The 56,592-nt window shown below is 66.2% G+C and carries 51 protein-coding genes, 2 pseudogenes and 1 riboswitch (2 of these 54 only partly in view); of the genes and pseudogenes, 18 read left to right on the forward strand and 35 right to left on the reverse strand.

Translation table 11 applies throughout. From position 1 onward, the window contains the following. Together AC3ZI9_RS15530 and AC3ZI9_RS15535 are read right to left on the reverse strand one after the other, a co-directional pair. A protein-coding gene (locus tag AC3ZI9_RS15530) for an ABC transporter ATP-binding protein (RefSeq protein ID WP_444561118.1) crosses the window boundary here: on the reverse strand, nt 1-1,077 show its 5' portion. 945 nt of this gene lie to the left of the window's left edge; the window shows 1,077 of its 2,022 coding nt (coding positions 1-1,077); the start codon lies at nt 1,075-1,077; its stop codon lies beyond the left edge, outside the window. Further along, nucleotides 1,078-2,811 (reverse strand): ABC transporter ATP-binding protein, encoded by a 1,734-nt coding sequence (locus AC3ZI9_RS15535; RefSeq protein ID WP_444554809.1) that lies wholly within the window; start codon nt 2,809-2,811, stop codon nt 1,078-1,080. It lies immediately after the preceding gene. Nucleotides 2,812-3,031: 220 nt separating this feature from the next. On the opposite strand from AC3ZI9_RS15535, the gene bcp reads away from it, so the two are divergent. Together bcp and AC3ZI9_RS15545 are read left to right on the forward strand one after the other, a co-directional pair. Further along, nucleotides 3,032-3,508 carry a thioredoxin-dependent thiol peroxidase gene (gene bcp / locus AC3ZI9_RS15540; protein ID WP_444561117.1) on the forward strand — a complete coding sequence of 159 codons (477 nt, stop codon included), beginning with the start codon at nt 3,032-3,034 and terminating at the stop codon, nt 3,506-3,508. 248 nt (nt 3,509-3,756) lie between these two features. Next, a pseudogene (locus AC3ZI9_RS15545) lies at nt 3,757-5,154 on the forward strand (IS1380 family transposase). A 174-nt stretch (nt 5,155-5,328) separates the two neighbouring features. On the opposite strand, the gene AC3ZI9_RS15550 reads toward AC3ZI9_RS15545, so the two are convergent. Beyond that, on the reverse strand, nt 5,329-5,907 hold the full coding sequence (locus AC3ZI9_RS15550) for an NADPH-dependent FMN reductase (protein ID WP_444554810.1): 579 nt from the start codon (nt 5,905-5,907) through the stop codon (nt 5,329-5,331). Nucleotides 5,908-6,064: 157 nt separating this feature from the next. Between AC3ZI9_RS15550 and AC3ZI9_RS15555 the strand changes: the two genes are divergently transcribed. Next, the gene (locus AC3ZI9_RS15555; protein WP_444554811.1) at nt 6,065-6,319 is read left to right on the forward strand and encodes a hypothetical protein; all 255 of its coding nucleotides are present in this window, start codon (nt 6,065-6,067) and stop codon (nt 6,317-6,319) included. A 184-nt stretch (nt 6,320-6,503) separates the two neighbouring features. Here the strand turns inward: AC3ZI9_RS15555 and allB are convergent, their stop codons facing one another. The 8 genes from allB to AC3ZI9_RS15595 all read right to left on the reverse strand — a co-directional run bounded on the left by allB (nt 6,504) and on the right by AC3ZI9_RS15595 (nt 17,316). Continuing rightward, nucleotides 6,504-7,877, reverse strand: a complete 1,374-nt coding sequence (gene allB / locus AC3ZI9_RS15560; RefSeq protein WP_444554812.1) for an allantoinase AllB — start codon at nt 7,875-7,877, stop codon at nt 6,504-6,506. 195 nt (nt 7,878-8,072) lie between these two features. Beyond that, nucleotides 8,073-9,878, reverse strand: a complete 1,806-nt coding sequence (gene gcl, locus AC3ZI9_RS15565; protein WP_444566093.1) for a glyoxylate carboligase — start codon at nt 9,876-9,878, stop codon at nt 8,073-8,075. Between the two features lie 205 nt (nt 9,879-10,083). Continuing rightward, a complete protein-coding gene (locus tag AC3ZI9_RS15570; protein ID WP_444554814.1) occupies nt 10,084-10,980 on the reverse strand; it encodes a 2-hydroxy-3-oxopropionate reductase in 897 nt (298 codons plus the stop codon). Nucleotides 10,981-11,022: 42 nt separating this feature from the next. Continuing rightward, entirely contained in the window at nt 11,023-11,814 is a 792-nt protein-coding gene (locus AC3ZI9_RS15575; RefSeq protein WP_444554815.1) for a hydroxypyruvate isomerase family protein, read from the reverse strand. Between the two features lie 338 nt (nt 11,815-12,152). Further along, nucleotides 12,153-12,989 (reverse strand): bifunctional allantoicase/(S)-ureidoglycine aminohydrolase, encoded by an 837-nt coding sequence (locus AC3ZI9_RS15580; RefSeq protein ID WP_444554816.1) that lies wholly within the window; start codon nt 12,987-12,989, stop codon nt 12,153-12,155. Beyond that, complete coding sequence (locus AC3ZI9_RS15585) at nt 12,982-14,295, reverse strand: DUF6986 family protein (protein ID WP_444554817.1); 1,314 nt, start codon at nt 14,293-14,295, stop codon at nt 12,982-12,984. Before AC3ZI9_RS15585 ends, AC3ZI9_RS15580 begins: the two co-directional genes overlap by 8 nt. Continuing rightward, nucleotides 14,292-15,917, reverse strand: coding sequence for a malate synthase A (gene aceB / locus AC3ZI9_RS15590; RefSeq protein WP_444554818.1), 1,626 nt, complete (start codon nt 15,915-15,917; stop codon nt 14,292-14,294). The genes AC3ZI9_RS15585 and aceB overlap by 4 nt, the downstream gene beginning before the upstream one ends. Before the next feature lie 10 nt (nt 15,918-15,927). After that, nucleotides 15,928-17,316 carry an NAD-dependent malic enzyme gene (locus tag AC3ZI9_RS15595; RefSeq protein WP_444554819.1) on the reverse strand — a complete coding sequence of 463 codons (1,389 nt, stop codon included), beginning with the start codon at nt 17,314-17,316 and terminating at the stop codon, nt 15,928-15,930. A 259-nt stretch (nt 17,317-17,575) separates the two neighbouring features. Between AC3ZI9_RS15595 and AC3ZI9_RS15600 the strand changes: the two genes are divergently transcribed. Next, the gene (locus tag AC3ZI9_RS15600) at nt 17,576-18,340 is read left to right on the forward strand and encodes an IclR family transcriptional regulator (RefSeq protein ID WP_444554820.1); all 765 of its coding nucleotides are present in this window, start codon (nt 17,576-17,578) and stop codon (nt 18,338-18,340) included. A 520-nt stretch (nt 18,341-18,860) separates the two neighbouring features. Here the strand turns inward: AC3ZI9_RS15600 and AC3ZI9_RS15605 are convergent. The 4 genes and pseudogenes from AC3ZI9_RS15605 to uraD all read right to left on the reverse strand — a co-directional run. Then, nucleotides 18,861-20,336, reverse strand: a pseudogene (locus tag AC3ZI9_RS15605) (nucleobase:cation symporter-2 family protein); the annotation flags it as partial. A gap of 73 nt (nt 20,337-20,409) precedes the next feature. Then, entirely contained in the window at nt 20,410-21,330 is a 921-nt protein-coding gene (gene pucL / locus AC3ZI9_RS15610) for a factor-independent urate hydroxylase (protein WP_444561116.1), read from the reverse strand. Nucleotides 21,331-21,332: 2 nt separating this feature from the next. Continuing rightward, entirely contained in the window at nt 21,333-21,689 is a 357-nt protein-coding gene (gene uraH, locus AC3ZI9_RS15615) for a hydroxyisourate hydrolase (RefSeq protein WP_444554822.1), read from the reverse strand. A 68-nt stretch (nt 21,690-21,757) separates the two neighbouring features. Continuing rightward, on the reverse strand, nt 21,758-22,255 hold the full coding sequence (uraD, locus tag AC3ZI9_RS15620; protein ID WP_444554823.1) for a 2-oxo-4-hydroxy-4-carboxy-5-ureidoimidazoline decarboxylase: 498 nt from the start codon (nt 22,253-22,255) through the stop codon (nt 21,758-21,760). A 338-nt stretch (nt 22,256-22,593) separates the two neighbouring features. Here uraD and AC3ZI9_RS15625 point away from each other — a divergent pair, with 338 nt between their 5' ends. Next, nucleotides 22,594-22,794 (forward strand): hypothetical protein, encoded by a 201-nt coding sequence (locus AC3ZI9_RS15625; protein ID WP_444554824.1) that lies wholly within the window; start codon nt 22,594-22,596, stop codon nt 22,792-22,794. A gap of 342 nt (nt 22,795-23,136) precedes the next feature. Here AC3ZI9_RS15625 and aceE read toward each other — a convergent pair whose 3' ends face one another. After that, entirely contained in the window at nt 23,137-25,824 is a 2,688-nt protein-coding gene (gene aceE / locus AC3ZI9_RS15630) for a pyruvate dehydrogenase (acetyl-transferring), homodimeric type (protein ID WP_444561115.1), read from the reverse strand. A gap of 208 nt (nt 25,825-26,032) precedes the next feature. On the opposite strand from aceE, the gene AC3ZI9_RS15635 reads away from it, so the two are divergent. Genes AC3ZI9_RS15635 through AC3ZI9_RS15650 form a run of 4 tightly spaced genes read left to right on the forward strand, consistent with a single transcriptional unit; the run spans nt 26,033 to nt 29,601 of the window. After that, nucleotides 26,033-27,127: a beta propeller repeat protein gene (locus AC3ZI9_RS15635; protein ID WP_444554826.1), complete on the forward strand. Its 1,095-nt coding sequence runs from the start codon at nt 26,033-26,035 to the stop codon at nt 27,125-27,127. A gap of 5 nt (nt 27,128-27,132) precedes the next feature. Next, the gene (locus AC3ZI9_RS15640; protein ID WP_444554827.1) at nt 27,133-27,420 is read left to right on the forward strand and encodes a MoaD/ThiS family protein; all 288 of its coding nucleotides are present in this window, start codon (nt 27,133-27,135) and stop codon (nt 27,418-27,420) included. 58 nt (nt 27,421-27,478) lie between these two features. Then, entirely contained in the window at nt 27,479-28,606 is a 1,128-nt protein-coding gene (locus tag AC3ZI9_RS15645) for a tellurite resistance/C4-dicarboxylate transporter family protein (protein ID WP_444554828.1), read from the forward strand. Next, entirely contained in the window at nt 28,603-29,601 is a 999-nt protein-coding gene (locus AC3ZI9_RS15650) for a pirin family protein (protein WP_444554829.1), read from the forward strand. The genes AC3ZI9_RS15645 and AC3ZI9_RS15650 overlap by 4 nt, the downstream gene beginning before the upstream one ends. A gap of 26 nt (nt 29,602-29,627) precedes the next feature. Here AC3ZI9_RS15650 and dnaB read toward each other — a convergent pair whose 3' ends face one another. Further along, nucleotides 29,628-30,959, reverse strand: coding sequence for a replicative DNA helicase (gene dnaB / locus AC3ZI9_RS15655; RefSeq protein ID WP_444554832.1), 1,332 nt, complete (start codon nt 30,957-30,959; stop codon nt 29,628-29,630). Between the two features lie 565 nt (nt 30,960-31,524). On the opposite strand from dnaB, the gene AC3ZI9_RS15660 reads away from it, so the two are divergent. Further along, on the forward strand, nt 31,525-31,947 hold the full coding sequence (locus AC3ZI9_RS15660) for a DUF1801 domain-containing protein (protein WP_444554830.1): 423 nt from the start codon (nt 31,525-31,527) through the stop codon (nt 31,945-31,947). A gap of 80 nt (nt 31,948-32,027) precedes the next feature. Then, nucleotides 32,028-32,474, forward strand: coding sequence for a hypothetical protein (locus AC3ZI9_RS15665; RefSeq protein WP_444566094.1), 447 nt, complete (start codon nt 32,028-32,030; stop codon nt 32,472-32,474). A gap of 19 nt (nt 32,475-32,493) precedes the next feature. Here AC3ZI9_RS15665 and AC3ZI9_RS15670 read toward each other — a convergent pair whose 3' ends face one another. The 14 genes from AC3ZI9_RS15670 to AC3ZI9_RS15735 form a co-directional block, all read right to left on the reverse strand. Next, on the reverse strand, nt 32,494-33,000 hold the full coding sequence (locus AC3ZI9_RS15670) for a flavin reductase family protein (RefSeq protein ID WP_444554428.1): 507 nt from the start codon (nt 32,998-33,000) through the stop codon (nt 32,494-32,496). A gap of 52 nt (nt 33,001-33,052) precedes the next feature. Next, nucleotides 33,053-33,167, reverse strand: a riboswitch (SAM riboswitch). A gap of 215 nt (nt 33,168-33,382) precedes the next feature. Continuing rightward, a complete protein-coding gene (rplI, locus tag AC3ZI9_RS15675; RefSeq protein WP_444554429.1) occupies nt 33,383-33,838 on the reverse strand; it encodes a 50S ribosomal protein L9 in 456 nt (151 codons plus the stop codon). 14 nt (nt 33,839-33,852) lie between these two features. Beyond that, nucleotides 33,853-34,092: a 30S ribosomal protein S18 gene (gene rpsR / locus AC3ZI9_RS15680; RefSeq protein ID WP_007269381.1), complete on the reverse strand. Its 240-nt coding sequence runs from the start codon at nt 34,090-34,092 to the stop codon at nt 33,853-33,855. A 68-nt stretch (nt 34,093-34,160) separates the two neighbouring features. After that, nucleotides 34,161-34,736 (reverse strand): single-stranded DNA-binding protein, encoded by a 576-nt coding sequence (locus AC3ZI9_RS15685; protein WP_444554430.1) that lies wholly within the window; start codon nt 34,734-34,736, stop codon nt 34,161-34,163. Nucleotides 34,737-34,777: 41 nt separating this feature from the next. Continuing rightward, nucleotides 34,778-35,083: a 30S ribosomal protein S6 gene (gene rpsF, locus AC3ZI9_RS15690; RefSeq protein WP_444554431.1), complete on the reverse strand. Its 306-nt coding sequence runs from the start codon at nt 35,081-35,083 to the stop codon at nt 34,778-34,780. A gap of 195 nt (nt 35,084-35,278) precedes the next feature. Further along, on the reverse strand, nt 35,279-36,595 hold the full coding sequence (locus tag AC3ZI9_RS15695) for a M18 family aminopeptidase (RefSeq protein ID WP_444566095.1): 1,317 nt from the start codon (nt 36,593-36,595) through the stop codon (nt 35,279-35,281). A gap of 31 nt (nt 36,596-36,626) precedes the next feature. Further along, nucleotides 36,627-36,812, reverse strand: coding sequence for a hypothetical protein (locus AC3ZI9_RS15700; RefSeq protein ID WP_086994940.1), 186 nt, complete (start codon nt 36,810-36,812; stop codon nt 36,627-36,629). Between the two features lie 3 nt (nt 36,813-36,815). Beyond that, nucleotides 36,816-37,499 (reverse strand): response regulator, encoded by a 684-nt coding sequence (locus AC3ZI9_RS15705; protein ID WP_241895488.1) that lies wholly within the window; start codon nt 37,497-37,499, stop codon nt 36,816-36,818. Nucleotides 37,500-37,630: 131 nt separating this feature from the next. Next, on the reverse strand, nt 37,631-38,935 hold the full coding sequence (locus AC3ZI9_RS15710) for a sensor histidine kinase (RefSeq protein ID WP_444566096.1): 1,305 nt from the start codon (nt 38,933-38,935) through the stop codon (nt 37,631-37,633). 131 nt (nt 38,936-39,066) lie between these two features. Further along, nucleotides 39,067-39,924 carry an ABC transporter permease gene (locus AC3ZI9_RS15715; protein WP_443349052.1) on the reverse strand — a complete coding sequence of 286 codons (858 nt, stop codon included), beginning with the start codon at nt 39,922-39,924 and terminating at the stop codon, nt 39,067-39,069. Next, nucleotides 39,921-40,874 carry an ABC transporter ATP-binding protein gene (locus AC3ZI9_RS15720; RefSeq protein WP_086994929.1) on the reverse strand — a complete coding sequence of 318 codons (954 nt, stop codon included), beginning with the start codon at nt 40,872-40,874 and terminating at the stop codon, nt 39,921-39,923. The genes AC3ZI9_RS15715 and AC3ZI9_RS15720 overlap by 4 nt, the downstream gene beginning before the upstream one ends. 127 nt (nt 40,875-41,001) lie before the next feature. Then, the gene (locus AC3ZI9_RS15725; protein ID WP_086994991.1) at nt 41,002-41,637 is read right to left on the reverse strand and encodes a response regulator; all 636 of its coding nucleotides are present in this window, start codon (nt 41,635-41,637) and stop codon (nt 41,002-41,004) included. Next, nucleotides 41,630-42,931, reverse strand: a complete 1,302-nt coding sequence (locus tag AC3ZI9_RS15730) for a sensor histidine kinase (RefSeq protein WP_343251906.1) — start codon at nt 42,929-42,931, stop codon at nt 41,630-41,632. Before AC3ZI9_RS15730 ends, AC3ZI9_RS15725 begins: the two co-directional genes overlap by 8 nt. Before the next feature lie 9 nt (nt 42,932-42,940). Then, complete coding sequence (locus tag AC3ZI9_RS15735; protein WP_096224542.1) at nt 42,941-44,470, reverse strand: glycosyltransferase family 87 protein; 1,530 nt, start codon at nt 44,468-44,470, stop codon at nt 42,941-42,943. A gap of 118 nt (nt 44,471-44,588) precedes the next feature. Between AC3ZI9_RS15735 and AC3ZI9_RS15740 the strand changes: the two genes are divergently transcribed. The 7 genes from AC3ZI9_RS15740 to AC3ZI9_RS15770 all read left to right on the forward strand — a co-directional run bounded on the left by AC3ZI9_RS15740 (nt 44,589) and on the right by AC3ZI9_RS15770 (nt 52,652). Beyond that, a complete protein-coding gene (locus AC3ZI9_RS15740) occupies nt 44,589-45,800 on the forward strand; it encodes a cytidylyltransferase domain-containing protein (protein WP_444566097.1) in 1,212 nt (403 codons plus the stop codon). A gap of 26 nt (nt 45,801-45,826) precedes the next feature. Beyond that, nucleotides 45,827-46,723: an N-acetylneuraminate synthase family protein gene (locus AC3ZI9_RS15745; RefSeq protein ID WP_444566098.1), complete on the forward strand. Its 897-nt coding sequence runs from the start codon at nt 45,827-45,829 to the stop codon at nt 46,721-46,723. Between the two features lie 15 nt (nt 46,724-46,738). Then, on the forward strand, nt 46,739-47,764 hold the full coding sequence (locus AC3ZI9_RS15750; RefSeq protein WP_443349061.1) for a glycosyltransferase family 2 protein: 1,026 nt from the start codon (nt 46,739-46,741) through the stop codon (nt 47,762-47,764). After that, complete coding sequence (locus AC3ZI9_RS15755) at nt 47,761-49,170, forward strand: polysialyltransferase family glycosyltransferase (protein ID WP_444566099.1); 1,410 nt, start codon at nt 47,761-47,763, stop codon at nt 49,168-49,170. Before AC3ZI9_RS15750 ends, AC3ZI9_RS15755 begins: the two co-directional genes overlap by 4 nt. After that, nucleotides 49,154-50,224, forward strand: coding sequence for a hypothetical protein (locus AC3ZI9_RS15760; RefSeq protein WP_489923724.1), 1,071 nt, complete (start codon nt 49,154-49,156; stop codon nt 50,222-50,224). Before AC3ZI9_RS15755 ends, AC3ZI9_RS15760 begins: the two co-directional genes overlap by 17 nt. After that, entirely contained in the window at nt 50,221-51,465 is a 1,245-nt protein-coding gene (locus AC3ZI9_RS15765; protein ID WP_444566101.1) for a DUF6716 putative glycosyltransferase, read from the forward strand. The genes AC3ZI9_RS15760 and AC3ZI9_RS15765 overlap by 4 nt, the downstream gene beginning before the upstream one ends. Nucleotides 51,466-51,566: 101 nt before the next feature. Continuing rightward, nucleotides 51,567-52,652, forward strand: coding sequence for an inositol-3-phosphate synthase (locus AC3ZI9_RS15770; RefSeq protein WP_444566102.1), 1,086 nt, complete (start codon nt 51,567-51,569; stop codon nt 52,650-52,652). A gap of 67 nt (nt 52,653-52,719) precedes the next feature. Here AC3ZI9_RS15770 and AC3ZI9_RS15775 read toward each other — a convergent pair whose 3' ends face one another. The 4 genes from AC3ZI9_RS15775 to AC3ZI9_RS15790 form a co-directional block, all read right to left on the reverse strand. After that, a complete protein-coding gene (locus AC3ZI9_RS15775) occupies nt 52,720-54,381 on the reverse strand; it encodes a formate--tetrahydrofolate ligase (RefSeq protein ID WP_444554490.1) in 1,662 nt (553 codons plus the stop codon). 404 nt (nt 54,382-54,785) lie between these two features. Next, complete coding sequence (locus AC3ZI9_RS15780) at nt 54,786-54,938, reverse strand: hypothetical protein (protein ID WP_444554448.1); 153 nt, start codon at nt 54,936-54,938, stop codon at nt 54,786-54,788. 365 nt (nt 54,939-55,303) lie between these two features. Then, nucleotides 55,304-55,894, reverse strand: coding sequence for a histidine phosphatase family protein (locus AC3ZI9_RS15785; protein WP_444554449.1), 591 nt, complete (start codon nt 55,892-55,894; stop codon nt 55,304-55,306). Next, nucleotides 55,887-56,592: the final stretch of a CCA tRNA nucleotidyltransferase gene (locus AC3ZI9_RS15790; RefSeq protein WP_444554450.1), read on the reverse strand. 758 nt of this gene lie beyond the right edge of the window; only the last 706 of its 1,464 coding nucleotides appear in the window; its start codon lies beyond the right edge, outside the window — the gene reads right to left on this strand; it ends in the stop codon at nt 55,887-55,889. The genes AC3ZI9_RS15785 and AC3ZI9_RS15790 overlap by 8 nt, the downstream gene beginning before the upstream one ends.

Below are 56,592 nucleotides of genomic sequence, written 5' to 3' on the forward strand. Positions count from 1 at the left end.
GGAGTACTGGATGAATGCGGTGGCATCGCCCAGGCTCATCTGCCCCGAGGCCACCCGCAGGCCGCCGACGACGGCGATGCCCACGTAGGCCAGGTAGGAGATGAACTGCATGACCGGGAAGATGGTGCCCGAGACGAATTGGGCGCCGAAGGAGGCCTTGAACAATTCCTCGTTGCGCTCGTCGAAGCGGGCCACCGATTCCTCCTCGCGGCCGAAGACCTTCATGAGGTCGTGGCCGGAGAAGGACTCCTCGATCTGCCCGTTCAGCGTCCCGGTGGACTTCCACTGCTCGGCGAACAGGCCCTGGGCCCTGGTCCCGATCAGCGCCGCGGCCACCGCCGAAAGCGGCAGGGCGACCAAGGCGATCAGTGCCAGCTGCCAGGAGACGATGAACATCATGATCACGATGCCCACCACGGTCAGGATCGATTCGAGCAGCTGCGAGAAGGCCTGCTGCAGGGCGGTCTGGATGTTGTCCACGTCGTTGGTGACCCGCGAGAGCAGGTCCCCGCGCTGACGGGTGTCGAAGTAGTTCAGCGGCAGTTTGTTGAGCTTGTCCTCCACGTCCTTGCGCAGCCGGTAGACCACGCGCATGACCAGTTTATTCAGCAGGTAGCCCTGGGCCCACATGAAGACGTTCGCCACGAAGTACATCATCAACACGAAGGAGATGATGACGCCGAGCTGGTGGAAGTCGATGCCTGTCCCGGGAACCAGGTCCATCCGCTCGAGCATGTCGGCCAGATTGGTCTTGCCTTGGGCCCGCAGCCCGGAAACGGCCTCCGCCTTCGAGGTGCCCGGAGCCATTTGTGAACCGATGACGCCCGAGAAGATGACGTCCATGGCCCTGCCCAGGATCTTGGGGGCGATGACGGTCAGCACCACGCCGACGGCGACAAATAAGAGTACGACGGCGATGCCGGCCTTTTCGGGGGCCATGAGCCCCATGAGGCGTTTGGTCGCGGGCCAGAACGCCTTGGCCTTGCGCACCGGCCGCTGGTCCCCGAATCCGTCATCGGCGGATACGGCGAAATCCTCGAGATCCTCGACCTGTGCGGCCGGTTTCTTCTCGGCCATCTAGGACACCTCCTCCGCACTGATCTGGGATTCGACGATCTCCAGGTAGGTCGCCGAGCTTTCCAACAGTTCCTCATGGGTGCCGCGCCCGACGATTTCGCCGTCGTCCAGCACCAGGATCTGGTCGGCGTCGATGATCGTGGACACGCGTTGGGCGACGACGATCACCGTGGCCTCACCGGTGGTCTCCTTCAACGCCGCCCGCAGCCGGGAGTCGGTGGTGACGTCCAGTGCCGAGAACGAATCGTCGAAGAGGTAGACCTTGGGCCTGGCGGCCAGGGCGCGGGCGATGCACAGGCGCTGGCGTTGTCCGCCGGAGACGTTCGTCCCGCCCTGGGCGATTCCCGACTCCAGTCCACCCTCCTTCCCGGAGACGAAATCCCGGGCCTGGGCGATCCGCAGGGCCTCCCAGAGTTCGGGATCCGTCGCCTCCCGGTTGCCGTAGCGCAGGTTGGAGGCGACGGTTCCGGAAAAGAGGTAGGGCCGTTGCGGGACGGCGGCCACCCGTTCGGAGAGTTGTTCGCGGGTCAACGCCGACACGGGGGTCCCGTCGATGAGCACCTGCCCGGCATCGGCGTCGTACAGGCGCGGGATGAGGTTCAGGAGCGTGGATTTACCGGACCCGGTGGATCCGATGATCGCGGTCATCCGACCGGGTTCGGCGGTGAACTGGAGATCCTTGAGCACCGGTTCCTCGGCGCCGGGATAGCCGAAGGAGACCCGGCGGAATTCCACGGTGCCATGCGCCGGGGCGTCCACCGTGGTGACCTCGGGGTCGCGGAGCGAGGGTTCGGCCTGCAGGACCTCGTCGATCCGTTCCGCGCAGACGGCGGCGCGCGGGATCATCATGGCCATGAACGTACCCATCATCACGGCCATGAGGATCTGCAGCAGGTACTGCAGGAAGGCGGTCAACGAGCCGACCTCCATGTTCCCGTCGGCCACGCGGTGTCCACCGAACCACAGCACCGCGGCGGTGGCCAGGTGCAGGATCATCCCGATCAACGGGAACATCAGCACGAACAGTTGTCCGACCCGGACCCCCACCTCGGTCAGGCGTTCGTTGGCGGCCCGGAAACGCTCGGTCTCGTAGGGTTCCCGCACGAAGGCCCGCACCACGCGGATGCCGATGATCTGCTCGCGCAGCACCCCGTTGATGGAGTCGATGCGTTCCTGCATCAGGCGGAACAGCGGCATCAGCAACCGGATGAGGAAGCCGACGATCACCACCAGCAGCGGGACCGACACCCATACCAGCCAGGACAGCCCGGCATCCTCACGCAGGGCCATGATGATCCCGCCCACGCACATGATCGGGGCGGAAACCATGAAGTTCAGGCCCATCAGCACCAGCATCTGGACCTGCTGGACGTCGTTGGTGCCGCGGGTGATCAGGGTCGGGGCGCCGAATTCGTTGACCTCCCGGGCCGAGAACCCGGCGACCGAGTGGAAGACGCCACGGCGGATGTCCCGGCCCACGGCCATCGAGGTCTTCGCCCCGAAGTAGACGGCGGCGATCGCGGTGAGGACCTGGATGAAGGCCACCATCAGCATCATCGCGCCGGTGCGCCAGATGAAATCGGTATCGCCCTGCGTCACTCCCTCGTCGATGATCCGCGCGTTCAGGCTCGGCAGGAACAACGTGGCCATGGTCGTTCCGAGCTGGAAGACCAGCACCGCGATGATCCACGGTCGATAGGGTTTCGCGTGCTTGAGGATCAGGCGCAGGAGCATGCAGGGGTGACTTTCTGGACTAACCACACCGGGGGCTGGGTCGCGTCGGCGGGTGATGGCCCGGGCGGCTGTGGCCGTTCGGGGCACTGGCAACTGTACTCGGCGCGTCGGGCCTTTCAATCCCTCCGCCGAAGGATTTGCCCCCGGGCCCTATCGCGACACCCAAACACCCTTATAATGGTAATGGAATACCACCATGCGAAAATCTAAGGAGAATCACATGTCAGAGGCCCCCACCCAGCTTCAGGCCGGCGATCGCGCACCGGACTTCACCCTCACCGACGCCGACGGCGCCACCATCAGCCTGTCCAACTACACCGGCCGTTCGGTCGTGGTCTACTTCTACCCCAAGGCCGCAACCCCGGGCTGCACCACCGAGGCCTGCGATTTCCGGGACAACCTGAGCTCGCTGGCCGGCGCCGGCTACGACGTCCTGGGCATCTCCTCCGACGGGGAGGACGACCTGCAGGCCTTCGCCGATGACCAGTCACTGACGTTCCCGCTGCTGTCGGACCCGGACCACCGGACCGCCAAGGCCTACGGCGCCTACGGGGACAAGGACCTCGGCGGAAAGACCGTCACCGGGACCCTGCGCTCCACGATCGTCGTCAACCCCGACGGGACCGTGAAGTCCGCCGAGTACAACGTCGCCGCGGAGGGCCACGTCTCCCGCCTGCGCGAGCAGCTCGGGGTCTAGGACCCGCGACCGCGGCGCCGCACGACGGCGCAGGCACCGCCCACGCAGAATGCCCATGGGGACTTCGGTCCCCATGGGCATTGTGCGTGGTGGCGCCGACCGGACCGTTCGACGTCCGGGTCTCTAGCCTCGGCATTTCATGAGGTCGTCGCCCCGGAGGCGTGTTTAAGCCCGTAAAGGTGCTCCTGACCTGCGAAAATAGTAGTTACGACACAACTGCTTTCGACAGGAAAAGGAGCACCCTTACGGTGAAGAAGTCTACCCGTTTCTACCCGGACCTCGACGTCGACGACGCAGGGACCGGGATCGTGTCCCAAGCCGGCGCCGTATTGCTGGCCGAGACCGCGAAGGCCGTTGCCCTGCCAGCAGCGTTGAGCACCGCCATGAAACCGTGGCGCAAGCCCTACGCCATCCACGACCCGGGCAAGATCCTGCTCGATGAGGTCCTGTCCCTGGCAATGGGCGGGGACGCGTTCTCCGACGTCGACCGGCTGCGCACCCAGCCCTGGGTGTTCGGCCCCGTCGCCTCCGATCCCACCGTTTCCCGCCTACTCAAGGCCCTCGCCGACGACGCCCCGGCAGTGCTGGAGGCGATCAACACCGCCCGCGCCCAGACACGTGCCCGGGCCTGGGACGCTGCCGGGCACGATTCACCGGTCCACGCCGCCAGCGATGAAAACCCGCTGGTCGTGGACCTGGACGCAACCCTGGTGACCTCCCACAGCGAGAACAAGGAACAAGCGGCCCCGACCTACAAGCGCGGCTTCGGGTTCCACCCTTTGGCCTCGTTCGCCGACCACGGCGCGAAGGGCACCGGGGAGCCGTTGGCGATGCTGCTGCGCCCGGGCAACGCCGGGTCAAACACGGTGGCGGACCACATCACCGTGACCGACGCCTCCCTGGCCCAGCTCCCACCCGGACACCGTACGGGCCGGGCGATACTGGTGCGCACCGATACCGCCGGTGGCACCCACGGATTCCTGGATTGGCTCACCGACCCGGTGCGGGACCTGGCCTATTCCGTGGGCTTCGGATTCTTCCCGGCCATGGAAAAAGCCCTGGGAAGCATCGACAACAACTCCTGAGTGAAGGCCCTGAACAGCGACGGGATCGAACGCGAAGGGGCCTGGGTAACCGAGCTGACCGGCGACCTGTACTTGTCCTCGTGGCCGGCCGGGATGCGGGTGATCGTGCGCAAGGAGGAACCCCACGTCGGGGCGCAGCTGCGCATTACCGACATCGACGGGATGCGCTACACCGCGTTCGCGACGAATCAGGCCGGGGACGATCTGGCCCGGTTGGAAGTCGCACACCGTTTGCGGGCCCGCTGCGAGGACCGGATCCGCAATGGCAAGGACACCGGATTGGAGAACCTCCCGTTGAAGGCCTTTGCCGGCAATGAGATCTGGGTCCACCTGGTGATGCTCGCCCTCGAGCTCACCGCATGGACGCAGATGCTTGCCCTGACCGGGACCGAGGCACGGCGGTACGAACCCAAGCGCCTGCGAACGCGGATCTTCGAAACGGCCGGCAAAATCATCACCACCGGCAGGCGCAAGATCCTGCACCTTGCGGCAACGGCTCCGGAAACACCATTGATCCTCAAAGCCCTGGAGCGACTTCGGAGCCTCCCGGCACCTGGCTGACCAGCCCCCGGACCATCCCGACGAAGCAAGAAGCACATACAGCGGAACCAGTGGAGATTCCGGCCCGATCCGAGGCTATCGGGCAATCCGTCACACCCTCATGCCAGAATCAGTACCGCTAGGCAGAAGGTAAGTCCTGGCCCGCAACCAGCACAGCCCGATGAAAGATCGAGGCTAGGGCCTGGGTCGGGGCCGTGTGGCCACCAGCTCGGCAAAGCGGCTGATGTAGTCCTGCAGGAACCCGACCGTGGACTCCTGGCTGATTCCGCCCTCCTCGTCGATCAGCCCCGGGGACCGGGACAGGAACACCTCGGGCTGGCCCGGGGTGGGCATGTCGAAATAGGACAGCGCCAGCCGCAGGTTCTTCTGTGAGCTGTACCCGCCCATGCGGCCCACCGAGTGGCTGATGATCCCCGCCGGGAGGTTCTTCCATGCGACGTCGGCATTGGGCTTGGAGCCGATGTCCACCGCGTTCTTGAGGCAAGCCGGGATGGTGCGGTTGTTCTCCGGGGTGACGAACAGGACGCCGTCGGAGGCCTTGATCGTTTCGCGGAAGCCGGTGTATTCCCCGGGCAGGGGTTTATCGGCGACCTCGGGGGTGTCGTAGTCGAAATCATAGAGCGGCAGGTCGCGGATCTCGACGATGCGGGCCTGGTAGCCAGCGGGGAAGAGGTCGATGGCGTTCAGTGCGATCTTGCGCGCATAGGAGGCACGGCGCAGGCTGCCGACGATGACGGAGATGTTCCTGGTCATGGAAATGGGGTTCCTTTCGGGACGGTGGGCAGGCCGGGCGGGCGTCGGGACGCACCCGTGGTGCCTGCGACTCCCACCCTGGCCTACGAAGAACCGTACTTGAAAGTTCGATAGACCCAACATTAGGCTGGCCCCACGACATGAAAGGAGGTGCCGCATGCACCGGGACGGCATATGGCTCGAGGCGATCACCCTGTTCCAGGCCATCCGCGAGGGCAATCAGCCTGCGGCCAAACGACTACTGGACTCCTCCGCCCATCGGGACGAGGTCTTCGAGGGGCTGCTGAGCATGCTCGGGATCTTCCTGCGCGGACAGCAGGCCACCGAACTGGACCATTTCATTTCCGCGGCCCACCGCGCCGGCCCTCCCCCGCCCTTCGGGGCCCGCCCGTATCTTCCTCCGTTGAGCTGAACCGTCCGCGGCGTTAAAACACGGTGCCCCCTCCACCGGGAAGAGTGGTGGAGGGGGCACCGTCATGCCCACCCCGGATGGATCGACCATCCCGTCCGGGATGAACACCCGGGCTGCGAGGTAGGAGCTCGTTGGCCCGGGAGCCTACCGGCACCGCGCCGGTCACCGGGCGGTGTCGTGGAGCCTAGGATTCGCCGCGGCGCAACAATTGTCCGTGGGGGGTCGTGAAATCGACCTTCTCCCCGCGCAGCCAGGTGCCGGCGACGACGCCGTCCAGGGTCTTGCCGGCGTAGGCGGACACGGGGTTGCGGTGCTGGAGCTTGGCGACGTCCACGACGAAGTCCTCTTCCGGGGAGAAGATGGCGAAGTCGGCATCGGAGCCTGGCGCCAACTGACCCTTGCGCTCCAGACCGGCCAGCTTCGCCGGCCCCGAGGACATCCAGGCCAGCACCTGATCCAGGGCGATGCCGCGTTTCCGGGCTTCGGTCCAGATCAGCGACAGACCCAGCTGCAAGGAAGCCACCCCGCCCCAGGCGGTGCCGAAGTCCCCGCCTTCGGGATACTTCAGCTCCACCGTGGACGGCGAGTGGTCGGAGACGATGAAGTCGATGGTCCCGTCGATGAGTCCCTGCCAGAGCAGCTCGCGGTTGGCATCCTCACGGATCGGCGGGCAGCACTTGAATGCCGTGGCCCCATCGGGGATCTCCTCGGCGAGCAGGGTCAGGTAGTGCGGGCAGGTCTCGACGGTCAGCCGCACGCCTTCGGCCTTCGCCGCGGCGATCACCGGCAGCGAATCGGAGGAGGACAGGTGCAGGATATGTGCCCGGCCCCCGGTCCGCCGTGCCGCGTCGATGACCCGCTGGATGGCCAGGTTCTCGGCCACCCGCGGGCGTGAGGCCAGGAAGTTGGAGTACTCCCGGCCACCGATCTGCGGCGCTTCCTCGATGGTGTGCGCGTCTTCGGCGTGCACGATCATCAGCGAGTCGAAGGAGGCGAGCTCGGCCATGTCGGCCTCCATCTCCTCCGGCTCCAGGGCGGGGAATTCATCCACCCCCGAATGCAACAGGAAGCACTTGAAGCCGTACACGCCCTCGTCGTGCAGTTTGCGTAGTTCCTCGCGGTTGCCCGGGACGGCACCGCCCCAGAAGCCGACGTCGATGTACGCCTTGCGCCCGGCGACCTCGCGCTTGAGCTCCAGGGCCCCGACATCCACCGTCGGGGGGATCGAGTTCAGCGGCATGTCGATGATGGTGGTCACCCCACCGGCGGCGGCGGCACGGGTGGCGGAGTCGAAGCCCTCCCACTCGGTGCGCCCCGGCTCGTTGACGTGGACGTGGGAGTCCACGAGGCCGGGGATCATCACTTCCCCGGCACCGAGTTCGATGGTCTCGCGTCCCACCAGGCCCTGGCCCGGGCCTTCGATCGCTGCGATCCGTCCATCACGGATGCCGACCTCGTGGGCGCCGATGCCCTCACCGGTGAGGATCCGCTCGCCGCGGACCACCAGGTCGAATTCCTGGTTCTTTCCTGCCGGAGCAGTGCTGCTCTGGTTGCTCATATGCCGATTCCTCCTCGAATCCTGGCTGTCGGGCCCTGGATGTCCCGACTTCTTCCCTGACGATTATCCGCCCTCGCCTCCGCGGGGCGGGAACCGGCCAGGACCTGGGCCCTGCCGGTGGATGGACGCGGAACGGCGGACGGACCCCGTGGAGCATGGCTCCCGGTTCCGCCCGCCGTTGACCGTTTCCGGTGGCTACGCGCCGGCCGTTGCCGCCTCACGGGCCGGCTTCAGCGGAACGAGCGCCGTCGGGGCATCGGCCACGGTCTCGGCCAGATCCTCGAATTCGGTGACGTTGTTCAGCTCGGTACCCATGGAGATGTTCGTGACGCGCTCGAGGATGACCTCGACCACAACCGGCACCGAGTGCTCCTCCATGAGGCTCTTGGCCTCGGCGAAGCCCTTGGCCAGGTCCTTCGGGTCCTTGACCCGGACGGCCTTGCAGCCCAGCCCCTCGGCCACCTTGATGTGGTCCACGCCGTAGCCCTCGGTCTCGGGGGAGTTGATGTTATCGAACGCCAGGGACACGTGGTAATCCATCTCGAATCCACGCTGCGACTGACGGATCAGTCCCAGGTAGGAGTTGTTCACGACCACGTGGATGTACGGCAGCTTGAACTGCGCGCCGACGGCCAGCTCCTCGATCATGAACTGGAAGTCGTAGTCACCCGAGAGGGCGGCGACCGGCTTGCCGGGCTTGCCGCGGACGACGCCGAGTGCTGCCGGTCCGGTCCAGCCCAGCGGGCCTGCCTGTCCGGCGTTGATCCAGCGGCGCGGGCCGAAGACGTGCAGCATCTGTGCCCCCTGGATCTGGCTCAGGCCGATGGTGGAAACGTAGGTGGTTTCCGGACCGAAGGCCGAGTTCATCTCCTGGTAGACACGCTGCGGCTTGACCGGGACGTTGTCGAAGTTGGTCTTGCGGTGGCCCTCGCCCTTGCGGTCCGCGGTGGTCTGCGCCCACTCGGAGTAGTCGGGCAGGGTGCCGGCGTCGCGACGCTCGGTGGCCACCTCGATGAGAACCCGCAGGGCCTCACCGGCGTCGGAGACGACGCCGAGGTCGGGGGAGAACACGCGGCCGATCTGCGTGGGCTCGATGTCCACGTGCACGAACTTGCGTCCGGCGGTGTAGGTGTCCAGGCCACCGGTGTGGCGGTTGGCCCAGCGGTTCCCGACACCGAGGACGAAGTCCGAGTCCAGGTAGTTCACGTTGCCGTAGCGGTGGTGGGTCTGCAGGCCCACCATGCCGGCCATCAGGCGGTGGTCATCGGGGATGGCACCCCAGCCCATCAGCGTGGGCTGGACCGGGACGTTGAGCAGTTCGGCGAGGCGGACCAGGTCGTCGGAGGCATCGGCGTTGATGATGCCGCCGCCGGCGATGATCACCGGGTGCTCCGAGGCGAAGAGCATGTCCAGGATCTTGCCTGCCTGCTTGCGGCTGGCCTTGGGCTTCTCGACGCCGAGGGGCTCGTAGGCATCGATGTCGAATTCGATCTGCGCCATCTGGACGTCGATCGGCAGGTCGATCAGCACCGGGCCGGGACGGCTGGAGCGCATGAGCTGGAAGGCCTTTTGGAAGGTCCCGGGAACCAGTCCCGGCTCCAGGACGGTGGAGGCCATCTTGCACAGCGGCTTGGCGATGGACTCGATGTCCACTGCCTGGAAGTCCTCCTTGTGCAGCTTGGCAACCGGGGCCTGACCCGTGATGCAGAGCATCGGGATGGAGTCGGCCTGGGCGGCATACAGGCCGGTGATCATGTCGGTGCCGGCGGGCCCTGAGGTACCCAGGCAGAGCCCGATGTTCCCGGCGGCAGCGCGGGAGTAGCCGTCGGCCATATGCGAGGCGCCCTCGACGTGGCGGGCCAGGGTGTGGCGGATGCCGCCGTGGGCCTTGATGGCCGAGTACAGCGGGTTGATGGCCGCCCCGGGAAGGCCGAAGGCCTCGGTGGCGTTCTCCTTCTCGAGGATGAGGACGATCGCGTCCACGGTGCGCATCTTGGTCATGGTGTTCTCCTTGGTGGAGGGCCCCGGAGGGGGGCCGGAAATAGTGAAGTTTGGGCGGCCGCCGGTACGAACCGAACATAGGTACCGGCGGCCGGGCTGTGGGGACCGCCCCGTGCGGGGCGGAAGCCGGCCGGTGAGCGACGTGCGGCGGACGCCGCCTAGCTGGCGGAGGAAGCGCGGGGCCCGGTGCCGGACCCCGGGCCACTTACTTGGAGTCGGAGCTACCCGACAGGCGCTCGACACCACGGAACAGACCCGAGTGGTCCAGCGAGCCGTCGCCGCTGGCGACGGTGGAGGCCACGAGCTGGGCCACGAGGGCCCCCTGCGGGAGGACGACGCCGGCTTCGCGGGCTGCGGAGGTGACGATGCCCATGTCCTTGTGGTGCAGGGCCAGGCGGAAGCCCGGGTCGAAGTTGCGGTCCAGGATCTTCTGGCCCTTCTGGTCCAGGACCTTGGAGCCGGCCAGGCCGCCACCGAGGACCGATAGCGCGGCCTGGGTGTCGACGCCGTAGGCCTCCAGGAAGACCACGGCCTCGGAGAGTGCCTGGATGTTGGAGGCCACGATCAGCTGGTTGGCGGCCTTGACCGTCTGGCCGGATCCGGAGGGACCGACATGGACGATCGTCTTGCCGATGGCATCGAGCACGGCCGCGGCATCGTCGAAGTCGGCCTTCTCGCCACCGACCATGATGGACAGCACGCCGTCGACGGCTCCTGCCTCGCCACCGGAGACCGGTCCGTCGAGGGGGCGCAGGCCGGCGGCGCGGGCGTCATCGGCCAGGACCACGGCGACATCGGGGCGGATGGTCGAGTTGTCGATCCACAGTGCGCCCTTCTTGGCGTTGGCGAAGACCCCGTCTTCACCGTGGACAACTGCTTCCACGTCCGGGGAGTCCGGAACCATGGTGATCACGACGTCGGCATCGGCGACGGCTTCGGCGACGCTGGCTGCGGCGGTTCCGCCGGCCGACGCCAGATCCTTGGCCTTTTCGGGGCTGCGGTTGAAGCCGGTCACCTGGAACCCGGCCTTGACCAGGTTCTTGGCCATGGGCAGGCCCATGATCCCCAGGCCGATGAAGGCAACGTTCTTGTTTTCGCTCATGTTGTTCTCCTTGAAGTTTTGGTGGTGCGTACCGGTCGGGGCCTAGGCGCCCTGGCGAATCAACCAGTCGAAGGCGACATCGGAGGAGGCCTTGTATTCCAGGCCGATCGGTCCTGTGTAGCCCTTGGCCCGGCTGCTCTCGATCCACTCGCCCAGCGGCAGGTTCCCGGTTCCGGGAGCCCCGCGTCCCGGGTCGTCGGCGATCTGGATGTGGCCGAAGTCGGCGGCGTGCTTGTTCACGACGTCCGCGACATCATCGCCGTTGACTGCCATGTGGTAGAAGTCGGCCAGCAGCTTGACGTTGTCCACGCCGGCTTCCTGGGTCTTCGCGATGACGCCCAGAGCGTCGGCGGCGGTCTTCAGCGGGTAGGCCTCGGTGCCGGAGACCGGCTCCAGCAGGACGGTGCCGTCGATCTTGGCGACCCCGCGCGCGGCGGCCACGAGGTTGGCCAGGGCCAGCTCGTCCTGCTCGGCGGCCGACTGGCCGTCCTGGCGGTTGCCGTAGAGGGCGTTGAAGCCGCGGCAGCCCGTGGCCTGTCCGATGGCGGCGACGACGTCGATGTTGTCGGCGAATTCCTTCTCGCGGCCGATCCAGGAAACAATCCCGCGGTCTCCGGCGGGCATTTCGCCGGCCAGGAAGTTCAGTCCGGTCAGCTGGACGCCGGCGTCGGCGAGCGAGCTGACGAACTTTTCCACCTCGGCGTCGGCCGGAACGGCCTCGGCGAAGGGCCACCAGAACTCGACGTTGTCGAAACCGGCCTTCTTCGCTGCCGCCGGGCGCTCCAGCAAGGGGAGCTCGGTCAGCAGGATGGAGCAGTTGACGGTGTAAGCCATGTGGATTCCTTTCGGAACGGTCATTTCCAGATTGTGGAAGTTTACTTCTGCCTACTGAAAACATTAGGTGAGTCCCGCATCACCTGTCAAGACTTCGGGGTCACGGCCGGTCGGCGCGCGGACCGGCCGTCCGGGAGCACCGGACGCTGCCCCCGGCACCTTCAGGGGGCGTGGGAGGGCTGGATTCGGCCTCTGATCAGGGCCTCGGCTGAAATGGGTGTGGGCCTCCGCGGTGGTGGGGCCGCGGGCCAGTGGCCCGCAGCCCAACCACGGTCGGTGGCCCACGAAAAAACCGGCCACCGGGACGAAGCCCCGACGGCCGGTTTGTTCATTGGTCGCTACAATGCAATCTGGCGATTGACGTCCTTGTAGAGCAGGTAGCGGAAGTTCGCCGGCCCACCGGCGTAGCAAGCCTGCGGGCAGAAGGCGCGCAGCGACATGTAATCGCCTTCCTGCACCTCGACCCAGTCGGCGTTAAGCCGGTAGACGGCCTTGCCTTCCAGGACGTAGAGGCCGTGCTCCATGGTGTGGGTCTCCGCGAACGGGATCGAGGCGCCGGGCTCGAAGGTCACGATGTTCACGTGCATGTCGAACGCGAGGTCCTCGGGGTCGAGCATGCGGGTGGTGCGCCATTTATTGTCGGTACCCGGCATGGCCTTGGGCTCCAGATCGCGCTCGTTGCCGACGACCGGACGGGCCGTATGCCCCTCGAGCGGCTGGTAGCGCTTGCGGAACCAGTGGAAGCTGGCAGCCTCCGTGCCGTCGTTGTTCACGCTGTAAGCGGTCCCGGCGGGGATGAAGGCAAAAGCACCTTCGCTGAGCTGGTGGGTCGTTCCGTCGATCACCAACCGCAGCGATCCCTGCATGACGAAGAGGAATCCCTCCACCTCGGGCTGCGGCTCGGGGTTCTGCGAGCCGCCGCCGGGGGACACCTCGACGATGGTCTGGGAGAACGTGGTCGCCCCACCGGACACCGGACGGTTCAGGACCCAGGAACGGGTTCCCGTCCACTCCGGAAGAACCGAGGTCACGATATCGCGCAGGACCCCGCGCGGGATGACCGTATAGGCCTCGGTGACCACGGCGCGGTCGGTCAACAGATCCGTCTGGGGCGGATGACCACCCTGGGCCGTGTAGTAGGGGGCCTCCACCGGAGCGGTGCTGGTTTTAGACATGGGTTTCCTTTGCGTTGATCGCGGGACGACCCAGAGCCAGGGCCCCGAGTTGTGCCTGGGTGATTTCGACGCCGTTCTCGACTTCGCTGGCCGTCAACGCACCGCAGGTCAGACCGCGGTAGATGAACATGGCCAGGGCCCGCGCGGTGGCCGGCTCGTCCATGATCGAGGATTCGACCTGGTGCACGTAGTTGCGCAACCGGTTGGCCGCTGCGTCGAAACCGTCGCGGTAGAAGGCGTAGGTCGCGAGGTAGCGGGTGGCCAGTTGGGCCGGGTGGAGGTCCCACCCCTGGTAGATCCCCCGCTCCAGATGCCGGCGCACCAGCCGGGCGTGCAAGGCAAACGCCTTGCTGACATGGTCCGGCTCGCCGATGGGCAGGATGTTCGTGGACCCATCGGAGAGATGGACCCCCGTTCCGGCGACCGCGACCTGGAGCACGTTCTTGGCGTGATCCGCAGCGGGGTGCTCCATCGACTGGTACTCCGCGGCGATCCCCAGCGACGCCGAGTAGTCGTAGGTTCCGTAGTGCAGCGACGAAACCCTTCCCCGTCCTGCGTGGATCAGCTGGGCCGACGGCACCGTGCCTTCGGCCGAGAGGATCAGCTGCGGGGTTTCCATCTGGACCTCGAAGCGCAGCCGCCGTGCCGGCAGCCCGTGGGCGGCCTCCAGCTTCTCGCATACGAAGACCATCGCCTCGACCTGGGCCACCGTGGTCACCTTGGGCAGCGTCAGGACCAGCCCGTCGGGCAGTCCCCCGGTGTCCATCAGCGAGCCAATGAACAGGTCGAGGGTGCGAAGGGCACGCTGCCGGGTGGGCAGCTCGAAGCATTTGAAGCGGATCCCGATGAACGGCGGGGCGATGCCCGCGGCAACGGCCCGGTTCACTTCCTGGGCGGCCCGGATGGCGTGGGCGTCCTCTTCCTCGTCGGGCCGGTCCCCCAACCCGTCTTCGAAGTCGATGCGCAGGTCTTCAATCGGCTCGTTGTCCAGCTTCTGGGCCACGAGCTCGGCCAGCAGATCGGCGCGCGACCCGGCGGTGACGTCGGCGCCGCCTTCGGCGTCGAGGCCCACGGAGCGGGCCAGCACGGCCAACCCACCGAACTCGCGGGCGGCCGCCAGGGCCTGCCGGCCCCACTGGGCCGGCGTGTCGGCCGTGAACTTATCGGCGGGGACGTAGGCGGTATGCACCGGCTGACGGACTCCGCTATCCCCCGGGTAGGAACGCTCCAGGAGCTTGTCGGTGGCCGCGAGCCGGGTTTCGACCGTCTTGAGGATGGTCTCGTCCAGGACCGGGCTTACGCTCATCGGTTCACCAACTCGGTGGACAGGAGGCGGTAGGCCGGCAGCGTGAGGAAGTCTTCAAAGTCCTCATCGCGCCCGGAAACCAGACGACCGATGAGCTCGCCCGCCGGAACGTAGTACTTCTCGAAGGTTTCCTTGTCGTCGACTTCGGTGCGCAGCCGCTCGATCTCCTCGGCCAGGGCGGCCTTGACGAGTTCGGCGGTGATGGTGTTTCCGGTGTCGTCGGCCACGACGCCGTTGCGGATCTGCTGCCACACCTGCGAGCGGGAGATCTCCGCCGTGGCGGCGTCCTCCATCAGGTTGTGGATCGCCACCGCACCATTGCCCGAAAGCCAGACGGCGGTGTAGGCGACCGCGACATACAGGTTCGCGTGGACCCCCTGCTCGGTGACCTGGCCCGGAGCAGAAGCGACATCCAGGAGGTCCTCGGCGCCGACGGAGACCTCGGGACGCTGCTTGTCCAGCTGGTTCGGGCGATCGCCCAACACGGATCCGAAGACCTCGGAGCAGATCGACACCAGATCCGGGTGCGCCACCCATGAACCGTCGAAGCCGTCACCGGCTTCACGGGTCTTGTCGGCCCTGACCTTCTTGAAGGCGGCCTCGGTGGTTTCCGGTTCGCGGCGGTTCGGGATGAAGGCGGCCATGCCGCCCATGGCGAAGGCACCACGCTTATGGCAAGTCTGCACCAACAGGTCGGTGTAGGCACGCATCATCGGGGCCGTCATCGCCACATCGGCGCGGTCCGGCATGATGAACTTATCGCCGGAGGAGCGGAAGTACTTGATGATGCTGAACAGGTAGTCCCAGCGTCCGGCGTTCAGGCCCGACGCGTGGTCGCGCAGTTCGTAGAGGATCTCGTCCATCTCGAAGGCGGAGGGGATCGTCTCGATCAGCACGGTGGCCCGGACGGTCCCGTGCTCGATGCCCAGTTCTGCCTCGGCGAAGGTGAAGACGTCGTTCCACAGCCGTGCCTCGAGGTGGGATTCCATCTTGGGCAGGTAGTAGAAGGGCCCGTCGCCCTTGGCGGCCAGCTCCTTCGCGTTGTGGAAGAAGTGCAGGCCGAAATCAACCAGCGCACCGACGGTGGGGGCGCCATCGACGAGCACGTTGGCTTCGGGAAGGTGCCAGCCGCGCGGGCGCACCACCACGGTGGCCAGCTCGGCATCGGTCCGCAGGTTGTATTCCTTGCCTTCGGGCGAACGGAACGACAAGGTTCCACGAGCCGCCTCGCCCAGGTTGACCAGTGCGTCGACGACGTTGTGCCAGGTGGGGGTCGACGCGTCTTCGAGGTCGGCCAGCCAGACCTTGGCGCCGGAGTTCAGCGCATTGATGGCCATCTTGGCCGGTGAGGCCGGTCCGGTGATCTCCACACGGCGGTCGCGCAGCTTCTCGGGGGCTTCGGCGACCTTCCAGTCTCCGGCGCGCACCTCTGCGGTCTCGGGAAGGAAATCGATGGTCCCCTTCTCGGAGGCGGCCTGCTGGGCCGTCTGACGTGCGGTCAACAGCTCGTCGCGGGTCGCCGCGAAACGACGCTGCAGCTTCTCCACGAAGGCCAGGGCCTCGTCGCTCAGGACGTCCTGGGCTCCGTCTACGTCGGGAACGTGCGTTAGTGAAATGCTCATGATGATCCTCCTACTTGCTGCCGCGTGCTGCGGCGACTACGGCGTCGGCCACGTCTCCGGCGACGTGCGGGTCGAACACGCTGGGAATGATGAATCCGGAGTTCAGCTCGTTGTCGTCCACCCGCGCGGCGATCGCGTCGGCTGCGGCAACCAGCATTTCCGGGATGATATCAACCGCGTGGGCGTCGAGCAGGCCACGGAAGAAGCCCGGGAACGCCAGCACGTTGTTGATTTGGTTCGGGTAGTCACTGCGGCCGGTGGCCACCACTGCTGCGTGGCGGCCAGCAACGACCGGGTCGACCTCGGGGTCGGGGTTGGCCATGGCAAAGACGATCGCGCCGTCGTTCATGGACTCGATGTGCTTCTCCTCGAGGATATTGGGGGCGGAGACACCGATGAAGACATCGGTGCCGACCATGGCCTCGTGGAGGGTGCCGCTGAAGTTCTCCGGGTTGGTGTTCTCCGCCAACCAGGCGCGGTGGGAATCGCTGTGTTCGGTGTTGCGGTCGATGGCACCATTGCGGCCACAGGCAATGACGTTCTTCGCCCCACGGGCCAGCAGCAGCTGGACGATGGCGTTGCCCGCAGCGCCGACACCCGAGACGACGATGCGCACGTCCTCGATCTTCTTGTCCACCACACGCAGCGCATTCTGCAGGGCCGCCAGGGTGACGATGGCCGTCCCGTGCTGGTCATCGTGGAAGACCGGGATGTCCAGTTCCTCCCGCAGGCGGGCCTCGATCTCGAAACAGCGCGGTGCGGCGATGTCCTCGAGGTTCACGCCCCCGTAGACCGGGGCAAGGGCCTTGACGATGCTGACGATTTCATCCGTGTCCTGGGTATCCAGGCAAACCGGCCAGGCATCGACGTCGGCGAACTGCTTGAAGAGGGCCGCCTTGCCCTCCATGACCGGCAGGGACGCCTCGGGGCCGATGTTGCCCAGCCCCAACACCGCGGAGCCGTCGGTGACCACGGCGATGGTGTTGCGCTTGATCGTCAGGTTGCGTGCCTTGGAGCGGTCGTCGGCGATGGCCTGGCAGACGCGGGCGACGCCGGGGGTGTAGGCACGGGAGAGGTCATCGCGGTTGCGCAGGGCCACCTTGGGAACCACTTCGAGCTTGCCGCCCAGGTGCATCAGGAACGTGCGGTCGCTGACGTTGCGGACCGTGACGTTCTCGAGGTCGTCCAGTGCCTCGCGGATGCGTTCGCCGTGCTCGGCGTCCGTGGTGTTGCAGCTGACGTCGATCACCATGATGCTGTGGGTTGATTCAGTGACATCCAGCGCCGTGATCGCACCGCCTGCAGCACTGACGGCTGCGGCAAGATCGCTCGTGGCCGTGAAGCTGGCCGGTGCCTCGACCCTCAGGGTCATTGAATATCCGGGGCTGGGATTCGCCATGAATTCCTCCTACTAGAACTGATGGTCGGTCTGCTTTTGCAGTACCTGCCATAAAAAACATTTCCGTATAGTGGATAATATTATTTGTACTACGGAAAATCAAGGTCAGCGTACAGATTCGTTCCTCGAACGCTGGATGAACTTTCTCGGCTAACGGAAAAAGTTTTCCCACTTCAAGTACTCTGGATCAAAACGCCGCTCCATATCCGGCCAGACCGTGCGGCATCCCCGGCCGGCGACCACGTTTCAAGGAGAAACCATGCCCACCAAACCAGCCACCGGTGTCCAATCAGTGGAGCGCGCCTTCGATTTGCTAGAACTCATCGCCCGGGCCGGCGGGGAATGCACCCTGAGTGAGTTGGCGGCCGAAACCCCGATGCCGCTGCCGACGATCCACCGGCTGCTGCGCACGCTGGTGGGCATCGGGCATGTCCGCCAGCTGCCCAACCGCCGCTACGCGCTGGGCCCGCGCCTGATCAGGTTGGGCGAGGTCGCCAACCGCCAACTGGGCTCGGTCGCGGCGCCGCTGTTGAAGACGCTCGTCAACGAGCTGGGCGAATCGGCGAACCTCTCGGTGCTCGACGGCGACATGATCACCTACATCAATCAGGTCCCCTCCCCGCACAGCGTGCGGATGTTCACCGAGGTGGGCCGCCGGGCCAACCTCCACGACACCGGGGCCGGCAAGGCGATCCTCTCGGTCATGGATACCGAGCGCGTCGACCGCCTGGTCGGCCAGGCCGGCATGCCGACCCCCACGCCCCACAGCATCGGGACGTTAAAGGAACTCCACGCCGAGCTCGACCGCATCCGCAAGGCGGGCTATTCGATCGACGAGGAGGAGCAGGAGTTGGGAGTGCGTTGCTTCGCCATGGCCGTTCCGGGCGCCCCGACCCCGATGGCCGTTTCCATTTCCGGCCCGACCACCCGTGTCGATCGTGATTTCGGTGATCGCGCCGTTCCTGCCCTGCAGCGGGTGGCCGATGCCATCGCCACTGCCTTGCGCGGCTCCAACGGCTCCTAGGCCCACGGCACCGGCTGCGGGCCCGGCTGCGGGCCCGGCTGCGGGCCCGGCTGCGGGCCCGGCTGCGGGCCCGGCTGCGGGCCCGGGCTTCCCGCCTCGAGGCCCGGGGCCCGCAGCCGGTCAGCCAGGGCCCGCGCACTGCGACTGCGCCACCACGGCAGGATGATCCGGGGTTACAGAGCCGCATCGGACAAAGAACAGCCCGCCTTCACCAGGTTTCCCTGGTGAAGGCGGGCTGTTCTCATTCGTGGGGCGGCGGGGCCGGACCCTAGGCCCTATGGGCCCCGTGTTCCGAGGAACCCGTCTCGCCCTCGTCCTGCTCGTGGAGGGCGTCGGCACGTAGTTCCTGGCCAGCAGCCTCGGGCTGCGCGGCAGTGGCTTCCGTGGCACCGTTCTCACGCACGGCCTTGACGTTCTCGGCTTGGCGCTTGACCTCCTCCGGCTCCATGCCCTCGGGCAGGGCCGCAGGGATGCCTTCGGCCTCACAGGCCTTCACATGCTCGGCCATGACCACGGTGTACTCATCGACGCTGACCACCGGGATCTCGTCGCCGTCCACCGAGATCAGCTTGCCGGATTCGTAGTGGTCCCCGTCCTGCAGGCTGTGCACCTGGTCCTCACGGACCATACGCGGCGGGGACGCAGCGAACACCGAGGCGTTCTTGGAAGGATTACCCAGCTTGAGCTCGTTGAACAGGATGTTCAACAGCACGGCCATCAGGGCTGCGGAGCTGATGCCGGAATCCAGGATCGTGGCCAGCCAGGTGGGGAAGGCATCGTAGAAGTCGCCCTTGACCACGGGGATCAAGCCGAAGGCCAGCGACGCGGAGACGATGATCATGTTCATCCCCTTGTCGTAGTTGACCTTCGACAAGGTACGGATGCCGCTGGCTGCCACCGTGCCGAAGAGCACGATGCCGGCGCCGCCGAGTACGGGAAGCGGGATGGCTGCCACCACGCGCCCCAGGATGGGCAGCAGGCCCAGGACCACCAGGATGCCGCCGCCGGCAGTGACCACGAAGCGGCTCTTGATGCCGGTGATGGCGACCAGCCCGACGTTCTGGGCGAAGGCACTCTGCGTGAACGTGTTGAAGAACGGTGCGACGAAGCTGGAGATCATATCGGCGCGCAGGCCGTCTCCGATGCGCTTGGAGTCGACACGCGTCTTGGCGATTTCGCCGACGGCCAGGATGTCTGCCGTGGTTTCGGTCAGGATCACCAGCACCACGATCGTCATGGAGATGATGCCACCGATTTCGAAGACCGGCATGCCGAAGGCCAACGGCTTGGGGATCTCGAAGATGGGGCCGTCTCCGACCGTGGCGAAGTCGGCAATGCCGACCGCCCAGGCCACCAGGGTCCCGATGACGATGGCCAACAGGATCGACAGGCGTGAGATCGCGGCATTGCCGACCTTGCTCAACAGGAGCACGATGAGCAGCGTCAACGCGGCCAAGCCGATATTGGCCAGGGAGCCGTAGTCGTCCGTCGTATCGTCGCCACCCATGGACCAGTTCGCCGCCACCGGGGTGAGCGAAAGGCCGATCATGGTGATGACCACACCGGTGACCACCGGCGGGAAGAATCTGATGATGCGGGCAAAGAACGGTGCCACAAGGAAACCGATGGCCGCGGCGACCATGACGGCCCCGAAGACCGCTTGGATGCCACCATCACCCTTGACGATGGTGACCAGCGTCGCGACGGACGCGAAGGACGTGCCCTAGACCAGCGGCAACTGGGCGCCGAAGAAGGGGACGCCGACCGTTTGCAGGATCGTGGCCAGACCGCCGATGAACAAGCAGGATGCGACCAGCAGGGCCAGATCGGTGCTGTCCATGCCCGCGGCCGCGCCGATGATCAGTGGCGGAGCAATGATGCCGCCATACATGGTGAGCACATGCTGCAAGCCATAGGCGAGGGTGCGCCCCAGTGGTAGCTTCTCGTCTTCCGGACGGGCTACTGCTGTGGCGTTTCGATGTTGCTTGGCTTTCACGGCTGACCTCCTTGTGCACTTCCGTGAGGGCCGGGCGCCCGCAATGCTGCGGGCGCCCGGCGTGTACTACCGCTTAGCAGAAGCCTGCGGCATTTTCCCAGATCGGGTGCGTGGGCGAAACGCCTTCACGCTGGATGGTTGCTTCAATGAGGCCGTACGGGCGATCCGCCGCGAAGAAGACCTCGTTGGGGTTGTCCTGGCCGAACGGCGACAGGTCCACCAGGAAGTGGTGGCTGTTCGGCAGCGAGAAACGGATTTCCTCGATCTCGGGATGCGTCTCGAGAACCAGGCGGCCCATTTCGTACATCGTCTGCTGCAGGGCCATCGAGTGGGTCTCGGCGAAGGCCTTGAGCAGCAATTCACGCACGGAGGCGTAGATGCCGTTGAAATCGGTGTCCTCCGAGGTCGAAGCCTCGGTGTTGTAGCGCCACCGGGTGTTGACATCCGTGGCGAGAACGCGCTCGGAGGTCTCCTTCAAGGTCGTGTACTTGTCGACCGGGAAGCCGCGGAACTCGCTGCCCGTGGACTTGAGCACGGTCAGTCCGGAGATGCCGGCCAGGATGCTCTTCTGTCCGTCGGCGATCTCCAGGATCGCCGTGCGGACCTCGCTCATGTTGCGCGAGAAGGAGTGGTCGTGGTCCTGGATGCGGTCCCAGAAGTACTGTTCCGCGGCCCAGCGCCCACCGGTCACCCAATCGAACTCGGAGACGAAGTGGTCACCGAGACGCTTGATGAACTTCTCCGGGGACCCGACTCCGTCACGGGCGAAGCCATAGACGGTGTTCTTCTGCGTGTCGGTGGGGACGACGTGGCCGTTGTCTCCCTCGGTGTGCGCGGCTTCGAAGTCGCCGTGCAACTGCGAGGAGACGTTGAGGTCCTCGATCTCGTGGCGGGCGGTGTCGCGGGTGATCTTGACCAGGCGGACCTCGGCCTTGCCGTATTGATTCTTTGCCAGGACGATCTTGGTGCTGGGCTTAGAAGCGGTGGTAGACATGTCTAGCTCCCTCGGTATGTCGAATATGCAAACGGGCTGATAAGAAGAGGTACGTGGTAGTGCTGGCCTTCGTCGGCGATGACGAATCCCAGCGCGACCTCGGGGAAGAAGGTTTCCGTTCCCGTCTTCCCGAAGTAGGCCCCGGTATCAAAAGTGATTCGGTATTGCCCTACTTCAACCGCGACCGGCCCGAGGTTGTTGATCCGACCATCCTGGTCGGTGCTTCCTGAGCCGATTTCTTGCCAGCCGGACGCCTGCTTGGCTTCCAGCGTGGCCTTGACACCGGAGGCGGGCCTCCCGGTCCCGGTGTCGAGAATGTGGGTAGTGATGTGACTGCGTTCGGACGCTGCTGCGCTCATCGAATTGCTCCTTGGGATGGGTCGCTGGGTGCGGGGGCGGGCCAAAGACGGGGGCCCGGCGCCGATGCTTAGGTGGTGGCGAAGAGTCCGCGGAGACGCAACAGTGCGATCTCGCGCAATTGCACGGCGACCTCGGCACTCTCGGCCTCCTCGGAGTTCGCCTGGCGGCGTTCCAACTCGGCCAGGATCTCTTCCGCGCTGCGACCTGCAGCACGGATGAGGAACACCCGGCCGAACTTCTGCTCGTACTCCTTGTTTCCCTCCAGGATCCTGCGTGCCGTTTCCGACTCCGCATCCACCGCTGATTGTTCGTCCCGGCTGAGCGTGGCTTCGGCCGACTGGCCCTTGGCCTTCTCCCCGATGCGGGGGTGATGCGCCAAGGCGGCATCTACTTCACCGGCACTGAAGGGGGTGGCCTCCGCTTCGGCGCGGGCGAGGAGGTCCTCGACCCCGGCATACGGCCGGTTGTCGACGACGCCCTGGATCCAGCGGTCGATGTCTGCGCAGGGGCGCAACGTGGCAACGGCCTGCTCGGCAGTGGCATTGTTGAATTCCTGGAGATCCATTGGTGTCAGCTCTTTCACAGTCAGACTGCTTCCACCTTGGCGCTGAACACCCTTACCGTCGAGGGTTGGCCCTCAAGTTGACTCGATGTTTCTGTATGGTGGAATTTTTATTTCGTTATCTACTGTAACCCCGCTCACATATCGATTGTCAAGACGCAGGGCGGATCATTCTTCACCCCTTCCGCCCGCCGGCGGCTTGACCTGGGCGCAGAACTTGCCGCGCCATTCGAAAAAATCCCAGCACCCCTTGCCAGACCATCAAATCGAGTCCATACTTATTCCATATCCCAAAATAGTTTTTCCGACTACCGGAAAACGAGCATATCGAGGAGGACCGCATGACCACAGATCAGGATCGCCGGGACGACACCGGGCACCAGCCGCGGGTCAGCCACTCGACGCCACGCCCCTGCACCGAGCCCTTCTACGCCGTCGGAGGCCTCGACCCCGACTTCGCCCCGCCGCTGCACACCCCCAGCAAGCCGGGCCTCTTCTCCCGGCTGGGCGCCAGCTGGCGCCGCGCCACCACCACCCGCTAGGCGTTCACGGGCAGGACCGGGCAGAGGACCGGCCCCCAACGGAACCGGAGCGGCACAGACGATTATTCGGACAGCGAAGCGCTGGCCGGGGAGCACTCGACCCCGACCAGCGCTTTATTGCGTCCAGGGCACGGGCCCCGGCAGCATGCGGCGGGGCCCAGCGGGCAGCGGCGATGAGCCTTCGCACCCTCCTCCGTCGGCGGCCCCCTTCACGAGGGACACGGACCCGCCACCAGGACACTCGCCCGACGCCAGCCGCCCGTCTCGCCGCGCCGCCGCCCACGCCCCACACATGACACCGCCGCCCGCCCCCAAGGGGACGGGCGGCGGTGCTGACGGTCTCTATTCGGCGTTCTGGTCGAAGCCGTAGCGCTCGTGGGCCTGGCGGGCGACCGAGGCATCGATCTCCCCGCGGCGCGCCAGCATCTGCAGCGTGCGCACCACGACCGATTGTGCGTCGATCCCGAAGAAGCGCCGAGCCGCGGGACGGGTGTCCGAGAAGCCGAAGCCATCGGCCCCCAGCGTCGCGAAGTCGTTCGGGACGAACTGTCGGATCTGGTCCGGAACCTGACTGGCATAGTCGCTCACGGCGACCACCGGCCCCTGGGCCTCGGCGAGCTTCTCGGTGACGTAGGCCTGCCGCGCCTCGTTTTCGGGGTGGAGGAAGGAATCACGTTCGGCGGCGACGCCGTCGCGACGCAGTTCGTTCCAGCTGGTCACCGACCAGACATCGGCGGAGACGCCCCACTCCTCGGCGAGGAGCTGCTGGGCCTCCAGGGCCCACGGCACCGAGACGCCCGAAGCCAGCACCTGGGCCTTCGGGCCCGCGGTTTGGGAGGGCGATAGGAGGTAGATGCCCCGCAGGACCCCCTCGACGTCCAAGCCCTCGGGCTCGGCAGGCTGCGCAATCGCCTCGTTGTAGACAGTGAGGTAATACATGACGTTGGGGTCTTCGTGCTCGCCCCCGTACATGCGCTCCAGGCCGTCCCTGATGATGTGCCCGATCTCGTAGCCGTAGGCCGGATCGTAGGTGACCACTGCCGGGTTGGTGGAAGCCAGGATCGGGGAGTGCCCGTCGGCGTGCTGTAGGCCCTCGCCGGTCAGCGTGGTCCGCCCGGCGGTGGCTCCGATGATGAACCCGCGGGCCATCTGGTCACCGGCAGCCCAGAAGGCGTCGCCGGTGCGCTGGAAACCAAACATCGAGTAGAACACGTAGACGGGGATCAACGGTTCGCCATGCGTGGCGTAGGAGGTCCCTGCCGCGGTGAAGGCAGCCACCGCGCCGGCCTCGTTGATGCCCGGATGGATCAACTGGCCTTGCGGGGATTCCTTATAGGCCAGCACCAGATCCCGGTCCACGGACAGGTATTCCTGCCCGCCGGGGTTGTAGATCTTCGCGGTCGGGAAGAAGGCATCCATGCCGAAGGTCCGGGACTCGTCGGGGACGATCGGGACCACCCGGTTGCCGAACTTCTTATCGCGCATGAGGTCCTTGAGCAGACGCACGAAGGCCATCGTGCTGGCCGCCTGCTGCTTGCCGGAACCGCGTTTGGCGACTTCGTAGGCCTTGTCCTCGGGGAGATGGACTTCTGCATGCTTGGTCCGGCGTTCGGGAACCGCCCCACCCAGGGCCGCCCGGCGATCCATCATGTACTTGATCTCCGGGGCGTCCATGCCCGGGTGGTAGTACGGCGGGGTGTACGGATCGGCTTCGAGCTGCTCATCGGTGATCGGGATCCGCAGCAGGTCGCGGAAGGCCTTCAGGTTGTCGGCCGTGAGCTTCTTCATCTGGTGGGTCGCATTGCGCCCCTCGAAGCTCGTGCCCAGGCCGTAGCCCTTGACCGTCTTGGTCAGGATGACCGTGGGCTTGCCCTTGAACTCGGTGGCGGCCTTATAGGCGGCATAGACCTTGTGGTAATCGTGACCGCCACGCTTGAGGTTCCAGATCTGGTCGTCGCTCAGATCCGCGACCATCTCCTTGGTCGCCGGGGTCTTGCCGAAGAAGTGCTCGCGCACGAATCCGCCGGATTCGGCCTTATAGGTTTGGTAGTCCCCATCGGGGGTGGTGTTCATGATGTCCACCAGGGATCCGTCGACGTCCTTCTCCAGGAGGTCGTCCCATTCGCGGCCCCAGACCACCTTGATGACGTTCCAGCCGGCACCGCGGAAGAAGGCCTCCAGCTCCTGCATGATCTTACCGTTGCCCCGCACGGGGCCATCGAGGCGCTGCAGATTGCAGTTGATCACGAACGTGAGGTTGTCCAGCTTCTCGTTGGCCGCCAGCTGCAGGAAGCCACGCGATTCCGGCTCGTCCATTTCGCCGTCGCCCAGGAACGCCCAGACGTGCTGGTCGGAGGTGTCCTTGATGCCACGGTTCTGCAGGTAGCGGTTCGACTGGGCCTGGTAGATCGCGTTCGCCGGGCCGATGCCCATGGAGACGGTGGGGAATTCCCAGAAGTCCGGCATCGAACGGGGGTGCGGGTAGGAGGGCAGGGCATGGCCCTTCTTGGACTTCTCCTGCCGGAAACCGTTGAGGTCCTCTTCGCTCAGCCGGCCTTCCATGAAGGCGCGGGCGTACATGCCGGGGGAGGCGTGGCCCTGGAAGAAGACCTGGTCGCCGCCGCCGGGGTGGTCCTTGCCACGCCAGAAGTGGTTGAACCCGACCTCGTACATCGTCGCGGCACCGGCATAGGTGGAGATGTGCCCGCCGACCCCGATGTCGGGGTGCTGGCCGCGGTGGACCATGATGGCGGCATTCCAGCGCATCCAGGCGCGGTAACGACGCTCGATCTCTTCATCGCCGGGGAACTCCGGCTCACGGTCCACCGCAATGGTGTTGACGTAATCGGTGGTCTGCGGCCGCGGAACCTCCACGCTGCGGTTGGAGGCCCGTTCCCAGAGGCTGCCCATGATGTCCGAGGCGTGCCTCGTCCCCCTGGCCTCCACCAGACCGTCGAAGGACTCCAGCCATTCGGCGGTCTCCTCCGGATCGGATCCGGCGGCGGTGGGCGAATCGTCGATGATACTCATGCATGCCTCTCTGACGTGTCCGGAACGGGTGACATTCCGCGGTCAACACCATCTAAAATAAATCTCGCCTTGTGGAAGTTTCTTCTCACAGAGCAATATCAAGTGAACGCGGTCACGGCCACGCTGTCAATCCATCAACGAAATATTGATTCTCCATCCCGGTGGAACAACTATTGCCCACGCCCTCTTCCGGTGATGCACTTCTCCCATGACCACCACCATGATTGCCATCGGAACGAAGAAGGGCCTCTGGATCGCCACAAGCGGGAACGGGCGCGACTTCACCCTGGGCGAGCCACATTTCCTGAACCAGGAAGTAGCCTCCGTCGCCATCGACAGCCGCGGCCCGCAACCGCGCATCCTCGCCGGACTCAACGACTGGCACTGGGGCCCGACCGTGGTCCATTCGGATGATTTCGGGGCCACCTGGTCCGAACCCGAAGACGGAGCCATCGCCTTTCCCGCAGATACCGGCGCCGCACTGGAGCGGGTCTGGCATCTACGTCCCGATACCCCGGAGCGGCCCGGCGTCATCTGGGCCGGCTGTGAACCGACCTCCGTCTGGAAATCCACCGATGGCGGCGAGAGCTTCGAATTGAATCGTGGCCTCTGGGACCATCCACACCGCCCCGAATGGGGAGCGGGATTCGGCGGTGCCGCCGTCCATACGATCGTCCCCCACTCCACCGACGCGGGGACCGTCCACGTGGCGATGAGCACCGGCGGGGTCTACCGCACCCACGACGGGGGCAGCACCTGGCAGGCCAGGAACCGGGGGATCTCCGCAGGGTTCCTGCCCGCCGAGGAACCGGAGTTCGGCCAGTGCGTCCACCGGATCACCGCCGATTCGACCAATCCCGACCGGCTCTACGCGCAAAACCATGGCGGCGTCTACCGCAGCGACGACGGCGGCGACCACTGGGCCGATATCGCCTCCGGCCTGCCCTCCGACTTCGGCTTCACGTTCCTGACCCACCCGCACCGTGCCGATACGGCCTGGACGCTGCCGCTGGAGGCGGACATCCAACGCATCCCACCCGGAGGCAGACTCAGCCTGTACCGCACCACCGATGCCGGTTCCACCTGGACCGAACAGCACCGCGGACTACCGGACCACGAATACAACGTCGTGCTGCGCGACGCCGCCGACGTCGACGTTCCTGACCCCGAGGGCCCCGCTTGCCTCTATCTGGGGACCCGCGGAGGCGAGGTCCACACCAGCAGTGACGAAGGTGGGAGCTTCCACCAGGTGGCCTCCCGTCTGCCCGACATCCTCAGCCTGCGCGCCGGCTCGGTGCGGTGACGGCCATGGCCCACGCCAACCTCGAGATCCCCGCGACGTTGGCCCCCCTCTGGGGCCGGCAACGCCGGGCCGTGATCGAGTACGACGCCGGAACCCGGCTGGAGGGGTTCCTGGACCTCGCAGGGCAGGGACACCCCCGATTCGCCCGGCGCTTGCGCGACGAGACCGGAGCGATCCGCCGCTACGTCAACGTGTTCATCGACGGGGAGAATGTCAGGGTCCTGGAAGGTCTGGACACGGTGGTCCCCGACGGGGCGAACGTATTGATCATCCAGTCCGTCGCCGGAGGCTGAATCCAGCGGCCAAGGATAAGCTGACAGCACCCGCCAGCAGCCCGAAGGGATCCAGACCATGCCAGCCGCACCCCTGACCTCGCCACGGCCCCCCACCCCCGGCACCACACCGGCGGGCCTCCGACGCAGATTCGCGGCGACGATCTCCGATCTCCCACCCTCGTGCTTCGCCTTCGTGATGGCCACCGGCATCGTCTCGGCGGCCCTGCTGAAGTCCGGCCGACCGGTGCCGGCGGAGATCCTGTTCTGGGTGGCGATCACGGCGCTGGTGATCCTGATCGCCGCAACACTCTGGCGCGCCATCGCCCACCCCGGGAAGTTTGCCGCGGACATCATCTCCCCGGCCAAGACCTTCGGGTTCTTCAGCTTCGTCGCCGGGCTGGACGTCCTGGGGCTGCACTACGTGATGACCGACCGGGCGGACATCGCCCTGGTCCTGGGCTGCCTGGCAGCCCTGGCCTGGCTGGTGCTGACGTACCTCATTCCCGGCGTACTGCTGCTGCGCCCGCAAGGCACCCCCGTCCTCAACGCGGCCAACGGCAGCTGGTTCCTCTGGGTCGTCGCGACCCAATCGCTGGCGTCGGCCGCCGCGGGCGTCGCCAGCGCCCATTCCAGCAACGGACTGGCAACCCTGGCGGCGGCGCTGTGGGGGGTCGGGGTGATGCTGTACATGCTGATCGGCACCCTGATCACCCTGCGGCTGATCACCCGGGCCAACCGGCCCGCCGATCTGAGCCCCACCTATTGGATCTTCATGGGGGCGACAGCCATCTCGGTATTGGCCGGTAGTGCCCTGTTGAAGCTGCCGGACAGCTTCGAGGCCATCGCCGCGACGCGCGGCTTCATCAGCGGAACCAGCTTCATCCTCTGGTCCCTGGGCCTGTGGTGGGTCCCGCTGCTCATCCTCTTCGGGATCTGGCGCCACGTCGTGCACCACCACAACATGCGCTACGAAACCGCCCTGTGGTCCATCGTCTTCCCCCTGGGGATGCTGGCCACATCGTCCATGATGTTCGGTCAGGGTCAGGGGATCGGGATCATCGACCGGATCGGCCACGTGACCGTCTGGGTCGCGGTACCGGCCTGGAGCATCGCCGTGATCCTCATGGTGGTCGCGGCGGCCCGGTGGCTGCGCACGCCGCCCGGGGAACCCACGCCGCCGGTCCAAGAACCCGGCATACCGTGAGTAACTTCGAGAAGGACCCCCCGGAAATCCTCTGCGCGGACCGTCCCACCACCGGGTCCGGAACCACCACACCCGAACTTCTGGTTCCCCGCGACGTCCCCCTGGGAGGGCCCCGAGGCATGAACGTGCGACGGACGCTCCCCCAACGCCGCCGCAGTCTCATCGGCTCCTGGTGCTTCCTTGACCACTACGGTCCCCGGGATCTGACGGACAGCCAGGGAATGAACGTTCCCCGCCACCCGCATACCGGCCTGCAAACCGTCAGTTGGCTATTCTCCGGGGAAATCGAACACCGCGATTCCACCGGAACACTGGCCGTTGTCCGCCCCGGGGAACTGAATCTCATGACGGCCGGCAGCGGCATCAGCCATTCGGAGTTCTCCACGCCCGAGACCACCATCTTGCATGGAGCCCAACTTTGGATTGCCCTACCGAATACTTCCCGCGACACCGCACCCGCGTTCGAGCACTACCGCCCCGACCCCATTTCGGGTCAGGGCTGGGTCGCCAGGGTTTTTCTCGGATCATTGCTCGGTGACAGCGCCCCCAGCGCCGTGCACCGCCCATTGGTGGGCGCCGAGCTCCGGCTCGAGGAAGGCGCCACGCTCGTCGTAGATACGGAACCGGGTTTCGAATACGGGCTCCTGCTCGACGCCGGGAGCCTCCTGGTAGATGAAACCGAGGTCCCGATGGGCCATCTGGCCTACCTCCCGCAGGGTTCGACATCGATGTCGTTGCGGGGGCTCGACGGCGGGGCCCGCCTGCTCCTCATCGGCGGGGAACCGTTGGGTGAACAAATCGTGATGTGGTGGAACTTCGTGGGGCGTTCACACCAAGAACTCGTCGACTTCCGGACCGCGTGGCAGCAGCAAATCGACCCTGAAGCCTCTCAGTGGTCGTCAGATGGCCACGATTTCGGACCCTTCCCAGCCGGGCAGCCAGCGGCTCTGCCGGCACCGGAAATGCCCAACGCCCGGCTGAAACCGCGGAGCTAGGGGGAGCGGCAACCCGCCCTTGCGGGTTAGAACCCCCCGCCGCCTTCGGTGGCCATGTTGTTGAAGCGCTGGTAATGGCCCTGGAAGGCTACGACGATGTTCTTGGTCGGACCGTTGCGGTTCTTGGCCACGATGATGTCCGCTTCGCCGGCGCGTGCGGATTCCTTGTCGTAGATATCCTCGCGGTGCAACAGGATCACCAGGTCGGCGTCCTGCTCGATCGAGCCCGACTCACGCAGATCCGAGACCATCGGCTTCTTATCGGTGCGCTGCTCGGAACCACGGTTGAGCTGCGAGAGGGCGACGACGGGAACATCGAGTTCCTTGGCCAACAGCTTCAGTGCCCGAGAGAACTCCGAGACTTCCTGCTGGCGCGATTCCACGCGTTTGCCCGAACTCATCAGCTGGAGGTAGTCCAGCACCACGAGCTTCAGGTCGTGCCGCTGCTTCAGGCGCCGGCACTTGGCCCGGATCTCCATCAGTGACATGTTCGGGGAGTCGTCGATGAACAACGGCGCCTCGTTCAACCGCCCCATGGTGGTGGCGATCTTGCCCCACTGCTCGTCCTTGATGGTGCCCTTGCGCAGATCCTGCAATCCGATGCTGGCTTCGGCCGACAGCAGACGCATGGCGATCTCGTTGCGCCCCATCTCCAGGGAGAAGACCACGGTGGTCATGTTGTTCTTGATGGATGCCGAACGGGCGATGTCCAGGGCGAAGACCGACTTGCCCACCGCGGGTCGGGCGGCCACCACGACCATCTGTCCTCCGTGGAGGCCCTGGGTCAGTTCGTCGAGTTCATAGAGGCCGGTCGGCACCCCGATCATTCCCTCGCCACGCTGGCCCGCCGATTCGATCTCGTCTACGGTGCCTTCGATGATGTCGCGGAGCGGGACGTAGTCCTCCGAGGTGCGTCGTTCGGCCACCGCGTAGATCTGGGCCTGCGCATCGTTGACGATCGCGTCGACCTCGCCGTCCTGGCTGTAGCCCATCTGCACGATCTTGGTGCCCGCTTCAACCAGCCGGCGTAATACCGCCCGTTCACGGACGATCTCCGCGTAGAACCCGGCGTTGGCCGCGGTCGGCACCGACTGGATCAGTGTGTGCAGGTAGGCGGGTCCTCCGACACGGGAGATCTCCCCGCGTTTGGTCAAGTGGTCGGACACCGTCACCGCGTCGGCGGGTTCGCCCCGGCCATAGAGGTCCACGACGGCCTCGTAGATCGCCTCATGCGCGGGCCGATAGAAATCGACGCCCCGCAGGACCTCGACACAGTCCGCGATGGCATCCTTCGAGAGCATCATGCCACCGAGCACGCTTTGCTCCGCCACGAGGTCCTGGGGCGGGGTCCGCCCCATGTCCGATGAATTCGACGACCCTGATTCGGTGTGCGTGAGCGTCACGTCCGGTTCCTTCCCTCTCAGCGCGGCGCCGGTGATGCGGCGCAGCCACGTCCCTCTAGTATCCCAGTGAATGCGACCCACCGACACAATGGTGCCGCGGGTGACGAACGGGGAATCCAGCCCGGTTGGAGCCGGGGACCCTGTCACCCTATGCCCCCGACGGGCAGAACCAAAGAGAGTTATCCACAGCCCATGTGGAGAACCTGTGGGTGACGCGGCGTGTTGTGTGCACAGTCTGGGGACGGGCTTGTGGATTACTTTTATTTTCCTTCAATAACCCTGCTCTGACTAGGCATTTTACTTGTGGATAACAACTGATGGAAGAAAACTTTTCGTCAACATTCACCCCCTACTTGCAGGTTGCCAAGCAGCACACATGTGTGCAGGCGCCACTTATCCACAAGTTGGCCATGGTTCTCCACAGACACGCCGCCAGCTGTGGGTAGCTTTGACTTTCGCGTCCTCGGGCCGGGCCGGGACATCCATTGCCGTCGCCGAATCGCACTGGCACGCTGGCACGATGTCAGCAGCGAAGACCCGACCGACAGAGGTGGATCCACGTGATTTCCTCGCTGCCATCGAGCACCCCGCGCGGCGGGACGACGCCCACGCACTTCTGTCGATGATGCAGGAAGCCAGCGGTCGGCCCGCGATGATGTGGGGAACCAGCATCGTCGGGTTCGGCTCCTACCATTACCGCTACCCCAGCGGGCGTGAAGGAGATACCCCGGCGATCGGGTGCTCTCCCCGCGCCTCCTCGCTGGCCCTCTACGGGCTGACGGACCCCCCGGCCGCGGCCGGGCTCCCGGCTGGACTCGGCAAGCACCGACTGGGCGCTTCGTGCCTCTACGTCAACAAGTTGGCCGACGTCGGGCTCGGGATCCTGCGTGAACTCATGGATACTGGACACCACCACGTGATGACCGAACTTCACCAGCCCTGAACGGGTCCGGAGCCAAGGCACGTGAAATAATGGAGGAAAGACCGTCGCCCGCGCGGCGGCCCCGAACCCCAGGAGGGGACATGTCTGAAATCAGCGGTTCCGAACTGCTGACGGCGATCGTCGCGATCGTCGTCCTTTTCGCGGTGTTCGGTGCCTTGACCTGGATCTTCAAGACACGACCCTCGGGCCACCCCAGCGATGCCGAGCAATACATCGCCCGCCTCAATGCCACGGCGGCCCACCAACAGCAGATCGACACGGAGAAGGCGGAAAAGCTCCGGGCGGCGACGACGGCTCGGGCGGCCCAGGCCGCCCGCAACTCCCCCGGACGCACCGGCCAGAGCACCGGGTTCGACCTCGAACATCCCCCGGGGATGGCGCCCGGTCCGGGAAACCCCAATTTCGACCGCGTCATGCAGCTGATCAATCAAGGAAACTACGTCGGCGCGGTACGTAAGATCAGGCAGGACACCGGCCTGGGGCTGCTCCAGGCCAAACGATACGTGGACACCCTGCGGGGCATGTAGCCACCCCCCCCCAGCGGTCCTAGACCAGGGCCTCCGCCTGCAACGTGCGGAAGGCCGAACCGTGGAAGACCAACGGGTCATGGGCCCCGTCGTGTCCGGCATGGCCGTGGACCCGCAGGAGGACCACATGGTGGTCCCCGGCGGGGAATTCGCGTTCCACGCTGCAGTCCAACCACAGGGAGGCCTCGTTCAGGAACAGGGCCCCTTCATCGGTGGAGTCCAGCCGCAACCCGGCAAACCGGTCACCCGATTTGGAGGCGATCTGCCGGCAGACCCGCTCATGGGCCTCGCCGAGAACCGACACGCCGATCCGGCCCGCGGCCCGCACGATGGGCCAGGTCCGGGAGCTGTTCTGCACCGCGAACATCACCAACGGAGGGTCCATGGAGACCCCGACGGTGAAGGAGGAGGCGACCAGGCCCTGGGCCTCGCCATCGATGATCGCGCACAGGGCGGCGATTCCCGAAGGGTGGCGCGCGAAGGCCTGGCGGAGTGCGTCGGGTTGAAGATCATGGGACAGTGTCATCTGCTCTGCTTCCGGCGTATGGCACACCGGTGGATCCCGGGATCCACACGGGGTGCGGTACTTGCCGCCCGGGGAGCCGGACGGCCGAATCATCACCTGGAGCACCCCACTACCGTGAGAGGGTTGCCGGCCACCCAGCCAGGGCTTGGAAGGTGGCGCTCTTGATTCATGGTCCACGCTAGGGCCGGTGGGTCCCCGGGGTCAAAGATCTCCGCAATATTTCGCAAGATCGCCTCCCGGGGGCCACAGCCGGAGGCACATGGGCCGCCGACGATGTCGGGCCTTAACGACCGAGGGGCCCTGCGCTTACGCGCAGGGCCCCTCGGGTCCACCGTGGTCGGCTCCACCTCCCGTGGGGAGGGTAGCCGGTTCGCGGTGGTGGCTACTTCTTCGCGGCGACGACCTGCAGGTCGATGGTCGCGGAGACGTCCTCGTGCAGACGGACGGTTGCCTGGTAGTTGCCGGTCGACTTGATGTGCTCGGGGATTTCCACCGTGCGCTTGTCGATCGAGCCGAGGCCGGCGGCCTCGACTGCGTTGGCGATATCGGCGGTCTTGACGGTGCCGAAGAGGCGACCACCCTGGCCGGCCTTGACCGTGATCTTGACCGCCTGGGCGGACAAGTTCTGGGCCAATGCCTGGGCATCCTCGAGGGATGCGATGGCGCGAGCAGTGCGGGCGGCCTTGATGGACTCGACCTGCTTCTCACCACCCTTGCTCCAGAGCAGCGCGAAACCGCGGGGCAGCAGGTAGTTACGTGCGTAACCATCCTTCACCTCGACGACCTCGCCAGCGGTACCAAGACCGGTTACTTCGTGGGTCAGAATCAGCTTTGCCATGGTGTTATCCCTTCCTAGCCGCGGCCAGCGCCGGAGTAAGGCAGCAGGGCAACTTCACGCGCGTTCTTGATGGCCTGGGCGATCTTGCGCTGCTCCTGGACGGAGACGCCTGTCACGCGACGGGCACGGATCTTTCCGCGGTCGGAAATGAACTTGCGCAGCAATGCTACGTCCTTGTAGTCGATGACGGTGATGTCAGCGGCCTTCAAGGGATTGGACTTTGGTTTGGGCTTACGGAGTTCAGCCTTAGCCATCGTGGAGCTCCTTTATCTGGTGGAGCCCGCAGAATTTTTCCGCGGGATGGTGAATAAGAGGTGTTGCTTTAGAAGGGTGGTTCGTCGGACCCGCCGGCATTGCCCCATCCACCGTTATTGGAGGAGGAGGCCCAGGGGTCCTGAGCCGGAGCGTTCCAGGTGCCGCCCTGGTTTCCGCCGGGGTTTCCCCCACCGAATCCAGCGTTGCCGCTCTGGTTTCCGCCACCGAAGTTTCCTCCGGCATTACCGCCGCCGAAGCCGCCACCACCCGAGTTGTTGCGCTGGGTGCGGGTGACCTTGGCGGAAGCGTAGCGAAGCGAGGGGCCGATCTCGTCGGCATCCAGCTCCATGACGGTGCGCTTCTCGCCTTCCTTGGTTTCGAAGGAACGCGACTTCAACCGACCCTGGGCGACGACGCGCATGCCCTTGGTCAGCGTCTCGGCGACATTTTCGGCAGCATCGCGCCACACCGATGCGCGAAGGAACAGCGTTTCGCCGTCCTTCCACTCACTGGTCTGGCGGTCGAAGGTCCGCGGGGTCGAGGCAATGGTGAAGTTCGCCACTGCAGAACCGGACGGGGTGAAACGCAATTCCGGGTCAGCGGTGAGATTTCCGATGACCGTGATGACGGTTTCGCCTGCCATGGTGCCTCCTTGAGTCGGTTTCTACGAAAAGTCGACGCAGACTACTCTGCGACGACCTTCTGGTCTTCCGGGCGGGTGATCTTGGTGCGCAGGATCGTCTCGTTGAGCGAGAGCTGGCGGTCAAGTTCCGCGGAAGTGGCCGGGGTAGCGGTGAAGGTAACCACCGCGTAGATGGCTTCTGCCTTCTTCTTGATCTCGTAGGCCAGCCGGCGGCGGCCCCAGATATCAACATTGTCGACGGTGCCACCATCGTTGCGGACGACATCAAGGAACTTGCCAAGAGTCGGTTCCACGGTACGTTCGTCGACCTCGGGGTCGATCAGTACCATCAGTTCGTATGCACGCATGTGAACCCACCTCCTTTGGGCTAAACGGTCACGGTCTTTCCGTAACAGGAGGTTCTGTGCGTTGGCCGAAGTCGTTTCAGGGGTCAGAAACGGCACAAACAGCCTGACACATCCTACCCGATGCCGGTTCCACCACCCTAACCCGCGCCTGCGGCGAAGCGCAGGGGGCCCCTGGGGCCTGTGGACGGCGGCGGCTCAGCCGGCGAAGAACCCCCGGGTCACGCGGGCCAGGGCCAACGGATCCTCGACCGCACACATTTCACGGGCCGAGTGCATCGAGAGCAAGGCGATGCCGACGTCGACGGTGCGGATGCCCAACCTGGTCGCGGTCAGCGGTCCGATGGTCGATCCGCAGGGCATGACGTTATTTGAGACGAACTCCTGATAGGGGACGTTCACGGCTTGGCAGAGGGCAGCCCAGAGGCCGGCGCCTACCGCATCGGTGGTGTACCGCTGATTGGCGTTGATCTTCAGCAACGGGCCGCCTCCCAGAACCGGGCGGTTGGCCGGGTCATGGCGTTCCGGGTAGTTCGGGTGGACCGCGTGACCGGCATCGGCAGAAATGCAGACGGAGTCGGCGAAGGCCCGGGCCCGTTCTTGGACCCCGCCGCCGGCAGCGTCCACGATGCGTTCAAGCACATCCTGCAGGAAGGGCCCGCTGGCCCCCGAACGGGAGGCCGAACCGACCTCTTCGTGGTCGAAGGCGGCCAGCACCGCAATATGTCCTGGGCCGTCGTCGTTCTCCGACGTGGCTTCAGGACCCCAGCCACGGCGTTCTGCATGGTCGATCAGTGCGACCAGTGAGGCGTGCACCGAGGAGAGGTTGTCCAACCGCTGGGAGGCCAGGAACTCGCCCCGGCCACCGAAGAACGCGGGTTCCTGGGCAATGGTGGTGACGATGTCGTATCCGGTGATCGTTTCCGGGTCGACCCCCGCATCCGCTGCCAGGATGGCGAGCAGGTCCGCTTGGCTCGGGTCCCCGAGGCCCCACACGGGGTTCATATGTTGCTGCTTATCCAGGGTGAGCCCGTCGTTGACCGCCCGGTCCAAATGAATGGCCAGCTGCGGGAAGCGCAGCAGGGGGCCGGTCCGCACCAGGTGTTCGGCGCCGTCGGAGGTGACCACCCGGCCGGAGAGGATCAGTTCTCGATCGAGCCAGGAGTTCAGCAGGGGTCCACCGTAGATCTCGACTCCTGCCTGCAGCCAGCCTTCACGTCCGGTCGTCGGTTTGGGTTTGAGTTTGAACCCGGGGGAGTCGGTATGGGAACCCAGGATGTGGAATCCGGTGGTGGCGGTGGCTCCTGCGGGAATGAACCAGGCGATGACCGCACCGTCACGCACCGTGTAGTAGCCGCCGGGGGTGTGGTCCCAGGTATCGGACTCTGCCCGGGCACTGAACCCGGCGGCGGCCAGCCGGCGGGCGACCTCGGCGGCGGCATGGAAGCTCGACGGCGATGCCGTGACGAACGCCCCCAGATCATTGGCGTGTTCCTGTGCTTCCGACGTGGCCATACCCATCCTTAGGTGTTGTGTGTTCCGTAACTCATCCGCGGTTCCTGCCATTCCACCCGCCGTGACGATAAACGGCAAATGCCACCGCCACCACGCCGACGCCCATCACGACCGGTCCGGCCACCGGCTGGTGGAGTACCGCGACGAGGAAGGCCCCCGAGGCAAAGAGCACCACGGCCAGCATGAACCACGGATTGCGCAGGAATTCTATGTTCATGTTCTAGTAGTCCAGACCCTGGCTCGGGACCACCAGGCCGGTCTCGTAGGCGTAGACGACGGCCTGGACGCGGTCGCGTAGATGCAGTTTCGTGAGGATCCGCCGCACATGGGTCTTCACCGTGGCTTCGGAGAGGAAGAACCGGTGGGCGATCTCCGCATTGGAAAGACCCTCGGAGATGGCGCCGAGGACCTCGAGTTCGCGGGGGGTCAGATCCTGCAGGAGGGGGTCGCGTTCGGGGTGTCCGGCGGACGTGGCCCCGGTTCCCGCCCCGTGCTGTTTTGTGCCATCCGACGGAGCACCATCGGGACGTCTGACATAGGTTTCGAGCAGCCGGGCGGTGATCCGCGGGGCCACGACGGCATCACCGCTGGCCACCAGCCGGACGGCGTTGACCAGTTCGGCGGGGGCCACGTCCTTGAGCAGGAACGCCGAGGCGCCGGCCCGCAGACCGGCAAAGGCATATTCGTCCAGGTCGAAGGTGGTCAGGATGATGATCTTCGCGCACGGGACCTGCTCGGCGATGCGACGGGTGGCCTCGATCCCGTCCACCTTGGGCATCCGCACGTCCATGAGCACCACGTCGGGGGTGGTTTCCAGCGCGAGGGCCACCCCCTCCTCCCCATCGGAGGCCTCCCCGGTGATGAAGAGGTCATCTTCGCCTTCGAGGATGAGCCGGAATCCCATGCGCAGTAGCGGCTGGTCATCGACCAGCAGGATGCGGATGGGGTCCCCGGGACGACGTTCGGGAATTTCCACCTCGGGCGTCTGGGATTGAGGCTGCGGTTTTTCGGTGCCGGATGGCATGGGGCTCTCGTTCATCGTGTGGCTTCCCCCAGGGATGGCTGGTGTTCGGTGGCCTGTTCGGGAACGGTCAGAATCGCGTGGACGACCCACCCTCCGCGTGGTCCGGGGCCGGCGTACACGGACCCGTCGTAGATGGCTGCGCGTTCGCTCATGCCCTTGAGGCCCTGGCCGCTGCCGATGGCATCACGTTTGGCGCCCAACAGTTGGCCATTATCGGTGACCTTGATCCGCACGGTGTCCTCATCGCGGGAGAGATCGACGTGGACCCGGGTCACCGCTCGCCCATAGCGCAGCACGTTGGTCAACGATTCCTGCACGATCCGGTACACGGTCAGCTGGAATGCGGCATCCACCGGCAGGGCGGAGCCGGTATGAGTGATCTGCAAGGGGAGCCCGGCGACCCTGAACCCCTCGAGCATGTCGCTCAGTGAGGACGACGCCGGTTGGGGCGCCAAGGGGGCATTGGAGCCATCGCGGAGCACACCGATGACCCGGCGCATATCGGCCAGGGCGCTACGGCCCGTGGAGGAGAGTTCGTCCAGCACCCCGGCGGCCCGTTCGGGGTCGCGACGCAAGACGACCCGTGCCCCGTCGGAGAGGGCGATCATCACCGACAGTGAGTGGGCGACGACGTCGTGCATTTCCCGGGCTATGCGGTTGCGTTCTGCCACTTGGGCCAGTCGTTGGACCCGGGAACCCCAGTTGGCCAGCTCGGCTTCGTGGAGCCGCTTATTGCGCACTGCGGCGCCGATGCCCACCACCGAGAAATTCGACAGGACGGTCAGCGCAGCCATCATCCAGACGAACGTTTCCGCCGGAGGGGTGTCTTCGACCAGGAACCGGGTGGCCGCCTCGGGGACTTGGAAGGCCGGCAGGACGACGACGAACTGCACGAGGAGCTGCATGGCACTCAGCAGCGCAGCCATCGTGAACATACGCCGAGCGGTATATAAGGTTGCCGTTGTATAGAGGACGAGCCAAACGGCGATGCTCGTCGCCGAAAAGTAGGGGTCCACGAGTTGCATCCCGACTTCAATCAGGAAGACGACCCCCAAGACGGCCATGGGCCAGCGCCGCCGGACGACGAGCAGAACCGCAATGAGCAGCACTCCGGCCCACGGCAGCCACCGGCCGTTGAGCGCCGATTCCAGCCCCGAGGCGGCGGTGACCAGGAAGTAGGTGACGGCCAGCAGGACGTCCATGAGCGTGCGGTGTGAACGCATGAAACGGCGCAGCGGACCTCGCCGTTGTTCGGTGAGCTCGGCAAAGGTCTGCGCCGGTGTCTCCGGGGCCTCCCCCAGCGGTGCTGTGCTCATGTTCTCAGCTTAGCTTTCGGTCTCGACGGGTGGGTGGACCCACGAAAACCGCGGGCGGTGGCGGCCGTTCGTTCCGCCACCACCCGCGGTGGTTCGTGAGGCAGGTGGGGGCCCCGGCCTGCGGTTTCCCTCTAGACGTCGCGACGCCGAATGACCAGCAGGGTGACGACGACCGGAATCAGCGCCCACAGCCCCAGGACCACCCCTGCCTGCCACTGCTCCAGGGCACCCTCGGCGGGCGTGGCCCCGACGAGGTTGCCGAAGGCGGCATCCGGCAGGAAGCGGCTGGCGTCCTGGATGAAGTCGTTGGTAATGAGGGCCAGGACATTCGGTAGGACGAAGACGATGCCGACGAGCGTGACGATCGCCCCTGCCGAGTTGCGCAGCAGACCACCCAGCGACATGCCGAGCAGGGCAATGACGGCCACATAGGCGGCGCCGATCCAGAGGTAGCGCTGGAACGTCTCACTGGAAAGGTCCTGTTCCAGCGAATAGTTGGACAGGATCGGCATGATCACCAGGGCCGCCAGCAACGTCGAGACCACGGTGACCACGAGGGACACCACGGCGACCAGCAGGGTCTTGGCCAGGACGACAGGGAACCGTTTCGGGATGGCGGCGAAGGTGGCCCGGGCCATGCCGGTGGTGAATTCCGAACTCATGACCAGCACGCCGATGGAGCCGACGATGAGCTGGGAGAACATAATGCCCGAGGAGGCAATCGAGTTGCCGAGCGCTTCCATATCTCCCATGGCCGCCGCGGCTTCGGGATCACTGCTGATGGCCTCCTGCGAGGAGCCGATGCCCCAGGCTGCCACTGCGGCGATGCCGATCATGATGACCAGGGTGGTCAGCAGCAGGATGAGGGAGGAGGGCACCGAGGTGAATTTGATGGTCTCGGAGCGGACGGCCCTGCCGAAGGAAGTTCCCTTACCCTCGGTGGTGCGGGGCTGCTGGGCCGCAGGTGCCTGGTGGGTTTCGGTGCTCATTTGCTGGCCCGCCTTCCGGTTTCACGTTCTGGCTCGGCTCCGGTGACCGGGCCTGAGTGGTATTCGACGTCGTCGCGGGTCATATCCATGTAGACGTCCTCCAGGGAGGCCTGCAGCGGGGTGAGTTCATAGACCAGCACGTTGGTATCCAGCGCCCTGCGGGCGATGTCGCGGGGGGTGATGCCCTGGATTTCGAGGGCATCGGGGCCCGTGGTGGTAACCGTGACTTCCGGTGCTGCCAGCGATCTGACCAGTTCGTCGGGGGTGTCGGTGCGCACCCTGGTGCGGGCCCCGCCGGCCCCGGAAAGGACGTCGGCCATGGGGGCGTCGGCTAATAATTTGCCGCGTCCGATGACGATCAGGTGGTCTGCGGTCTGCGCCATTTCGCTCATCAAATGTGAGGAGAGGAAGACGGTGCGGCCCTCGGCGGCCAGGCCTTTGGCCATGTTCCTGACCCAGAGGACGCCTTCGGGGTCCAGCCCGTTGACCGGCTCGTCAAGGATCAGGGTGTGGGGGTCCCCCAGCAGGGCGGCGGCGATGCCGAGGCGTTGGCCCATCCCCAGGGAGAACCCGCCGACGCGTTTGCGGGCCACGGGCGCCAGCCCGGTGAGTTCGATGACCTCGTCGACCCGGCGGTTACCGATGCCGTGGGTGGCGGCCAGAGTGCGCAAATGGTTGCGGGCGGAGCGCGATTTATGCACCGCCTTGGCCTCGAGCAGCGCCCCGACTTCGCGCAGCGGGGCGGCGTGCTCCGCATAGCGTTTGCCGTTGACGGTGACGTCGCCGCCCGAGGGGCGGTCGAGGCCCACGATCATGCGCATCGTCGTGGATTTGCCGGCGCCGTTGGGGCCAAGGAAGCCCGTGACCTTACCGGGCTGGACGGTGAAGGACACGTCGTCCACCGCGCGTTTCGAGCCATAGTTCTTGGCGAGAGAAGTTGCCTGGATCATGCTTCCACGCTACGCACCCGCGCCGGTGCCGTCGCCGCCCCTACGGATGATCTTCGGCCGTGGCGGTGTACGACTTCAGGAGGATGCCCCGTCTCCCGTCAGTTCCCCGGACCGGCCGCTCAAGGTTTCACCTGATGAGCCGTAGCGTGCGGGCCTGGTCGATGGCGGCGGTGCGCGTATCCACCCCGAGTTTGGCGTAAATGTGAATGAGGTGGGTCTTGACCGTCGATTCGGAGATGAACAATTCCTTGGCGATCTGCCGGTTGACCAGCCCGCGGGAGAGCAGGCCGAGCAGTTCGAGTTCGCGCGGGCTCAAATCGGTGGCCGCGTTGCGGGCCGCGGGGTCCATTCTGGCGGCCACGTCTTCGGAGAGGACCCGACGCCCCCGGGCCGCATCCCTGACAGCAGCGGTCAGCCGTTCCAGCGGGGCATCCTTGAGCAGGTAGCCGGCGGCCCCGGCGTCGAGGGCGGTCCGGATATCGGAGTCCGAGTCATAGGTCGTGAGGATGAGGACGGGCGGTCCGCCGGCCGTGCGGATCCTGCCGGTGGCCTCGACACCGTCCATTCCGTCCATCTGCAGGTCCATCAGCACCACGTCCACGTGTTCGCCGAGGGTTTCCAACCGGTTCAATTGGGCGATCGCCGCCGCACCGTCGGCGGCTTCCGCCACGACGTGTAGTCCTGCCTGTTCGGTCAGGACGGCTTTGAGCCCGGCCCGGACGACCGGGTGGTCGTCCACCAGCAGCAGATTTAGTTCATCCATGTCCATCCTCCGTTGCGCAGGGGATCCTTACGGCCACCACGGTGCCCTCCCCGGGCGCCGATTCGACCTCCACGGTTCCGTTGAGGGCACCGATCCGCGCCTTCAGTCCGCTGAGCCCGAATCCCGTCCCATCGTTCCTCGGCGCGGCGGGCAGCGTGTCGGGATCAAAGCCGACCCCATCGTCGTACACATCCAAGGTGACCTCCCCGGCCAGGTAGCCCAGACTGAGGATGGCCCGCGAGGCGCGGGCGTGGGCCAGGACGTTGGCCAGACAGGATTGGGCGGCCCGCAGCAGGGCGCCGGCGACGTCGGGGCTGAGGGCCTGTGCCTCGCCATCCTCCCGGAACCGGCATTCCAGCTCATCCCCGGAGGCCTGTGCGGTGCGTTCGGTGGAGGCGCAGAGCCGGGCGAAACGTCCGGCGAGTGCCCCGGCGGCAGCTTCGGCGGTTCCTGCGGACAGTCCGCGGACGAAGTCGCGGGCCTCACCCAGGTTATCGGAGGCCGTCGTGGCCACCGTTTCGAGGCGTTGGCCTGCCAGTTCCGTATCCCCGGCGTCCAGGGCGGCGCGGGCCGACCGGGAGACCAACACAATGCTGGAGAACCCCTGGGCGAGGGTGTCGTGGATATCGCGGGCGAGTCGCTCGCGTTCGGCCAGGACGCCGGCCCGGTGCTGTTCACCGGCCAACGCTGCCCGGGTGCGGCGCAGTTCATCCAGGGCCCGGCGCTGGTTGACGCCCTCGGTGTAGAGGGCCTGGTAGGCGAATCCCATGACCACGGAGAACGTTGCCCCGAAGACCGGCCCGAGGATGCCGGCCACGGTGACCGACCCGGCGTGCGCCCATTGGGCGCCGATGACGACCAGGGTCAGCCCGATAATGGCGAAAAGTGCGGTGCGGGTGCGCAGCAGGTGCATCTGCAGGAAGAACAGCGGGAAAGCGAGCCAGCTGAAATCCGGGTGCAGGGCCATCAGCGCCAACCAGAGGACGACGACGATGAGCAGCCAGCTCCGTGAAAACCGGTTGGGGTCCGAGGTCAGGCCGCGGGCGAACCGGTTTTCCCAGGTGGTGCCCCAGAGGTAGATCGCGGCCAGGACCCCAGCCAGCAGAATCGAAGCCAGGCGCGTGGAGGCGCTGGTATCGGTGACCAGGACCCTGATGACGCCCACGCCGAGCAGCAAGGCGAAGCCCACATGCAAGGACACCCTCAGCACGCGCAGGACGACACCACCGGGGGTCGCCGGCAGCGCGGTGGCCTCGGAGCCCGGTGGGTTGGCCTGCTGATTCGGTGCGTTCACGTTCCCAGCCTAGGGCGATTGAGCGGCAGGTGGTTCAACCGTTTGGTGGACCCGCTTCCGCCGCGGCCTGCCGATCCACCGGAAGGCCGGCAGCGGATCACGTTCTGCCCCCGCATAGGGTCCTGCCTGCGGGTCGTCCTGGCCGACCCGTCGCACCGGATCGGTCTGCGGATCCCAGATGCTGCGCGCGACCCGATACATCAGGTACGCGGTGGCCAGCATATGGGCGGCTACCGCCAGGACGTAGAACGCCTCGGGGAAGGTGTTTTGCTCCTTGACGCTGGTACTGCCCGTATACAGATACATCCAGATCGCCCAGAAGTGCAGGGCCTCAACGAGCTGCCAGATCAGGAAATCGCGCCAGCGCGGCCAGGCCAAGGCAGCCAGCGGGATGAGCCAGACCACGAATTGGGGCGAGTAGACCTTATTGAAGAGCACGAAGGCAGCGACCACGAGGAAGAGCAGTGAGGCCACCCGTGGCCGCCGGGACGCCAGCAGCCCCAGCACCGCGATGCCTGCGCAACTGGCGGCAAAGAGCCAGAAGGCTGCCGAGTTGATGACCTCCGAGGTGAAGGTGGGGGCACCGGGAAGCACGGTGGCCGTGACGTTCCAGGCATGCCAGAGGGAGGACAACCCCGCCCCGCGATCACGCGTGAATTCCAGGAAGTAGCTCCAGGCCCCGAAGTTGGCGATCATGAACGGCAGGTTCACCAGCAGCCAGGAACCCGCGGTACCGGCGCTGACGATCAGCAGGGGGCGCCATCGCCCGGTGCGCAGGGCCAACACCAGCACGACGCCCAAAAAGAGGATCGGGTAGACCTTCATGGAGGCGCCCAAACCAATGAGAATTCCGGCCAGCAGCGGTTTCTCCCGGGCGAAGGCCAGCAATGCGAGGGCCAGGAACGCGACCGCCCACAGATCCCAGTTGATGGTGGAGGCCAGGATCATTCCGGGGGCCAGGGCGACCATGGCAGCATCCCAGGGCCGTCGCCCCGCGGCTCGGGACGTGGCAATGACGATGATGAACCAGAGCACCACCACCATCAGCAGGTTCACGTCGAAGAAGGCCAGCGTCCGGTCATAATCCCCGGGTACCACCAGTAGTGCCGCGAAAGAGGCGACCGCCGACATGAGCACCGGGTATTCGAAGTGGGCGCCGTCGGCGAAGGGGGCGAAGGCGTTGGTGTCGAAGCCGCGGGCGGTAAAGAGGGCCGACCAATCCGAATAGCAGGCCCAAATATAGGCGTTGGAGCCGCCCCACCCGAGGGTGCGGCACATGTTTTTGGCGAGGATGGCCACGATGGCGGCGACGATCGTCAGGGCCACGAGGACCCGTTCGATGGTGAAGAATCCCGGAGACACCCGCCCCGGGGAGCTGAATCGTCCCAAGGGCCCGCCCATGACCTCGGTCAGCCGGCGCAGCAACGGATCATTGCGGCTGGGTACGGTGATCCGCAGCGGCCCACGGCGGGACCCCCGGGACGTGGAGGATCCCCGGTCCGTTCCGTGGCGGGCCGGGGGCCTGGGCTTCTCGCTCATGGAATCAGCCTATCCGGCACGACCGCACCGAGGATCGCCCCCGGATGTATTGCACACCACACTTTGCGTTAACCCACTGGTCGGTCTGACGACACCTCGGCTCCCTAGCGTCGAAGACATGCAGAAGCCACAGAGTGAAACCGTCCTGGTCGTCATCCCGGCCCGTGGCGGATCGAAGGGCCTCCCGTTGAAGAACCTCCGTCCGGTGGGCAGCAAGTCGCTGTTGGCCCGCGGCATCGACGCCGCCCTGGCCGCCCCGTCGGTCACCGATGTCGTGGTCAGCACCGACCATTCGCAGATCCGCAATGAGGCCCACGCCCAGGGTGCCCGGGTCATCGACCGTCCGGCGGCGTTGGCCTCCGACGGGGCCAGCAGCGAATCGGCTCTCGGCCACGCCCTGGACACCCTCGAGTCCCTTCCCGCCGTCGTCGTCCTCTTGCAATGCACCTCCCCCTTCATCAACCCGGCCCATGTGGAGGCCGCCGTCAGGGCCGTGCTTCAGAACGAGGCGGATGTCTGCTTCAGCGTCACCGAGGACCATTCATTCATCTGGTCGGCGAATCAGGGGACCGTTCATGCCGTGGGCCACGATGCCGGGTACCGCCCACGACGCCAAGACCGGGCCCCCCAATACCGTGAAACCGGTGCCTTCTACGCCATGCGCACCTCGGGATTCCGCCGAGCCAACCACCGGTTCTTCGGCAGGTTGAAGTTCCAGGTGGTCCCGGCCTCCGACGCCCCCGAAGTCGATTCGCCCGAGGACCTGGAGCTTGTGTGCGCGCTGGCGGCCCGCCGCGCGGGCCGGCCGCCTGGCCCGCCACTGCCGGGCATTGACGTTGACGCGCTGGTCACCGACTTCGATGGCGTCCACACCAACGATGCGGCCCTGCTGGCCTCCGACGGTTCCGAATCCGTCACCGTTTCCCGCTCCGATGGGCTGGGCGTCGCCCGGCTGCGCCGGGCGGGAGTGCCGATGCTGATCCTCTCCACCGAAACCAACACCGTGGTCGCCACCCGGGCCGCCAAGCTCGGCGTCAACGTCGCCCACGGTGTGCAGGACAAGGCCAGCCGGCTCGACGCCTGGATCGCTGAACACGGCCTGGATCCGGCCCGAGTGGCCTACGTCGGAAACGACGTGAACGATGTGGCGGCCATGGACTCCGTCGGATGGCCGATCGCGGTCGCCGACGCCCGCCCCGAAGCCCTGGCCGCTGCCCGCATCGTGCTCCAGAAGCCCGGCGGCAGTGGAGCCGTCCGTGAGGTCTGCGAACGCATCCTCGAAACCCCCAACCGTCCAACGGCCGCACGGCTGTTGGTCTCAACCCCCTGAAACACCTCCAACGAAAGGGAAACACCATGACCACCGAAGCGATTAAGCAGGACGCCCCCGTGAGCATCGGCACCGAGAAGATCGGCACCGGCCAGCCGGTCTACGTCATCGGCGAAATCGGGATCAACCACAACGGTGATGTCGACGTTGCCAAGCAGCTCATCGACATCTCCGCAGCTGCCGGCGCCAACGCCGTGAAGTTCCAGAAGCGGACCCCCGAGATCTCCACCCCGCAGGATATGCGCGATAAGATCCGTTCGACCCCCTGGGGCGAGATGACCTATTTGGACTACCGGTACAAGGTCGAATTCGATGCCGCACAGTACCGCGACATCATCTCCTACGCCCGCAGCCAGGGTCTGGAGGCCTTCGCCTCCCCGTGGGATGTCCCCTCGGTCGAATTCATGGAGGTGCAAGGCGCAGCAACCCATAAGGTGGCCTCCGCCTCGGTGACCGACCTGGAGTTGCTGCGTGCCCTGCGCGAGACCGGCAAGCCGATCATCCTGTCCACGGGTATGTCCACGATCGAACAGATCGACACGGCAGTGGAGACGCTGGGCACCGAGAACCTGGTCCTGATGCACGCCACCTCCACGTACCCCCTGCCCCCGGAGGAAGCGAACCTGCGCATGATCCCGACGCTGCAGGAACGCTACGGCGTCCCGGTGGGCTATTCGGGACACGAGCGCGGCCTCCAGATCTCCTTGGCCGCTGTCGCCCTCGGCGCCGTGACCGTGGAACGGCATATCACCCTGGACCGCACCATGTGGGGTTCCGACCAGGCGTCCTCCTTGGAACCGAAGGGCTTCGAATCGCTCATCCGTGACATCCGCATCCTGCAGGAAGCCATGGGCGACGGCGTGAAGAAGGTCTTCCCCGGCGAGCTCGCCCCGCTGTCCCGCCTGCGCCGCGTCGACGCATAGTCCCGGCCCGTCGAGATGAACACCCCCTTGCTCAGCATCGTCGTTCCGGCGAAGGATCAGTCACCCTTCATCCGCGACACGATGACGAGCCTGACGCACCAGTTCGAGGATCCGCGCGCACTGGAAGTCATCTTCGTCGACGACGGCTCCCGGGACGGCACCGGGGAGCTGGTCGAGGCCTTCGCCGGCCGGCTCCCTGGCCTGAGGATCCTCCGCAACCAGGAGGCCAGGGGCCTGGCCACCGCCCGGAACCAGGGCCTCGAAGCCGCCACCGGCACCACACTGGCCTTCTTGGACGGCGACGACTGGTTGGCTCCCGGGCATCTACAGGCCTGTTGGGAAGCGAGGGACCGGCTGGATGTGGACTTTTTGCGGGTGGACCATGTCAGGGTCACCGCAGGGCGTCGATCGATCCACCGGGCCCCACAGGCCCGGAGGAATACGGTCCTGGACCCGCGGGCCTCGATCCTCCCGCAGACCGAAACCACCCTGATCGATTACCCGTATGCATGGGCAGGAATATTCCATCGTCGGTTGGCCGACGCCGGCCTCCTGCAGTTCCCCGATGGGTTGTTCACCGCCGAGGACCGCCCCTGGATCTGGAGATTGCATTTGCAGGCCGAGTCCTTTGCCGTCGTGGAGGCCCCCGGAGTGCTCTATCGGCGCGGCGTGACCACCTCCCTGACGCAGATCCAGGATCGTCGGCAACTCGATTTCGCGCGGGCCTTCGCCCTCGCCTTCGCGATCGTGGCCGCCGACCGCGAAGCCTCGACCTACTGGCCGAAAGTGATCCGCCAATTCATGGCGGTTTCCTGCCACCACCTCTCCCGCAGCGCGGGGATGACCGCGACGGTGACAGCGGAGCTTCAGGCGGCGATCACCACCACGTTGGCGGCAGCACCCGAGGCCTTCCTCGCGGCGGCCTTCGCAGGACTCGATGCCCGACGACGGCGCCTCCTGCTGCCCTTGTACCCCACCACCACACACCCCGAAAACCCCACGGGACGGGACCGAGACCTGGTCCCCGGAGGAACCAGATGATCCAACTGCTCACCGCTTCAACACTGTTCCAGGTGGCCTCCCTGGCGGCCATGGTCGATGCTGGAGCGCTGCCGAAACCCGAGGGGGAACGCGTGCTGCTGCTCGTTGACGGTTCCCAGCAGCCCGAACTGACCGGCAGCATCGCCGACACCCCCGGATTCGGGGACCTCGCCGCGCGGTTTGACCGGGTGCTGGATTTCGGTGAACTACTGTTGCCACGCCGGCCCGCCCAATTCAATCCGCGCGAGGAGGAGCTGTATCTGTGGCAGCGCCTCCTCCGGCAGTGCTTCGGGCTCGGTGACGAGGAGCTGCAGCTGGTTGTCGATTCGATCCAAACCAATCCGAGCCGGGCGATCCTGCGGATTTTCCACGACTCACCGTTCCTGGTCCATTCGGACGGGCTGATGTCCTACGGTCCCACCCGCAACCTGCTTCCAGCGTCCATCCATCAACGTCTCGACGGGTTGGTCTACCTCGATCTGGTTCCCGGTCTGAAGCCGCTGCTCTTGCGCGAATTCTCCCCGCAGCTCAGCCCGGTACCGCCGCAGCCGTTGGCTGAGATCATCAACGATCTCGCCGGCTCCGCCGAGCTGGTGCTGCCACTGCCCGCCCAGGCCCGGCCGGCGCCGGAGATCGGAGCACCCAAAACAGCGGTGGTCCTCGGCCAGTACCTCGCCCACCTGGGGCTCATGGACGACGAGGAGGAACGGATTCTGCATCGCGAAATGCTGCGCGAAGCCGAACGCCGTGGGGCCACCACGGTGATCTTCAAACCCCACCCCTCAGCCGGCCCGGCCTCCGGACGCCAACTCGAGCGCGACGCCGACGCCCTGGGACTGCAGTTCACCCAACTCGGGGAGCCGATGCTGGCCGAAACAGCGGTCGCCCTGCTGCGCCCCGACGTCGTCATCAGCTGCTTCTCCACGGCACTGCTGAGCATCCGTGCCCTCTTCGGCACCGAATGCGCGGCGGTGGGCACCGAAATGATGCTCGAACGGCTGAGTCCCTACGAAAACTCCAACCGGATCCCCGTCACCCTCATCGACGCCCTCTTCCGTCGGGGCCTGCCACTACCTGGCGAGGACCCCCTTGGCTCCGAGGGGGCTCTGACACAGCTGGTCACCGCCGTCGGCTACTGCATGCAGCCGCAACGCCTGGCCGCAGAGGAAGCGGGCGCCCGAGGATTCCTGGCCGGCCACTACCCGCGCTTTGCCAAGTATTTCAAGCGTCGTCGGCTCACCCGCCTGGACCTTCCCGGGGCCCTCCCCCCGGGCAGGCCTGCCACGGGGCTGGCCTCCCGGTGGGGACGGCGTCTGCCGGCCTCTGTGCGTCGCCGGTTGAACCGTGGCATGCGTCGGATGCCACGCCGGCTGGTGAAGGTGGCCAGACGTGTCCCCCGCAGTTGACCTACCGGGCAATTCCGGAAGGGCGGGCCGGACCCGCAGGGTGGAGCTGGTGCCTCAGGTCCAACGGCCCCGCTTCGGACGGGCCGACGTCTGGGTGGAATCCCCGCTGCAGCTGCTCAGCGCCATCGAAGCCCACGGGGCGGGGCTTCTGGGCCGCCACTCAACGATCCACTCGCGGGGAGGAACCGCGGCAATGGACACCACGGTGCGCACACTGATGGCCCAGGCCCCCGCCGGTGTGACCTTCGACGAGGCCAACGCCCAGGAACCCTCGACCCCCGACCGCCCCGCGGACCGCTGGGTCACCGGCGACGCGTTCTCCGGCAGAATGCAACGTCGCCTCATCGGGCCGGTGCGCGCCGACGAGTTCGTGATCATTGATGACGGGTTGGCGACGGTAAAACTCTTGCAACTGCTCACCGGGGACCGTCCGACCCCTCTCGTGCGGTCCCGCGCCCCCCGCAGCACCTCACGCAACGCCCTGGGTGTGGCCAGCTGGTACCGGTTGCGTTCCCTGGCCCGTCAGGGACGCCTGCTGGCCTGCACCGCACTGCCCATCGGTCGGGAGGTCGAACGGGCGTTCAGGGATCTCGGCGGACATCTGGAGCACCACCGGTTCGAATGGTTGGGGACCCAGCCGGTGACCGAGCAGTTCCCTGAACCGACGATCGTCATCGGCTCGGCGCTGGCCGCCGACGGTCTGATTGGTGAAGCACCCTATTTATCCTGGGTTCTGAAACAGACCGACGACGGACCGGTCGGCTATTTCCCGCATCGCCGCGAGGAACCGGGGTTCTTGGCCGAACTGGCTCGCCACCCGCTGATCACCGTGCACCCGAACACCCTTCCCGTGGAGATGCGCCTGCGGGGTCTTCGCCGAGGCCAAAAGGTCAGTGCCCTACCCTCCACCGTGCTGCCCTCGTTGCGTTTGCTGCTGCGCCCCCACCGGGTGAGGATCACCGGTCATCCGGTCCCCGAGCGCTGGTGGACCGAGGCAGCCTCCCCGGCACTGCGCACCCACCTGGGAACGTCATTGGAGGACCCCACCGCGTGAAGATCCCCCCGGACGCCCCACCGCGCATTCTCGCCGTCGCCGACAGCGACTCGTACTTCAAATTCGCCTGCGCGACCCTTGACGGGCTCGGCCCCGGCTGGGACCGCACCGTGGTTTTGGCCCGTACCCCCCTCCTGCCCACCGCCGAACAACGGGTCGGCGCGGTGACCGGGACCTTCCTGCAGGACGCCGATCCCACGGCCGTCGTCCCCCTCCACCGCCTCGGCCCCCTGCTCGACTCCGCCGACGTGGTGCTGGGTGCCGCCACGGGCCCCGTGGTCCAGGAAGTCTTCCGTCGCGCGGCGTCCCGCCAGCGGGGAACCGGAAGAAGCACGGCCCTGGTCTCCGCGCTGCCAGGAGTCGCCTACCCGGCCACGGCGAAGGCCATGGGTTTTCGTTCCCTGGGTGATCTCTTCCTCACGCATGGCCGGGCCGAGGCCAGGGATTTCGGCGGCCTCTTGGCCCGGCTGGGGAGTGACCAGTCGGTTCTGGCCACCCGGCTGCCCTTCCTGGTGTCCACCGGGGAACCGGCCAAGGATACGACGCCGGTGCATTCGGTGGTCTTCGCCGCCCAGGCCAAGTTCCCGATCCACCGGCACGAACGGGAACAGGTCCTGCGGGCGCTGGCCCGCACCCAGCGGGCGAACCCCGGGGTGGAGGTCATCGTGAAACTGCGGGCCAGGGACGGCGAACCGCAAACCCATCATGAACGCCACCCCTATGACAGGCTCTGGGCCGAGCTGAGCGCCGGCGGGGCCGTGGCAGGAGATGAAGTGCGTTTCGCGACCGGGACGATGGCCTCCGTGTTGCGACCGGGGACCCTGCTCGTGACGGTTTCTTCCACCGCGGTGTTGGAGGCCATCGACCGGGGGCTTCCCGCCGTCGTCCTGACCGACTTCGGCCTGGACCGTGACCTCTACAATCTGGTGTTCGAGGGCAGCGGGCTGACCGGGTCGTTGCAGGACGTGGAGGAGTTGAAGGTGCTGCGGCCGGAGCCCACCTGGCTGGCCGAGCACTACTTCCACCCGCCCGACGCGGTGGCCTCCGGGGCCTTGGAACAACTGGCCCGGCGCGCCCGGGCAGGCGCCTTGACGACCTCCCCGGAGGCCCTGGCCCGCACCGGTCGGATGGCCCTGCACCACCGGTTGCGCACCAGGCTTCCACGGCCCCTCCTGCGCCTGGTCCGTGGCCTGCCCCACCGGCGGTTCCCGGCCCGCGCCGACCCCCCGAACGGCCGCTGAAGGACCCGGGGCAAACCACCCGGGAATAACCGGGCCGCCGCGTCACTTAGAATCGTTGTGGCCTTCGGCCGCCCAAGAACCGTTCTGCTGTAGGAGTCACTGTGTCGGGAAACCCCATTCGGGTCGCAATCATTGGTGTGGGGAACTGCGCCACCTCGCTCATCCAGGGCGTTGAATACTATAAGGATGCGGACCCGGAGACGAAGATTCCCGGTCTGATGCACGTCCAGTTCGGCAAATACCATGTCCAGGACGTCTCGATCGTCGCCGCCTTCGACGTCGACGCGAAGAAGGTCGGACTGGATCTCGCCGAGGCCACCACCGCCAGCGAGAACAACACCATCAAGATCGCCGACGTGCCCACCACCGGCGTCACCGTCCAGCGCGGGCACACCCTGGACGGCCTGGGCAAGTACTACCGCGAGACCATCGAGGAGTCCGACGCCGCCCCGGTCGACGTCGTCGCCGCGCTGAAGGAATCCGGCGCCGATGTGCTGGTCTGCTATCTTCCGGTCGGTTCCGAGCAGGCAGCGAAGTTCTACGCCCAGTGCGCCATCGATGCCGGCGTCGGCTTCGTCAACGCCCTGCCCGTCTTCATCGCCGGGACCAAGGAATGGGCCGATAAGTTCACCGCGGCCGGGGTGCCGATCGTCGGAGACGACATCAAGTCCCAGATCGGGGCCACCATCACCCACCGCGTGATGGCCAAGCTCTTCGAGGACCGCGGTGTGACACTGGACCGGACGTACCAGCTCAACGTCGGCGGCAACATGGACTTCAAGAACATGCTCGAGCGTGAACGCCTCGAATCCAAGAAGGTCTCCAAGACCCAGGCCGTCACCTCCAACACCTCGGCACAGCTCGGCGCCGACGACGTGCACATCGGCCCCTCGGACTATGTGGCCTGGCTCGATGACCGCAAGTGGGCGTATGTGCGCCTGGAAGGCCGCAACTTCGGTGACGCCCCCGTCTCGCTGGAGTACAAGCTCGAGGTCTGGGATTCGCCGAACTCCGCCGGAGTGATCATCGACGCCATCCGTGCCGCCAAGATCGCACTGGATCGCGGCATCGGCGGCCCGCTGCTCTCGGCGTCCTCCTACTTCATGAAGTCCCCGCCGGAGCAGTTCAACGACGAGGCGGCCCACGAGAGCGTCGAGGCGTTCATCCGCGGCGACATCGAGCGCTAGGAACCACGGCCCAGAATGCGACGGCGGCCGGCCCCTTGAACAGGGGCCGGCCGCCGTCGTCGTCTGCTCAGAAGAGTCCTACGGCATTCCCGTTCCCGTCCACATCCATGCGCATCGCCGCCGGGACCTTGGGCAGACCCGGCATGGTCATGACGGCCCCGGTCAGCGCCACGATGAACCCGGCCCCGGTTTTGGGGATCAACTCACGCACCTGGAGGGTGAACCCCTCGGGGGCGCCCAGCAGTTTCGCGTCGTCGGAGAACGAATACTGGGTCTTGGCCATGCACACCGGCAGCGAATCCCACCCGTTCTCCACGATCCCGGCCAGTTGCCGGCGCGCGCTGGCCGAGAATTCGACGTCGGCACCACCGTAGATATCGCGCACGATGGTGCGGATCTTCTCCTCCACCGGCAGCTCCAGGTCATAGAGGTGGTGGAAGTCCGAGGGCCCTTCCACGGCGGCCAGCACCTTGGCGGCCAGTTCCCCGGCCCCCTCGCCACCACGGCCCCAGACGTCGGCCACTGCCGCCTCGACCCCTTCGGCGGCGCACCAGTGGAGCACGGCGTCGAGTTCGGCCTGCGTATCCGTGGCGAACTGGTTGATCGCCACGACCGGGGCCAGCCCGAACCGTCCGATGTTGCGCACATGCCGGGCCAGGTTCGGCAGCCCCCCGCGCACGGCCTCCACGTTTTCCGGTCCCAGCCCATCCTTGGGGACTCCCCCATGCATCTTCAACGCCCGGATGGTGGCCACCAGCACCACGGCGGACGGCGGGCAATCCGCATAGCGCGCCTTGATGTCCATGAACTTCTCGGCCCCCAGATCGGCGCCGAAACCCGCCTCGGTGACCACCACGTCGGCCAGCCGGCGGGCGGTGTTGGTGGCGATGGCCGAATTGCAGCCGTGGGCGATGTTCGCGAAGGGGCCGCCGTGGACCAGTGCGGGGGTCCCGGCGATGGTCTGGACGAGGTTGGGTTCGATGGCGTCCTTGAGTAGCAACGTCAGCGCCCCCTGGACGTCGAGTTCGGACACGCTGACCGGCCGGCGGTCGAAGGTGTACCCGATCGTCATCCGTCCCAGCCGCTCGCGCAGGTCGTCGAGGTCGGTGGCCAGGCAGAAGACCGCCATGACCTCGGAGGCGACGGTGATGTCGAAACCGTCCTGCCGGGGCATTCCCTCGGTGGGTCCACCGAGACCGATGACGATGCTGCGCAGGGCCCGGTCGTTGACGTCCATCACGCGTTTGAAGGTCATGCGCCGCGGGTCGATGCCCAGCTCGTTGCCCTGCTGGATGTGGTTGTCGACCAAGGCCATCAGCAGGTTGTTGGCACTGGTGATGGCGTGGAAGTCACCGGTGAAGTGCATGTTGATGTCCTCCATCGGCAGCACCTGCGAATATCCACCGCCGGCCGCCCCGCCCTTCATCCCGAAGATCGGCCCGAGCGACGGTTCCCGCAAGGCGATCATCGTGCGGGTTCCGGTGGCGGCCAGGGCGTCACCGAGACCGACGGTGACCGTGGACTTGCCTTCCCCGGCCGGGGTGGGGGACATCCCGCTGACCAGGACCACCCGTCCCGGACCCGAGCTGGCCTCGGGCAACCCGGCCCGATTGATCTTGGCCTTGTACCTCCCGTAGTTCTCCAGCGCCTCCGCCGGAATGCCGGCCGCTGCGGCGATCTCTTCGATCGGCTTCAACGTCGCCCGCTGGGAAATGGCCAGGTCGTTCATGGCCTCCGGGGCACTATCGGGTTGCTCGGCGGTACTGCTCATCTGCTCACGGACCTTCCCGGCCATCGGCCGTCATGTCGTCCGGCGGACCACCTTGTCACGCCGGTGACCCCCAAGCTACCAGCGATCCATGGCGCCGTCCCGGGATCGCGGGCCACGTTTTAAGCGGCAAAGCCCGCCGGTGAAGCCGGCGGGCTTTGCGGTGGGGGCGGATAACCCGTTCATGCTCTTCCTCCTGGGGGTCGGTCGCTGATCTGGCCGGATGAACCGGCGGCGTACCGACTTAGCGAAAGCGGAAAAGCATTTCCGGGGGGAGCTGGGATTCGAGGCGGGTCCTGGGCTCGGGGTTATACAAGGTGTTCAACCATTGCGGGCCCAGGGGCTTCCTACGTCTGTTCTGCACGTCATTCACCTCCCCGGTACACATCGGGGCGGGTGGGCTGGCGGGCAGCCGAGTCGTTCATCAGGGGCCGGGCGCGGAGGACGTCGGGGCCGGTGACGAAGAGTTCGGCGGAGCGGGGGCCGGAAGGGCCGGTGGTGCTGGATTGCGCGGACATCGCTGTTCCTTCGTTCGAAACCTCGGGGTGGGGAGGCCTGGAACAGCTGCGCTGGTGTCTAGCGGTTCGCCGTTCCGGGGGCGGGGATCAGGGCACGATGACGGGGTCCGGCAGCGTGCGCAGTGGTAGCCACTGCCTGCGTGTTCTGGATGATCATCACGATTCCCACCTCCTTCGGTGAACGGGCCGAGCGCATCGGCGGTCAATAGGTCCACGGGTCGAAACATCTCATTGAGATCTCTCAATCACCGTTAACAAACTAACCCGGGATCGGCCTCGAGCGCCAGCCCGGGCCGGAAATTTTCTGTGATTCGTGCTGGAACCCGGCGCGTCGGCGACGACACGCCGGGTTCGTCGGCGGGCGGTTACAGTCCCCAGGCCTCGACGGCGGGGGTCTTCTTATCCCAGCCCAACCGGCAGACTTCCGCGGTGCCCAGCAGGAAGTGGCGTCCCTGTCCTGCTCCGAGCCCCAACCAGGTCGCCGCGAGGATGCGGGAGAAGTGGCCGTGGGAAAAGAGCACGGCGTTCCCGCCATCCGCCAGCTCGCTGCGCACCCGTTGCACGATCCTCTCGGCGCGGACCCCGACCTGCTCGATGGTTTCCCCGGCCGGGACCCCGTCATCCCAGATCAGGTAGCTGGGGTTCCTTTCGCGCACCTCGGCCGAGCGGACGCCTTCGTAGTCCCCGTAGTCCCACTCATGGGCGTAGTCCACGACTTCGGCACCGGGGAATCCTGCGAGTTCGGCGGTATGCCAGGCGCGTTGGGACGGGCTGGTCATCACCAGGTCGAAGGAGGTACCGGCCTGCTGGATGCTGGTCAGTTTCGCGCCGGCGACCCGGGCTTGCTCCTCGCCATGGGGCGTCAGCGGAAGATCCGTCAGCCCGGTGTACTGGCCGCTGCGCGACCATTCGGTTTCCCCGTGGCGGACCAGCCATAGGCGCGGCAATTCACTCATCGTTCATCCTCTTCTCGTCCGTTTCCTGCTCGGGTCCCTGCCCGGACCACCACTCGACCAGCGCCTTCGACGCGGCCTCGGGCCCCATCGGGCCATGGTCCAACCTCAGGTCCAACAGAAACTTATAGGCCCGCCCGACCTCAGGGCCGGGCCCGATCCCCAGCAGTTCCATGATCCGTCCACCGTCGAGGTCGGGACGAATGGCGTCCATCTGTTCCTGCTCGGCCAATTCCTCGATCCGGCGTTCCAGGTCGTCGCAGGCGAAGGCCAGGTATTCGGCCTTGCGTCGGTTGCGGGTGGTCACGTCCGAGCGGGTCAGCCGCAACAGGCGTGGCAGCACCGATCCGGCATCGGTGACGTAGCGGCGCACCGCAGAGTCCGTCCAGCCGGCGTCCCCATACCCATAGAACCGCATATGCAGTTCCACCAGGCGGGCCACCGACTTGATGGTGTCGTTGTCGAAGCGCAGCGCGCGCATCCGCTTCTTGGCCAGTTTGGCGCCGACGGCATCGTGGTGGCGGAAGCTGACCGCCCCGTTGGGTTCGAAGCGTCGGGTCGCCGGTTTGCCGATATCGTGCAGCAGCGCGGCGAAGCGCAGTACGAAGTCGGGTCCGGGCACCTCGCCCTCCGCTCCGGTCTCCAGCGAGGCTGCTTGGTCCAGGACCTGGAGGGAGTGTTGGTAGACATCCTTATGCCGG

This window comes from Arthrobacter sp. AOP36-F1-5 (genome assembly GCF_058137995.1).

Excerpts from the sequence above, each read along its gene's own strand:
- AC3ZI9_RS15535 (WP_444554809.1), bottom strand. The coding sequence starts at position 2,811 with ATGCTCCTGCGCCTGATCCTCAAGCACGCGAAACCCTATCGACCGTGG.
- bcp (WP_444561117.1), top strand. The coding sequence starts at position 3,032 with ATGTCAGAGGCCCCCACCCAGCTTCAGGCCGGCGATCGCGCACCGGAC.
- AC3ZI9_RS15550 (WP_444554810.1), bottom strand. The coding sequence starts at position 5,907 with ATGACCAGGAACATCTCCGTCATCGTCGGCAGCCTGCGCCGTGCCTCC.
- AC3ZI9_RS15555 (WP_444554811.1), top strand. The coding sequence starts at position 6,065 with ATGCACCGGGACGGCATATGGCTCGAGGCGATCACCCTGTTCCAGGCC.
- allB (WP_444554812.1), bottom strand. The coding sequence starts at position 7,877 with ATGAGCAACCAGAGCAGCACTGCTCCGGCAGGAAAGAACCAGGAATTC.
- gcl (WP_444566093.1), bottom strand. The coding sequence starts at position 9,878 with ATGACCAAGATGCGCACCGTGGACGCGATCGTCCTCATCCTCGAGAAG.
- AC3ZI9_RS15570 (WP_444554814.1), bottom strand. The coding sequence starts at position 10,980 with ATGAGCGAAAACAAGAACGTTGCCTTCATCGGCCTGGGGATCATGGGC.
- AC3ZI9_RS15575 (WP_444554815.1), bottom strand. The coding sequence starts at position 11,814 with ATGGCTTACACCGTCAACTGCTCCATCCTGCTGACCGAGCTCCCCTTG.
- AC3ZI9_RS15580 (WP_444554816.1), bottom strand. The coding sequence starts at position 12,989 with ATGTCTAAAACCAGCACCGCTCCGGTGGAGGCCCCCTACTACACGGCC.
- AC3ZI9_RS15585 (WP_444554817.1), bottom strand. The coding sequence starts at position 14,295 with ATGAGCGTAAGCCCGGTCCTGGACGAGACCATCCTCAAGACGGTCGAA.
- aceB (WP_444554818.1), bottom strand. The coding sequence starts at position 15,917 with ATGAGCATTTCACTAACGCACGTTCCCGACGTAGACGGAGCCCAGGAC.
- AC3ZI9_RS15595 (WP_444554819.1), bottom strand. The coding sequence starts at position 17,316 with ATGGCGAATCCCAGCCCCGGATATTCAATGACCCTGAGGGTCGAGGCA.
- AC3ZI9_RS15600 (WP_444554820.1), top strand. The coding sequence starts at position 17,576 with ATGCCCACCAAACCAGCCACCGGTGTCCAATCAGTGGAGCGCGCCTTC.
- pucL (WP_444561116.1), bottom strand. The coding sequence starts at position 21,330 with ATGTCTACCACCGCTTCTAAGCCCAGCACCAAGATCGTCCTGGCAAAG.
- uraH (WP_444554822.1), bottom strand. The coding sequence starts at position 21,689 with ATGAGCGCAGCAGCGTCCGAACGCAGTCACATCACTACCCACATTCTC.
- uraD (WP_444554823.1), bottom strand. The coding sequence starts at position 22,255 with ATGGATCTCCAGGAATTCAACAATGCCACTGCCGAGCAGGCCGTTGCC.
- AC3ZI9_RS15625 (WP_444554824.1), top strand. The coding sequence starts at position 22,594 with ATGACCACAGATCAGGATCGCCGGGACGACACCGGGCACCAGCCGCGG.
- aceE (WP_444561115.1), bottom strand. The coding sequence starts at position 25,824 with ATGAGTATCATCGACGATTCGCCCACCGCCGCCGGATCCGATCCGGAG.
- AC3ZI9_RS15635 (WP_444554826.1), top strand. The coding sequence starts at position 26,033 with ATGACCACCACCATGATTGCCATCGGAACGAAGAAGGGCCTCTGGATC.
- AC3ZI9_RS15640 (WP_444554827.1), top strand. The coding sequence starts at position 27,133 with ATGGCCCACGCCAACCTCGAGATCCCCGCGACGTTGGCCCCCCTCTGG.
- AC3ZI9_RS15645 (WP_444554828.1), top strand. The coding sequence starts at position 27,479 with ATGCCAGCCGCACCCCTGACCTCGCCACGGCCCCCCACCCCCGGCACC.
- dnaB (WP_444554832.1), bottom strand. The coding sequence starts at position 30,959 with ATGGGGCGGACCCCGCCCCAGGACCTCGTGGCGGAGCAAAGCGTGCTC.
- AC3ZI9_RS15660 (WP_444554830.1), top strand. The coding sequence starts at position 31,525 with ATGTCAGCAGCGAAGACCCGACCGACAGAGGTGGATCCACGTGATTTC.
- AC3ZI9_RS15665 (WP_444566094.1), top strand. The coding sequence starts at position 32,028 with ATGTCTGAAATCAGCGGTTCCGAACTGCTGACGGCGATCGTCGCGATC.
- AC3ZI9_RS15670 (WP_444554428.1), bottom strand. The coding sequence starts at position 33,000 with ATGACACTGTCCCATGATCTTCAACCCGACGCACTCCGCCAGGCCTTC.
- rplI (WP_444554429.1), bottom strand. The coding sequence starts at position 33,838 with ATGGCAAAGCTGATTCTGACCCACGAAGTAACCGGTCTTGGTACCGCT.
- rpsR (WP_007269381.1), bottom strand. The coding sequence starts at position 34,092 with ATGGCTAAGGCTGAACTCCGTAAGCCCAAACCAAAGTCCAATCCCTTG.
- AC3ZI9_RS15685 (WP_444554430.1), bottom strand. The coding sequence starts at position 34,736 with ATGGCAGGCGAAACCGTCATCACGGTCATCGGAAATCTCACCGCTGAC.
- rpsF (WP_444554431.1), bottom strand. The coding sequence starts at position 35,083 with ATGCGTGCATACGAACTGATGGTACTGATCGACCCCGAGGTCGACGAA.
- AC3ZI9_RS15695 (WP_444566095.1), bottom strand. The coding sequence starts at position 36,595 with ATGGCCACGTCGGAAGCACAGGAACACGCCAATGATCTGGGGGCGTTC.
- AC3ZI9_RS15700 (WP_086994940.1), bottom strand. The coding sequence starts at position 36,812 with ATGAACATAGAATTCCTGCGCAATCCGTGGTTCATGCTGGCCGTGGTG.
- AC3ZI9_RS15705 (WP_241895488.1), bottom strand. The coding sequence starts at position 37,499 with ATGGGATTCCGGCTCATCCTCGAAGGCGAAGATGACCTCTTCATCACC.
- AC3ZI9_RS15710 (WP_444566096.1), bottom strand. The coding sequence starts at position 38,935 with ATGAGCACAGCACCGCTGGGGGAGGCCCCGGAGACACCGGCGCAGACC.
- AC3ZI9_RS15715 (WP_443349052.1), bottom strand. The coding sequence starts at position 39,924 with ATGAGCACCGAAACCCACCAGGCACCTGCGGCCCAGCAGCCCCGCACC.
- AC3ZI9_RS15720 (WP_086994929.1), bottom strand. The coding sequence starts at position 40,874 with ATGATCCAGGCAACTTCTCTCGCCAAGAACTATGGCTCGAAACGCGCG.
- AC3ZI9_RS15725 (WP_086994991.1), bottom strand. The coding sequence starts at position 41,637 with ATGGATGAACTAAATCTGCTGCTGGTGGACGACCACCCGGTCGTCCGG.
- AC3ZI9_RS15735 (WP_096224542.1), bottom strand. The coding sequence starts at position 44,470 with ATGAGCGAGAAGCCCAGGCCCCCGGCCCGCCACGGAACGGACCGGGGA.
- AC3ZI9_RS15740 (WP_444566097.1), top strand. The coding sequence starts at position 44,589 with ATGCAGAAGCCACAGAGTGAAACCGTCCTGGTCGTCATCCCGGCCCGT.
- AC3ZI9_RS15745 (WP_444566098.1), top strand. The coding sequence starts at position 45,827 with ATGACCACCGAAGCGATTAAGCAGGACGCCCCCGTGAGCATCGGCACC.
- AC3ZI9_RS15750 (WP_443349061.1), top strand. The coding sequence starts at position 46,739 with ATGAACACCCCCTTGCTCAGCATCGTCGTTCCGGCGAAGGATCAGTCA.
- AC3ZI9_RS15755 (WP_444566099.1), top strand. The coding sequence starts at position 47,761 with ATGATCCAACTGCTCACCGCTTCAACACTGTTCCAGGTGGCCTCCCTG.
- AC3ZI9_RS15775 (WP_444554490.1), bottom strand. The coding sequence starts at position 54,381 with ATGAACGACCTGGCCATTTCCCAGCGGGCGACGTTGAAGCCGATCGAA.
- AC3ZI9_RS15780 (WP_444554448.1), bottom strand. The coding sequence starts at position 54,938 with ATGTCCGCGCAATCCAGCACCACCGGCCCTTCCGGCCCCCGCTCCGCC.
- AC3ZI9_RS15785 (WP_444554449.1), bottom strand. The coding sequence starts at position 55,894 with ATGAGTGAATTGCCGCGCCTATGGCTGGTCCGCCACGGGGAAACCGAA.